Here is a 55,315-nt window from a genome sequence, read left to right on the forward strand (position 1 = left end):
GCTGGGCGCTGTGGCTGCGGTGCGTCAGCGCCTGTTGCAGCAATTCGGGCTTGCTGAATCGGTAGCCGAGTCGTTGCTGCAAGGCGTCGAGGTTCATATCAGTGCTGCGTTCCTGAATAGGTAATCAACAGGCTCAGGGGTCCGTAGACGGGCACCTCGGTCCGGTACGAGAAATCGACCGCCTGGATGGTGCCGTTCTCATCTTCCCGGATCAGGAGGTCCTCGCCCTTGACTGCGGTAATCCGGTCGATGGCTGCCTGTTTTTCAAAAAAATCGACCACTTCGCGCTTGTTGGCGGCGCGCTGCTTGGCATAGCTGGCGGCGCGCTTGACCGAAAAATACTCCACCAGGCTCGGGATCGCGCGCAGGGCCGGCAAAGCCACCCCGATCACGAACACCACGATCACCAGCAGCGTCCAGACGGAAAACCCGCCCATGCCTGCCCGGCGTCGTACCGGATTCCTGCCCCCCACCTTCCCAAATTGACCCATGATGCGCTTGCCCTCGTTTTGCGTTGAGTGTTCTTGCGCCGCGGGGAATCTTATTTGAACGTTCCCACGCGTCCGAAATTACCCAGGTTCATCCAGATCACAAACGCCTTGCCGACAATATTCTCGTCCGGCACGAAACCCCAGTAACGGGAATCCAGGCTGTTGTCCCGGTTGTCACCCATGACGAAATAGTGACCTGCAGGTACCTTGCAGGTCACTCCCTGCTGATTGTAAGTGCAGTTTTCCCGGTACGGGAAATCCGGGTCCGCCCCCGCGACAAACGCCGGGCGGTCGGCGTCGTTCAGGATGCCATGATCGACGCTGCCTGGCAGCTTTTCCCGGAAATGCCTGGAATACGCCAGGCGCTCCTCATCCAGGAAATCCGGCAGCGCGGAGTACCCGGCCGGCTTGCCGTTGATGGTCAGGCGCTTGTTGGCATATTGCACCACGTCGCCCGGCACGCCGATCACGCGCTTGATGTAGTCGAGCGACGGATCCTTCGGGTAGCGGAACACCATCACGTCGCCGCGCTGCGGCTCGCCCATGTCCACGACCTTCTTGTTCACCACCGGCAGGCGGATGCCGTACTCGTACTTGTTGACCAGGATGAAGTCGCCGATCAGCAGCGTCGGGATCATCGAGCCGGACGGGATCTTGAACGGCTCGACCACGAACGAGCGCAGCACGAACACCGCCAGGATCACCGGGAAGAAGCTGGCCGAATACTCCAGCCACCATGGCTGGCGCAGCTTTTCCTCGGCCAGTCGCTTGCGCGTGGCGTCAGCTTCCGCCGCGCCGAAGCGGCCCTGCAGGTCGGCCTGGCGCGAATCGAACTCGGCCAGCGCCAGCCGCGCCGAAGAGCGGCGCTGCCGCTCGAACACGAGCTTGTCCGCCACCCACGCGACGCCCGTAATCACCACCAGCACAAAAAGGATCAGTGCAAAATTCATGACGGCTTCTGGTTTTTTGAAATCCTGGTACAGCCTGTTCTTTCACCACGGCGGCAAGCCGCCGCGCGTGGCACTGCCCTGCTCGCTGCGCCTTCTTACTTGTCATCCACCTGCAGGATGGCCAGGAAAGCCTCCTGCGGGATCTCGACCGTACCGACCTGCTTCATCCGCTTCTTGCCGGCCTTCTGTTTTTCCAGCAGCTTCTTCTTGCGCGTGATGTCGCCGCCGTAGCACTTGGCCAGCACGTTCTTACGCAGCGCCTTGACGTTTTCGCGCGCAATGATATTCGCGCCGATGGCGGCCTGGATCGCCACGTCGTACATCTGGCGCGGAATGATCTCGCGCATCTTGGCCGCGACTTCGCGGCCGCGGTATTGCGAGTTCGAACGGTGCACGATCACCGACAGCGCATCGACCTTGTCGCTGTTGATCAGGATGTCGACCTTGACCACGTCGGACGGGCGATATTCCTTGAACTCGTAATCCATCGACGCATAGCCGCGCGACACCGACTTCAGGCGGTCGAAGAAGTCCATCACGATTTCCGCCATCGGGATTTCGTAGGTCAGCTGCACCTGCTTGCCGTGGTAGCTCATGTTGATTTGCGAGCCGCGCTTCTGCGTGCACAGCGTAATCACCGAGCCGACATATTCCTGCGGCATATACAGGTTGACGGTGACGATCGGTTCCAGGATCGCCTCGATCTTGCTCGGGTCCGGCATCTTCGCCGGATTTTCCACGGTGATCACGGTGCTGTCGCGCATCTCGACCTGGTACACCACTGTCGGCGCGGTGGTGATCAGGTCCATGTCGAACTCGCGCTCCAGGCGCTCCTGCACGATCTCCATGTGCAGCAGGCCGAGGAAGCCGCAGCGGAAGCCGAAGCCCAGCGCCTGCGACACTTCCGGCTCGAACATCAGCGAGGCATCGTTGAGCCGCAGCTTTTCCAATGACTCGCGCAGCGCCTCGTACTGGTTGGCCTCGACGGGGTACAGGCCGGCGAACACCTGCGGCTTGACTTCCTTGAAGCCCGGCAGCGGCGCCTCGGCCTTGCGTTGCACAGTGGTAATGGTGTCGCCCACCTTGGCCGCCTTCAGCTCCTTGATGCCGGCGATGACGAAACCGACCTCGCCCGCCGTCAGCGCATCGCGGGGGATCGACTTCGGCGTAAACACGCCCACCTGCTCGACCAGGTGCTGTGAGCCGTTGGCCATCAGCAGTACCTTGTCCTTGGGACGCAGGGTGCCATTGACCACGCGCACCAGCATCACCACGCCAACGTAGTTGTCGAACCACGAGTCGATGATCAGCGCCTGCAGCGGCGCGTCGGCGTCGCCCTTGGGCGGCGGCACCTTGGCGATCAGCGCCTCGATCACGTCCTGCACGCCCTGCCCGGTCTTGGCCGAGCACGGCGTGGCGTCCTGCGCGTCGATGCCGATCACGTCCTCGATCTCCTGGATCGCGTTATCGGGGTCGGCCTGCGGCAGGTCGATCTTGTTGAGCACCGGCACCACTTCCACGCCCAGCTCGATCGCGGTGTAGCAGTTGGCCACGGTCTGCGCCTCGACGCCCTGCGAGGCATCGACCACCAGCAGCGCGCCTTCGCAGGCCGACAGCGAGCGGCTCACTTCATAGCTGAAGTCGACGTGTCCCGGGGTGTCGATCAGGTTCAGGTTGTAGACCCGGCCGTCGCGCGCCTTGTAGCTGAGCGCAGCGGTCTGCGCCTTGATGGTGATGCCGCGCTCCTTTTCGATATCCATCGAATCGAGGACCTGAGCTTCCATCTCCCGATCCGACAGCCCTCCACAAAGCTGAATGATCCGGTCGGCCAGGGTGGACTTCCCATGGTCGATATGGGCAATGATCGAGAAATTACGGATATGGTCCATCTAGTGTTCAGGGGAGCGCCGGCGTGAGAGCCCGCGCGGCAACAAGCGGTTGAGCGGCCCGGCGCCGCGCGCCGCAAGGCGTGCGCGGGCGTACCGCAGGTTCGGGGGGTGCAATTTTTGCGCCAATCCGCAATTTTACCGGATTTTCAATGACTTCCGGGTCGTCAAATGGCGGCGTGGCGCGGTTGGCGGCGGTTACCGGCGGGGATCAGCGGGTGGTGTGCGTGCCACCATGTGCGGCAAGCCACACCCTTACGGCCGCTTCGTCGAGGAAATAGTGGCAAAGCTCCACGGCGCTGCGTTGCAAGTCTGCTGGCGTGCCCGGCATCAGTACCGGCACCAGCTCGCCAAAGCGGTCTTCCAGCCCCGCATCGGTATCGACATCCACCTCATGCAGGGTGAAAGAAAAATCGCGCCGGAGCGGCTCCAGCGCGACCTTCATGTCTTCGCAAAGATGGCAGTATGCCCGGCCGTACAGTGTCAGCGCGGGCATACCGATCATGGCGGATCAGCGACTGGACGTAGCGCCCGGACGCAGCGTCAGCACCTGGGTGGCGTCGCCGCGCCGCACGAACACCGCGGCAATCCGGTTCTTGTCCAGGCTACGCACCAGCTCGTTGAACTGGCGGGCGTTGGTCACGTCGGTATCGCCCAGGCGCAGGATGATGTCGCCCGGACGGATGCCGGCACGCAGCGCCGGGCCGTCGGCCACTTCCACCTCGACGCCCGACTTGAGCTTGAGCTCCTTCAGGCGCGCCTCGGGCAGGTCATTGACCACCAGGCCCAGCGCGTTGGGCTTGCCGGACTGCGCCGCGCCGTCGTCCTTGGGCGTTGCGCCGCTGCGAGCCTTGGCCTTGCCGTCCGGCTCCAGCTCGGTGACGGTGATCGTGACGTCGCGGGTCGCCCCCTTGCGCCACAGCTGCAGCGGCACGCGCGTGCCCGGCTTGGTCTCGCCCACCATGCGCGGCAGGTCCGAGGCCCGTTCGATATCGCGGCCGTTGAACTTGAGGATGATGTCGCCGGCCTCGATGCCCGCCTTCTCGGCAGGACCGCCCGGCTCGACGCTGCCGACCAGCGCGCCGCGCGCACGGCCCAGGCCCAGCGAATCGGCCACCTCCTTGGTGACGTCGCCGATCGCCACGGCGATGCGCCCGCGTGTCACGCGCCCTGAGGCCTTGAGCTGCTCGGACACGCGCATCGCCTCGTCGATCGGGATCGCGAACGAGATGCCCATGTAGCCGCCGCTGCGGCTGTAGATCTGCGAGTTGATGCCGATCACCTCGCCGCGCAGGTTGATCAGCGGGCCGCCGGAATTGCCGGGGTTGACCGCCACATCGGTCTGGATGAACGGCAGATAGTCGCCCGTGTCGCGGCCCTTGGCCGAGACAATGCCGGCGGTCACGCTGTTGTCCAGCCCGAATGGCGAGCCGATGGCCAGCACCCACTCGCCCGCGCGGACCTTGTTGGAATCGCCCAGCGGCAGGCGCGGCAGGCCGCTGGCCTCGACCTTGAGCAGCGCCACGTCGGTGCGCTTGTCCGAGCCGATCAGCTTGGCCTTGAATTCGCGCTTGTCGGGCAGGGTCACATAGATGGTTTCGGCGTCGGCCACCACGTGCGCGTTGGTCATCACGTAGCCGTCCTGACTGATGATGAAGCCCGAACCCACGCCGCGGCTCTGCTCTTCCTGCTGCGGCGGCTGGCCGCGGCGGGGAGCGCCTGGCGCCGGGGCGCCGGGCATCGGCACGCCGAAGAAGCGCCGGAAGAATTCCGCCATCTCGTCATCGCCGCCGGGCGCACCACCGCGCTGGCGCACGAGTTCCGTGGTGCGGATATTGACCACGGCCGGGCTGGCCTTTTCCACCAGGTCGGTGAAATCAGGCAGGTTGTAGTTGGAGGCGGCAGCCTGGGCATAGCTGACTTCGGCAACAGTCGGGCCGAGCAGCATCATGGCAGCCATGACCACGGCCCGCGCCAGGGCTGGAGATCTGAACATCATCGACAACTCCCGGGATTCAGGGAAAGAAGAAGGACCAACTGTATCGCCCCCTGTGGCAGGGGACCCTGTGCAGAATTCATGGGCCGGCGCCGGAACCAAGGTCCCGTGGCGCCGGCAGCACCTGCGTCAGGCTCAGTGTACCGCCTTGGGCGGGCGGTACTCTACGGCCGTCGCAAACTGGCGGACGGTGCTTGCCGGGACCTCGCCCACCACGGTAATCCAGTAATCGGCGATCCGGCGCACCACGACCTGGGTCGCGCCGAGCGCGGCCACGCCCTCACGGCGGGCACGTTGCTCGGAAACCGGCTCAATGAAGACCGACAGGCCCGTCAGCCCGTCGCTGTAGACGACTTGCAGGACTTCGAAGACCTGCCCGCGCGCGTTGCCCGGCGCGGGCGCACGCAGTTCGCCGAGCGGCCGGCGCACTTCGCGGATTTTCTGGAAGCCCTTGAGCGGCACGGCAATCGACCAGCCCTCGTCGGCGATGCTGGTCGGCTGGTAGGTCACCTCATAGCGATTCCAGCTGCTGGAATTCTTGATCGCACCGAGGATACGCTGCTTTTCGGACGGCACCCCGATCTGCACCTGCGAGAACGCGACCTGCTCCAGCACCTTGCCGCCCTCGCCAATGGTCTGCGCGCGCATCAGCAGCCCGGAGTTTTTCTCCGCCCACAGGCGCACCGCATAGCGCGCGGCATCGTGCGGCTCCAGCGCGAAGACCTCGCACTCCATGCCTGCCACACGCTCGGCGGGCATCTTGCGCATGTCGTACAGGTCCAGCACATCGTTCTTGTTGGTGGCGAGCAGCGCCGGGAAGCGGTCCTTGGCTTCCTGCTTTTCCACCACCACCAGCTTGGCCTCGGGGATCAGGCTGTGCACCACGTCGTTCTGTCGCAGCACTTCGCGCGGCTTGCCGTCGAGCGTTTCCAGGCGTTCGTACTCGTTGTGGACGAGATCACTGTAATGCTGGATACGCGAGGCGTGCATGACGCTGCCGCGCTGGTAGATCAGCGTGCCGACATAGTTCTCGCGCTGTGCGGCTTTGTGGATCTTGTTGAGCCAGGCGGTGGCGTCGCGTCGGTTCAGCGTACTGTCTGAGGGCTGTGCGGTGGCCGCGGCAGCGCTCAGACACAAGGCCAGAAAAAAGGACCTACGCAGGGCCCTGATTTTCTGCGCGCCCGCTACATAGGCGGGCGACCCTCCTTTATGCATGTCCGGCATTATTCCTGCGTATTTTCCTGAGTGAAGTTTGCACCGTTGGCAACCGTGCGCATGGTGGGCACGAACGCATCCGTTGCCACCGACGTGCGATGGGCACGCAGGTATTCGTCCAGGCGCGGGTCACGGATCATCTGGGGACTTTCGGCCGCCACGGTGACGATGCCAGAGGCCGGCCCGCCCGCGGGCTGGTCGGCGCGCGCCACCACGGCATCGGGCGTGGCCAGCGTGGCAGGGCCGCGCATCTGCGGCACGACCACCCAGCTGACCGCTGCCACGGCGGCAGCGATGGCGGTGCCCGGCATCACGCGGCGCACCCATGACGGCCTGACCAGCAGGCGGTGGCGGGCGCTGGCCTGCGCCACTGCCGGCACCAGTACGTGCGGCTCGGCTTCCAGACGCGCGGAGAAACGAGAGAGGAAAGCAGTGGTGGAACCCGCGTGCGTCAGGTCTTCCGAACGCAGCGTGTCGCCGATCAACTGGTAAGTGGCCCAGTCGGACATGCCGGCATCGCTTTTCGCGAGACCCAGCACGGCATCAACTTCGTGCGGCGCCAGTTCGCCATCCATCAATACGGAGATCTGCTCCGCTGCTTCCACTACATGAACCGACTGCTTATGAGCCTGACCCATTTCCCACCCCAAGACATTCCATTGAACACCGATAATCCCGTCACTTCTGTCGCTTATCGATGCAGGAATACGCTGCAACGCTGGCCGCACGACATTCTTCTTGACTACCCCACTACTACCACCGCTTGCCCTCTGCCGTTCCCAGCAGCGGACGCAACTTCTCGGCAATCGCCTCGCGCGCCCGGAAGATCCGCGAACGCACCGTGCCGATCGGACATCCCATCGCTTCGGCGATCTCCTCATAGCTGAGACCCTCGATCTCGCGCAGCGTGATGGCGGTCCGCAATTCCTCCGGAAGGGCCTCCATTGCGCGGTTCACCGTCTCGGCGACCTGGCGCGTGTGGAGCATCGATTCCGGCGTATTGATATCCCTTAGTTGCTCACCGTCCGCAAAAGTTTCAGCCTCTTCTGCATCGATATCGCTGGACGCTTCCGGGCGGCGGCCCTGGGTGGCCAGGTAGTTCTTGGCCGTGTTGACGGCGATCCGGTACAGCCACGTATAGAAGGCGGACTCCCCGCGGAACTGGGGCAAGGCGCGGTATGCCTTGATAAAGGCATCCTGCGCCACATCTTCCACCTCGGCGGGGTCCCTGACCAGGCGCGAAATCAGGCGAATGATCTTCCGATGGTATTTGGTCACCAGAAGTTCAAAGGCCCGCTTATCGCCCTGCTGGACGCGTTCAACTAGGAGCTGATCGGCTTCGCGTTCGCTCACGTATGGCTCACCTGCAGTGTATCTCTTGGTTTGGTCGTCACGACAAACGTTGTATTTTACCTACGATTCTAAGCCCGCCCGGTGAAGCAACGCGCATCCTGTGACCGTAAGCTAACAAAATCGTTCCCCTGCCGGCACATCAGGTTGCACCCGCAGTGCAACTCTGGCGGCGCGTTGCAACCGCCGCGCCATTTCGGGCGAACCCGCCTGCCAGGGAAGAAAGATGGCGCCCGGCATCCCGGGCGCGCCGGGGGCCAGGCGCACGACAGCGGCACCGCCGGCCTGCCAGCATTGCCTGACCACAGCCTCGTACCGGGCACCGCCCGGATCTTGCAGGCGGATCCGCAATGGAGCCTTGCCGTCGGGCGCGTGCAGCACCGCCGTGCAGCGCCAGCGCGAGCCGTGCCACCACGCCGGCCAGGCACGCAGCGTCGCCGCGATGGCAAGCGCGAGTCCCAGCGCCATGGCGGCATGCCCCCGATGGAAACCAGTCTGACTACCGGCCACCACAACGGCCAGCGTCCGCGCCAGCAGCGCGAGCGCCAGCGTTTGGCCGGCACAAAACACGAACAGGGCCCACCGCAACGGGTGGACCCTGCCCTGGCGCAGCCCGCGAAGGGCCCGCCTCAACCACGGATCAGGCGCGGCGGAAAACAAGCGTGCCGTTGGTGCCGCCGAAACCGAAGTTGTTCTTCACCGCGACGTCGATCTTCATCTCGCGGGCCGCGTTGGCCACGTAATCCAGGTCGCACTCGGGATCCTGGTTGTCGAGGTTGATCGTCGGCGGCGACACCTGGTTGTGCAGCGCCAGCACGGTGAAGACCGACTCCAGGCCGCCGGCACCGCCCAGCAGATGGCCGGTCATCGACTTGGTCGAGTTCACCACCATCTTGTAGGCCTGATCGCCGAATGCGGCCTTGATCGCATCGGATTCGTTCTTGTCGCCCAGCGGCGTGGACGTGCCATGGGCGTTCAGGTAGTGCACCTGGTCCGTGTTGATGCCGGCGTCCTTGAGCGCATTGACCATGCAACGGCGCGGGCCGTCCATGTTCGGCGCGGTCATGTGGTAAGCGTCGCCGCTCATGCCAAAGCCAATCAGCTCGGCGTAGATGCGCGCGCCGCGCGCCTTGGCCGACTCGTACTCCTCCAGCATCATCACCCCCGCGCCTTCGCCCAGCACGAAGCCGTCGCGGTCCTTGTCCCACGGACGCGAAGCGGCCGCCGGATCGTCATTGCGCGTCGACAGCGCACGCGCAGCGGCGAAACCGCCGATGCCCAGCGGCGACACGGTCGACTCGGCACCGCCCGCCAGCATGGCGTCGGCATCGCCGGCCTGGATCAGGCGGGCGGCCAGGCCAATGCTGTGCAGGCCGGTCGTGCAAGCCGTCACGGCAGCCAGGTTCGGGCCCTTGATGCCGTGGATGATCGACAGGTGCCCCGCGATCATGTTGATGATCGAGCCTGGCACAAAGAACGGCGAAATCCGGCGCGGACCGCGCTCGGTCAGCACGGCGTGGGTCTCTTCGATCAACGGCAGGCCGCCGATGCCCGAACCGACCAGCACGCCGATGCGCTCGGCATTGGCTTCGGTCACTTCCAGGCCGCTGTCCTTCAGGGCCTGCGTGCCGGCTGCAATGCCGAAATGGATAAAGGTATCCATAGCGCGGGCTTCCTTGGCGGGGATGTAGTCCTCGGCATTGAAACCCTTCACTTCACCGGCAAAGTGCACGGAAAGCGCGGAGTGATCGAATTTGGTGATGGTGGCGATGCCGGACTTGCCGGCAACCAGGTTGGCCCAGCCTTCGGCAACCGTGTTTCCGACCGGAGACACAAGGCCAAGCCCAGTGACGACGACGCGACGACGGCTCACTATGTTTTCCTACGGGTGCGTGAAACGGGAACGGAACGGAGATCAGCCTACCGCCGGCCTTGCGGGCCGCGCGGCGAAGCACATTCCATTCTGCTTCTTCAAACAGACGAAAGCCACAGAAAACAGCAAGGCGCGGCCGCAACGGCCCGCCCACCTGCCTTCTGTGGCTCGGAATGCAGAAACGACGGGCTTAGGCCTTGACGTGCGCGGTGGCGTAGTCGATAGCCTGTTGCACGGTCGTGATCTTTTCGGCTTCCTCATCAGGAATTTCCATGCCGAATTCATCTTCCAACGCCATCACGAGTTCAACCGTGTCCAGCGAATCCGCACCGAGATCGTTCACGAACGACGATTCGTTCTTGATGTCTGCCTCGGCCACGCCAAGCTGTTCTGCCACGATTTTCTTGACGCGTTGTTCGATATTGTCCATGTAACCCTCCAGGGAAGTTCGACAAAAAGTGGGCGCATTTTAGCAGGTTTGAGGCGACAGAAATGCCGCCTGCCAAGCTTTGCAAGAATCGCGCCCGTTTGGTTCGGAAAACTACTACTTCAGGCAGCTTCTTCGGGCTTCTTCCCCGAAACCAGCCAACCAAAAACCCCATTAATTCATGTACATCCCGCCGTTCACATGCAGCGTAGTGCCGGTAATGTAAGCGGCTTGCGGACCAGCCAGGAAGGCCACCGCGTTGGCGATATCCTCCGGCTGGCCAAGGCGACCCAGCGGAATCTGCGTCTTGAGCGAAGCATGCTGCTCTTCGGACAGCGCCTTGGTCATGTCAGTGTCGATAAAACCCGGCGCGACACAGTTCACGGTCACGTTGCGGCTGCCGATCTCCGCGGCCAGCGAGCGGGTCATGCCCGCCACGCCCGCCTTGGCAGCAGAGTAGTTCATCTGGCCGGGGTTGCCGACCGAGCCCACCACCGAAGTGATATTGATGATGCGGCCCTGGCGGGCCTTCATCATCGGACGCAGCACCGCGCGCGACAGGCGGAACACTGAAGTCAGGTTGGTCTGGATCACGGCCAGCCAGTCCTCGTCCTTCATGCGCATCGCCAGCTGGTCCTGCGTGATGCCGGCATTGTTGACCAGCACGCCGATGCCGCCATGGGTCTTGACGATCTCGTCGATGAGCGCGTCGCAAGCGGCCGCGTCATTGACGTTGAGCACGGCGCCCTTGCCCTTCAGGCCATCGGCGCCGAGGTAATCAGTGATGCCGGCCGCGCCGGCTTCGCTGGTGGCGGTGCCGATCACGGTGGCGCCCTGGCGGGCCAGTTCCAGCGCGATGGCGCGGCCGATGCCGCGCGAGGCGCCGGTGACCAGCGCAACCTGGTTGTCGAGAAGTTTGGTCATGCGGTTGTCCTCTTGCTTACTTCAGCAGTGCCAGCGTGTCCTGCAGCGAGGCCGGATCGAAGATCGCGCCGCCGGTCAGGTTGCCGTCGATGCGCTTGGTCATGCCGGCCAGCACCTTGCCGGGGCCGCATTCGATCACGTGCGTAATGCCTTCGGCGGCCATCTTCTGCACGCACTCAACCCAGCGCACCGGCGCGGCGGCCTGGCGCACCAGAGCGTCCTTGATCGCGTCCGGATCATTGACGATGGCGACGTCGACGTTGTTCACCAGCGGGATCGACGGCGCCGAGAATGCCAGGCCGGCCATGCGCTCGCGCAGACGGTCCGAAGCGGGCTTGAGCAGCGACGAGTGGAACGGCGCCGACACCGGCAGCGGCAGCGCGCGCTTGGCGCCCTTGCTCTTGGCGATTTCGCAGGCCTTCTCGACCGCGGCCTTGTTGCCTGCGATCACCACCTGCGACGGCGCGTTGAAGTTCACGGCCTCGACCACGCCCGCGGCCGATGCCTCGGCGCAAGCGGCACGCACGTCGTCATCGGACAGGCCCAGGATCGCGGCCATGGCGCCCTCGCCCACCGGCACGGCTTCCTGCATGGCTTGCGCGCGGAAGCGCACCAGCGGCACCGCGTCGGCAAACGGGATCACGCCCGCGGCCACCAGCGCCGAGTACTCGCCCAGGCTGTGGCCGGCAACCAGCGCCGGCGCCGGGCCGCCGGCGTCCAGCCAGGCACGGTAGACCGCCACGGCGGCGGTCAGCATCACCGGCTGCGTGTTGGTAGTCAGGTTCAGCTCTTCGGCGGGGCCTTCGGCGATCAGGCGGCCGAGATCCTGGCCAAGCGCGGCCGAGGCTTCTTCCACGGTGGCGCGCACTACGGCGTTATCAGCGAAGGCATTAAGCATGCCGACCGACTGCGAACCCTGGCCGGGAAATACGAAAGCGAATTTCATCGGATTGGAACCCTAACAAGAAACGGGTGGCCGGCGCCGCGGCATGTCTTGCATGCACGGCATGCCATGGCGCCGGCCGCGAATCACATGCGCAGCAGCACCGCGCCCCAGGTGAAGCCGCCGCCCACGCCTTCCATCAGCACGGTCTGGCCCGGGCGGATGCGGCCGTCGCGCACCGCGACGTCCAGCGCCAGCGGGATCGACGCGGCCGAGGTGTTGCCGTGCTCGTGCACGGTGGCGACCATGCGCTCCGCCGGCATGCCCAGCTTCCTGGCCGTGCCCTGCATGATGCGGATATTGGCCTGATGCGGGATCAGCCAGTCGACCTGGCCGGGCGTCACGCTGGCGGCCTCCATGGCTTCGCGCGCAACCTTGTCCAGCACGTTCACGGCCAGCTTGAACACGGCCTGGCCGTCCATGTGCAGGAACGGGTTGCCAGTGATATTGCCGCCCGCGACGTTGCCCGGCACGCACAGGATGTCGACCTGGCTGCCGTCCGAGTGCATCGCGGTAGACAGGATGCCGGGCTCGTCGGACGCCGACAGCACCACGGCGCCGGCGCCGTCGCCGAACAGCACGCAGGTGGTGCGGTCATTGAAGTCCAGGATGCGCGAGAACACCTCGGTGCCGATCACCAGCACGTTGCGGTGCGAGCCGCTGCGGATGAACTTGTCGGCGGTGGCCAGTGCATAGACAAAGCCCGAACACACCGCCTGCAGGTCGAAGGCCGGGCAGTGGTTGGTGATACCCAGCTTTTCCTGCACGATGCAGGCCGTGCTGGGGAACACAAAGTCCGGCGTCGAGGTGGCGACGATGATCAGGTCGATGTTCTGGCGGTCGATGCCGGCAGCTTCGATGGCCTGCTCGGCAGCCTTGACCGCGAGATCGCTGCTGGTCACATCCGGCTCGGCCCAGTGGCGTGCCGAAATGCCGCTGCGCGAGACGATCCAGTCGTCGCTGGTCTCGATGCCCTTTTCGGCAAGCTGCGCGGCCAGGTCATGGTTGGTCACGCGCCGCGGAGGCAGGTAGCTTCCGGTACCGATGATTTTTGCGTACTTGGTCATGTATTGTCGGATCGTATGGCCCGCAGGCACCCTCGACCGGCGCGCGTGGCGCTCAGGCGACGTGGGGGCTGGGATGCGCGCCAGGCACCTCTGTCTCCGGGGCGGGCTGTGCAGCGCCTGCGGCGCTGGATTTATCGGCAAAAGCCCGGGTGATGCGGGCGATCACGCCATTCTTGGCGGCATCATACCCGCGTTTGATGGCCCACTCAAAAGAATGGGCATCAGCCGAGCCATGGCTCTTGATCACCAGCCCGCGCAGCCCAAGCAGCGAGGCGCCGTTGTAGCGCGCCGGGTCGAGCCGCCTGGCCAGGCGCGACAGCACCGGCATGGCGACCGCGGCCAGCAGCTTGGTGAACCACGAGCGGGTGAATTCTTCCTTGATCATACCGCCGATCATCTTGGCCAGGCCCTCGGTGCTCTTGAGTGCCACGTTGCCGACAAAGCCGTCGCAGACCACGATGTCGGTAGTGCCCTTGAAGATGTCGTTGCCTTCCACGTTGCCGTAGAAGTTCAGCTCCGAGGCGCGCAGCAGTTCACCCGCACGCTTGACCACCTCATTGCCCTTGATGACTTCCTCGCCGATGTTCAGCAGGCCCACCGTGGGGTGTTCCTTGTGGTCGACCACGGCCACCATGGCTTCAGCCATGCGCGCGAACTGCAGCAGGTGCTCAGGCTCGCAGTCGGCATTGGCGCCCAGGTCCAGCACGGTGGTGCCCCAGCCTTGTTCGTTTGGAATGGTGGTGGCGATGGCCGGCCGCTCGATGCCTTCGAGCGTCTTGAGCACATAGCGCGATACCGCCATCAGGGCGCCGGTATTGCCGGCGGAGATGCAGGCACCGGCCAGGCCTTCCTTGACCTGCGTGACGGCGACGCGCATCGAAGAGTCCCTCTTCTTGCGCAGCGCCACCTCGACCGGATCATCCATGGTGATGACCTCGGTGGCCTCGACGATAGTCACGCGCGGATGGTCCAGCGCATGCAGCTTTTTCAGCTGCGTCCGGATGGCGTCGGGCAAGCCGACCAGCACCATCTCGGCGTCGTCGTGGCGGGAAAGAAAACTGATCGCCGCAGGCACCGTCACGGAGACACCGTGATCGCCGCCCATGCAGTCGATAGCGATTTTGATCGTCATTGTTCCTGGTACGGATAGCGCGGCGGCGCACGCCACGCCCGGCGAGAATCCCGAGCGCCCAACAAAAAAGCGGCAACGATCTTGCCGCTTTTTTGTCTCTGACCTTTTAGTGTCCGACCTACAGGCATGCGCGAGCGAGACGCAACGTCACGCCGAACGAAGCTATCAGTCGTTCTTGGTCTTGATGACCTTGCGGCCACGGTAGTAGCCGTTCGGGCTGACGTGGTGACGCAGGTGGGTTTCGCCGGTGGTCGGCTCAACTGCCAGCGGCGCGGCCGACAGGTGATCGTGCGAACGGTGCATGCCGCGCTTGGACGGCGACTTCTTGTTCTGTTGAACAGCCATGATGACTCCTTCGAGAATTTTTCAATATTAACACACGCATCCCGCCCAAGGCGTAGCCGGGGCCCGGCCGGATGCTTCAGATTCACCTGCAAGACCTTGCGCACCGCCTCTCGGCGGCATCAATGCCTGGTCTTCAGGCCGGCCAGCGCCGCAAAGGGCGAAGGCCGCTTTTCTTCCTCAGGCTCAGCCTCTGGCTGCGCCTCGCCGTCCGAACCGGTCACGAGGCTTTCGTGCACCGTCGGGCAGACGTCATGCTTGGGGGCCACCGGCAACGCCAGCAGCACTTCATCTTCAATCAGTTCCAGCAGCGAGAAATGCTTCGAACCGGCGATCACGTCGACTTCGTCGTCCATCGGCGCGGCGTCGGCCGCTTCCTCGCTTTCCACCACCTCGAAACGCGTTGCCGTATCGATCGGCTCGGCATAGGGGGCCAGGCAGCGCTGGCAATCCAGCCATGTCCGGCCCTGCACGGTCACGTCGAGAAACAGCCGCCGCATCACCGGGGCGCCCGGCTCGGCCGCCTCTTCACGCATGAAGCCAGTGGCCGTATAGGCAAACGTCTCGTCGGGTGCCGAGGCTGGCGCTTGCGCCGCGGTCTCGGCTAAGATGCGCGGCAAATCCCGCACCGCCACGTCGCCGGCCAGGCTTTCACCCTTCCGGCACAAGGCGAAGAGATCAAGCGCGCGCAGGTCAATCGGCTGGGTCATGTGCGTGGCTCCGGTCGCTATACAATGACTGGTTCGCCACATTCCACGCCTGTCGGACTACGGGCCGCGCACATTGGCGGCACTGCGCCCGGGTGCGGATGCGGCTAAACGCGCGATTGTACGACGTAAACCGCGCCGAGGTCAAAGGTCTTGCAACGCGGGCCGCACCTTTTTGCTGTTTCGCTTCCTGTTCCGATTCCATTACTTATGTCCCCAGACCCCCGCCCCAGCCTGATCCTTGGCTCCGGCTCACCCTACCGCCGCGAACTGCTGGAGCGCCTGCGCATCCCGTTCGAGGTGGCCGTGCCCGACATCGACGAAACCCCGCTTGCTGGCGAAGCGCCCGAAGCCACCGCGCTGCGCTTGTCGCAGCGCAAGGCCGAAGCCATTGCCGCGCGCCATCCGGGCGTGCTGGTAATCGGCTCGGACCAGGTGCTGACCCTGGACGGCGAACAGATGGGCAAGCCCGGCACGCATGAGAAAGCCGTGGCGCAGCTGCGCCGCATGCGCGGGCGCACCGCCACCTTCCACTCGGCCCTGTGCCTGCTGGACGCACGCACCGGCACCGTGCAGTTGGCCGACGTGCAGACCCGCGTGACCATGCGCGACCTGACCGACGCTGAAATCGAGAGCTACCTGCAGCTGGAGCGCCCCTACGACGTGGCCGGCAGCGCCAAGTCCGAAGGCCTGGGCATCACGCTGCTGGAACGCGTCGAGTCGGACGACCCGACCGCACTGGTCGGCCTGCCGCTGATCGCGCTGACCGGCATGCTGCGTCAGGCCGGTTACCCCCTTCTTTCTGCATGACCCGCACGAGCCCACGATGAGCGGCACTCTTTACCTGATCCCCAACACCCTCGGCAAGCGCGACCAAGCCGACCCGCTGGCCGACGTGATTCCGGCCGGCGTGCAGCAGGTCGCGGCCAATCTCGATTACCTCGTCGCCGAGAACGCCAAGACCGCGCGCGCCTTCCTGAAGAAGCTGGGCGAGACCACGCCGCTGGCGCGCCCGATCCAGCAGATCGAGATCCGCGAGCTGAACGTCAATACGCGCGCCGACGCCCTGGCCGCGCTGCTGGCCCCGCTCGAAGCCGGCCGCGACGGCGGCCTGCTGTCCGAAGCCGGCGTGCCGGCGGTGGCCGACCCCGGCGCCGACCTGGTGCGGCTGGCCCATGCGCGCCGCATCCGCGTGCGGCCGCTGGTCGGGCCCAGCTCGATCCTGCTGGCGGTGATGGGCTCGGGCCTGAACGGCCAGAGCTTTGCCTTCAACGGCTACCTGCCGGTCGATGCCGGCGAGCGCGCGCAGCGCCTGCGCGAGCTGGAGCAGCGTTCGCGCAAGTCCAGTCAAACCCAGGTGTTCATCGAAACGCCCTACCGCAACGCGGCGCTGCTGGAAGCCATGCGCCAGCACTGCGCCGCCACCACGCTGCTGTCCGTGGCCGTAGACCTGACCCTGCCGGGCGAGACCATCGTCACGCTGCCGCTGTCAGACTGGCGCCCCGAGCGGATCGACCTGCACAAGCGCCCGGCGATCTTCTCGCTGCTGGCCATATAAGACATGGCGAAGGGGGCGCGAACGCCCCCCTTTGCCATTGCCGCAGCACCATCCAGGCTCAGTGCATGCCCTGCATGCGGTTGCTCCACAGCATGGTCTTCATCGCCGCTGAGCCCACCGCCGCGCCAAAGCGCTTGGCCACGCGCTCGGCAATGTTCTCCTTGACGGTGTAGTCGACGATGTCCGCGGCCTTGAGCACATCGCGCGCGACATAGTCGGTGCTGCCCAGCCCGTCGGCCAGGCCCAGCTCCACGGCGCGCTCGCCCGACCAGAACAGGCCGGAAAACAACTCCGGATCATCCTTGAGCCGGTCACCGCGTCCTTCCTTGACCACGTCGATGAACTGCTGGTGGATCTGCTTGAGCATGGCCTCGGCAAAGGCCTTCTGCTTCGGCACCTGCGGCGAGAACGGGTCCAGCATGCCCTTGTTGGCGCCCGAGGTGTACAGCCGGCGCTCCACGCCCAGCTTGTCCATCAGCCCGGTAAACCCAAACCCGTCCATCAGCACGCCGATCGAACCCACGATGCTGGCCTTGTCGACATAGATCTTGTCGGCCGCCGCGGCCACGTAATAGCCGCCCGAGGCGCAGATCTCTTCCACCACCACATAGAACGGCTTGGACGGATGAAGCGTGCGCAGCCGCTGGATCTCATCGTTGATGATGCCCGCCTGCACCGGCGAGCCGCCCGGCGAGTTGATCTTCAGGATCACGCCGGCGGCATGGCTGTCAGCGAACGCCGCCTGCAGCGAGGCATTGATCGATTCCGCGCTGGCCGGGGTGCCCGCGGCGATCTCGCCCTCTAGCGTGACCATGGCCGTATGGCGGCCCGAGGTGCTGATGGCGCCATCGCCCTTGAAGTCGAACAGCGCGACCAGGGCCAGCGCCAGCAACGCCAACCCGACAAAGCGGAAGAAGATGCGCCAGCGCCGTGCCGCGCGCTGCTCGCGCAGCGATGCGGTCAGCACCTTTTCCAGCAGATCGCGCTCCCAGCCTGCGCCACCGCCAACCGGGAGCCCCGCGGTGGCACCGGCCATGCGCGCCTCGCGCTCGCGCGCTTCACGCCTTGCCGCGTCGTCGCCGGCGCGCAATTCGTCTTCCAGCGGGTAGTCGGCGCGCGGTGCGGTGACCAGGCGCTCGGATTCCGCCTGGGGCGCCCCTTCGCCCGGCGCACCCTCGCCGGCTGGCTTGTGCTCGTCCGGCTGACCCGATTCACCCGATGGCGGCTTCTGTTGTTCTGTCATGCAAATCGCTCGTGGAAACGCCTGGCAACCCAGGCCTGGAAATACAACGGCCGGCCTGACCGCCGGCCCTGCTCGTCATTCAGGCACCGTCCATGCGCGCAGCGATCCGGTATGGCGCTTCCGGCAGCCAGTAGACGTGGCCGTCGCGCTCCTCGATGCGCAGCTTGGCCAGCGATGCCCCGCGGCAGGGACCGCCGACGCACTCGCCGCTGTCCGGCGCATAGACCGCGCCATGTGTGGCGCACATCAAGTATAGGCCTGAGGCATCGAAGAACCGGCCTTCCTGCCAGTCCAGCTCCATCGGCACATGGGCACACTGGTTCAGGTAGCCGTGTGCGGCGCCGTCGAAACGCACCACGAAGGCGCCGATCTCACGCTGGTCCAGCGCCACCGAGAAGCGCACGCCCAGGCCGCCCTCCTCCAGGTCCGCGGCGGCGCACAGCCGCACCGGCGCCTGGCCGGCCGCTGCCTCAGGCATGGGCCAGCAGCCAGTCAGTCAGGTCGGGGATGGAGGTCGCGCAATGCACCGGCGCCATCGCGCGCAGCGAATCTGCGGGATGTGCGCCATAGCACACGCCAATCCCCTTGGCGCCGGCATTGGCCGCCATCTGCAGGTCATGGGTGGTGTCGCCGACCATCACCGTGCGCTCCACGTCCTGCCCCAGCTCGCGGGTCAGTTCGTGCAGCATGGCCGGGTGCGGTTTGGAGAAGGTCTCGTCGGCACAGCGCGTGGCGTCGAACATGCGGGTCAGGCCGCTCGCGGCCAGCGCGCGCTGCAGGCCGACGCGGGTCTTGCCGGTGGCCACGCCAAGAAAATAGTGTTCGCCGCGCAAGGTCTCCAGCATTTCGCGCACGCCGTCGAACAGTACCAGGTCGGCGTCGCGAGCGAGGAAGTGGTAGCGGTAGCGTTCAGCCAGGCGCGGGTAGTCGGCGGGGTCCAGCGTCGGCACCGCGTAAGACAGCGCATCCTTCAGGCCCAGCCCGATCACGTGGCTGGCGGCGCTGTCATCCGGCACCGGCAGGCCCAGGTCGCGGCTGGCAAGCTGGATGCACTTGGCAATGGTCGGGGTCGAGTCCATCAGCGTCCCGTCCCAGTCAAAAACGATCAGGTCAAATTGTTGCCTGGCCATGGCAGTCCTTGTGGCGTTTGATGCACTACCCTACTCCGGGGCATGCAGTTCACGCAATTGTTGCAGGAATCCGACGCATTCGTCGGGCAGCGGCGCTTCCACCGCCAGCGGCTCGCCCGTAGCCGGGTGGATAAACACCAGCCGGTGGGCGTGCAGGAACATGCGCTTGAGGCCCGGCTCGGCGCCGGAGCGCGCCAGCGCCTTGTTCAGCGAGTAATCGCCATATTTTTCGTCACCGACGATCGGGAAACCCGAGTGGGCCAGGTGGACGCGGATCTGGTGGGTACGTCCGGTCTTCAGCTCGGCCTCCAGCAGGGTGAACCCCTGGAAGGCCTCGACCCGGTTGAACACGGTGTGCGAGGCCAGCCCGTCGGCCTGCACCCGCACCCGGCGCTCGCCGTCCGGCGTGCTGTACTTATATAGAGGCAGCTTCACATGCTGGCGCGCGTTCGGGAATTCGCCGGCCACGCAGGCGAAATAGCGCTTGTCCATCGCGCTGCCGCGAATCTGCTCATGCAGGTGGACCAGCGCCGAGCGCTTCTTGGCCAGCACCAGGATGCCGGAGGTCTCGCGATCGAGCCGGTGCACCAGTTCAAGGAACTTGGCCTCGGGCCGGGACCGGCGCAATTGCTCGATCACGCCGAAGGCCACGCCCGAGCCGCCGTGCACGGCCACGCCGGCCGGCTTGTTGATCACCAGCAACTGGGCGTCCTCAAACAGCACCGGGAATTCGCCCGCCGGCACATGCTGGGCATTGGCCGATTGCGCCGAACTCGCCACCCGCATTGGTGGAATGCGCACCACATCACCCGACTGCAGGCGATAAGTGGCGTCGATCCGACCCTTATTGACGCGAACTTCCCCCGAACGCAGCACCCGGTAGATATGGCTCTTGGGCACACCCTTGGCCACCTTCAGCAGGAAGTTGTCAATGCGCTGACCTTCCGAACCTTCGTCAATCGTGACATACGCCACCTGTGGGCTGACCGGCGCAGCTTCGGCAGCCTTTTCAATTTGATGGCGTAACTCATTCATTTTCAATATAATTTCCTCGCTGTCCCGGCTTGTGGCCGGCAGCGCAAGACCTGTGTAAGCGATGGATCTTCGAGTTTTCTTGGATTTTTCGCATTCTACACTTGGGGTTGCCGCCAACCCCGCCCGTCTCCCGCAACTTTGCGTTCCGCCAAGCGCCAGACGGGCAAATGGCAGTAAAAAGCAGCACGCACGGTGCCGCCGGCATGCAGGAAGTCGCCCAAAGGAGGCTTCGGCGAGGCAGGCGGTGACGTGGGAACTGAGTGTTCAGGTAAAACAGAATTTAAAGGCGGATGCCACTGCCGGCATCCGCTTCGGTGAGAGAAGTCCTGCCCGCACCGGGAAACGGTGCCGGCCGGCAGGTTAGCCTGCCGCCTGACTGGAAATACCGGCGCCCGGTCGCAGAATTCCAAGAAGTAGTAGGTGCGCCCGCCAGGAGTAGTCAGGCAGCAACGGCAACCATGCCGTGTCCGAAAAATTTGCTCTTTGACGCGTCTAGGCCTTCCGCGGCCGGCCGCGATGCCGCCGGCGCCGGTTGCGCCGGCGTCCAGCATCGCCTCCGGCACGGGAACGCGCCGGATGTCTGCGCAAGAGCAGCCTCCGGTGTTCTCTCCTGCCCCGCGGACGTTACCCCGACGTCATCGCTCTCTTTCACCCGCGCCCAGCCGCTCGCCTATCCCGCGCAGCGGCGCTTTCCGGCAATTCTCGCGCCTCGCTCGCTCCCTCGCGTGCTCCATGGATCGCCGCGGACACCGCCCAGACGGTGCCACCCGCGACACTGGAGTGAGGTATTGCGATGAAACGCATGCTGTTCAACGCGACGCAACAGGAGGAATTGCGCGTCGCCATCGTCGACGGTCAGAAACTGATCGATATCGACATCGAGACTGCCGGGCGCGAACAGCGCAAGGGCAACATCTACAAGGGCGTCGTCACCCGCATCGAGCCGTCGCTCGAGGCCTGCTTCGTCAATTACGGCGAAGAGCGCCACGGCTTCCTGCCGTTCAAGGAAGTGGCCCGCGCCTTCTTCAAGGAAGGCATCGACGTGCGCAACGCGCGCATCCAGGACGCCCTGCATGAAGGCCAGGAACTGATCGTCCAGGTCGAGAAGGAAGAGCGCGGCAACAAGGGCGCGGCGCTGACCACCTTTATCTCGCTGGCCGGCCGCTACCTGGTGCTGATGCCCAACAACCCGCGCGGCGGCGGCGTATCGCGCCGCATCGAGGGCGAGGACCGCCAGGAACTGCGCGAAACCATGGCGCAGCTGACCGTGCCGGAAGGCATGAGCATCATCGCCCGTACCGCGGGCATCGGCCGCTCGGCCGAGGAACTGCAGTGGGACCTGAACTACCTGCTGCAACTGTGGAAGGCCATCGACGGCGCCGCCGGCGACAACAAGGCCCCGCTGCTGATCTACCTGGAATCGAGCCTGGTCATCCGCGCCATTCGCGACTACTTCCAGCCGGATATCGGCGAGATCCTGATCGATACCGACGAGATCTACGAACAGGCCCGCGCCTTCATGAGCGTGGTGATGCCTGACAACATGAACCGCGTGAAGAAGTACCGGGACGACGTGCCCCTGTTCTCGCGCTTCCAGATCGAACACCAGATCGAGTCGGCCTATTCGCGCATGGTCATGCTGCCGTCGGGCGGCGCCATTGTGATCGACCACACCGAGGCGCTGGTCTCCGTGGACGTGAACTCGGCCCGCGCCACCAAGGGCGCCGACATCGAGGAAACCGCGCTGCGCACCAACCTCGAGGCCGCCGACGAGATCGCCCGCCAGCTGCGCCTGCGTGACCTGGGCGGCCTGATCGTGATCGACTTCATCGACATGGAGTCAGGCAAGGCCCAGAAGGACGTGGAAACGCGCCTGAAGGACGCGCTGCGCCACGACCGCGCGCGTGTGCAGATGGGCAAGATCAGCCGCTTCGGCCTGATGGAGCTGTCGCGCCAGCGCCTGCGTCCGTCGCTGTCGGAGGGCTCGCACATCACTTGCCCGCGCTGCAACGGCACCGGGCATATCCGCGATACCGAATCGTCCGCCCTGCAGGTGCTGCGCATCATCCAGGAAGAGGCGATGAAGGAAAACACCGCCGCCATCCACTGCCAGGTGCCGGTGGAAGTCGCCGCCTTCCTGCTGAACGAGAAGCGCCAGGAAATCAACCTGATCGAGCTGCGCTTCAAGGTCAATGTGCTGCTGATCCCCAACAAGCACCTGGAAACGCCGCACTACAAGCTGGAGCGTCTGCGCCACGACGACCCGCGCCTGGAAGAAAGCACCGCCAGCTACCGCATGGCCGAGGCTGCCGCCAAGGAACTGGAAGCCGACACCAGCTACAGCAGCCGCCGCAAGGAAGAAGCCAAGCCGCGCCAGGAAGCCGCGGTCAAGGGCATCACCCCGGAACAGCCGGCGCCGGTGTCGGTGCCGCGCCCCGAGCGCGCGCCCAAGCCGGAAGCCCCGGTCGCACCGCCCGTGCCGGCTACCCAGCCGGTGGTCAGCGGCGGCTTTATCGCCTGGCTGAAGGGCCTGTTCGGTGGCCGCCCGGCGACCCCGCCGGTGGTGGAGCCGGCCAAGCCGGCAGCTGCAACTGAGGCCCGTAGCACCGACGGCCGGCGCGAGCGCGGCCAGCGCGGCGAAGGCCGCGGCCAGCGTGGTGAGCGTGGCGACCGCGCCGAGCGTGGTGAGCGCACGGAGCGTGGTGAGCGTGGCGAGCGCCAGGGCCGTGGCCAGCGCGGCGAGCGTGCCGAGCGCGCGGAACGTGGTGAGCGCCAGGGTGCCGAGCGCGGCGAGCAACGCGAGGGCCGTGGCGAGCGCCAAGGCCGCCAGCCGCGCCAGCAAGGTGAAGGCCAGGCCACTCCGGCCCTGGCTCGCCAGGGCGAGGCTGTGCAAGCCGAGCGCGCTCAGGGCGAGCGCGCCGAGGGCCGCCAGGAAGGCCGCCGCGACCGCAACCAGGAACGCCGCGAGCGCCAGCGTGAACGCCAGCGCGAACGCAGCGAACTGCGCGAAGCCGAAGCCGGTGAAGCACCGCAGCCGGAAGCGATCGCCGCCGCCCAGGCACTGGGCGTGCTGCCACAGGCCGTGACCGAAGAGACGCAAGCCGTCCGCGCCGAGCTGCCGGAAGGTGCCGAGAGCGCCGCCGAAACCGCTGAGGGCGAAGAGCGCCGCCGCCGCAACCGCCGTGGCCGCAACCGCTATCGCCGTGAGCGCGACGAGTCGACGCAAGGCGCCCACGCTGAAGGCGAAGGCGACGACGAAACCACCGCTGCCGAAGGCGTCGCCCCGGTGAGCGCTGAAGCCGCCGTGCCGGCCGAGCCCGCACCGCAAGCTGCCGTGGCCGCCGCAGCCGAGGCCGTCGAAGCGATCCGCATCGCCGTGCCGGAAGACGTGACGCCCGCGCCGGTCGCCGAGGCAGCCCCGGTGACCACGCAGGTTGCCGAGCCCGTGCCCCAGCAAGCTGCCCCGGTAGCCGCCGCCGTCACGCAAGCCGTTGCCGCCGAAGCGATTGTCGAGTCCGCCGCGAGCGTGGCCGTCGAAGCGGCTCCGGTCGTGCCGGCGCCTGCCGCTGCACCGGTCGCCGCCCCTGTGGCCGAAGCCGCACCGGCCGAGGTGTCCGCCCCGGCAGCCCCGGTCGTTGCTGCAGCGCCGGCCGCCCCGGCAGCACTGGAAAACCTGGAACCGATGCTCGCCACCGCCGGCCTGCAATGGGTCCATACCGACAGCGACAAGCTGCGTTCGGCCCAGGAAGCCGCCGCCCGCATCGCGCCCGCCCCGCGCGTGCAGCGCGAGCGCAAGGCGCTGCCGCCGCTGCCCCACGGTCCGATGATCCTGGTGGAAACCGGTGGCCGCGAAGTGGAGATGGCATCGCAGCAGTAAGCGTTGCCGCTGCACCGCAGCCAAAGCAAGAAGGGGACGGCCACGCCGTCCCCTTTTTTCATGGGCAGCCGGCCGGATGAATCCCCGCCATCACCGGGGGATGCGGGTGCCCCGCCCCGGCCTCGGCTAGAATGGCAGCAGAACGCATCCGGCCCTCGAGCACCCCTGATTTGGCCACGCCGCCATGCCGCTCCCCGGACGCCGTGCCCACCCACAGGCCATGACCGAATCCGTCATTCCGATTTTCGACCTGCGCGACCATCGCTACCGTTCGATGACGCCCAGCATTCCCGGCAAGCTGGCTGCCCCCACCGGCCTGGTGGCCGACACCCGCGGCCGGCCGCTGCATGACCTGCGCATCTCGGTGACGGACCGCTGCAACTTCCGCTGCGTCTACTGCATGCCAAAGGAAGTCTTCGACAAGGACTACACCTTCCTGCCGCATTCCGAGTTGCTGAGCTTCGAGGAGATCGAGCGCACCGCGCGCCTGTTCGTCGCCCACGGCGTCGAGAAGATCCGCCTGACCGGCGGCGAGCCGCTGCTGCGCAAGAACATCGAGCACCTGGTGGAGATGCTGGCGAAGATCGAGACCGTCTCGGGCAAGCCGCTGGACCTGACGCTCACCACCAACGCCTCGCTGCTGGCGCGCAAGGCGCGCTCGCTGCGCGACGCGGGCCTGACGCGCGTCAGCGTCAGCCTGGACGCGATCGACGACGCCACCTTCCGCCGCATGAACGACGTGGACTTCGCCGTCGCCGACGTGCTGCACGGCATCGAGACCGCGCAGGCCGTGGGGCTGGCGCCGATCAAGGTCAATATGGTGGTCAAGCGCGGCACCAATGACCAGGAAATCGTGCCGATGGCACGCCATTTCCGCCACAGCGGCATCATCCTGCGCTTTATCGAGTTCATGGACGTGGGCGCCAGCAACCACTGGCAGATGGACGAAGTGCTGCCGTCGGCCGAAGTGGTGAAGCGCATCGACGCCGAATTCCCGCTCGAACCGGTGCAGGCCAACTACTCGGGCGAAACCGCCGAACGCTGGCGCTACCGCGACGGCAGCGGCGAGATCGGCGTGATCTCCAGCGTCACCCACGCCTTCTGCGGCGACTGCAGCCGCATCCGGCTGTCCACCGAAGGCCGGCTCTACCTGTGCCTGTTCGCCACCGAGGGCTTCGACCTGCGCGCGCTGCTGCGCGGCGGCTACAGCGACCTGGAAATCTCCAATGCGATTGCGCAGGTGTGGCAGGGCCGCACCGACAATTATTCCGAGCAGCGCAGCGACCCGACGGTGCGCGCGAAGCGTGCCGAGCACAAGATCGAGATGTCCTATATCGGCGGCTGACCCCGCCGCACACACAATCCATGATTGCACGCGACGACATCACCGGCCTGATCCTCGCAGGCGGCAGGGGCAGCCGCATGGGCGGCACCGACAAGGGCCTGCAGCCGCTGCACGGCACGCCGATGGCCATGCACACGATGATGCGCCTTACCCCCCAGGTGGGCGGGCTGATGATCAATGCCAACCGCAACCTGGCCGCCTATGAGTCCTTCGGCGTGCCGGTCTACACCGACTCCGTGCCCGATTTCGCCGGACCGCTGGCGGGGATGCTGGCCGGCCTGGAGCAATGCGCCACGCCGTGGATGGTGACCGCGCCCTGCGATTCGCCCTTCCTGCCGACCGACCTGGTGGCACGCCTGGCGCAGGCGATCGAGGCCGAAGGCGCGGACCTGGCGATCCCCGTCACGCTGGACGAGGACGGGCGGCGCCAGACCCAACCTGTGTTCTGCCTGATGCCGGTCAGTGCGCTGGACAGCCTGGTGGCTTATCTTTCCGGCGGCGGCCGCAAGATCGAGACCTGGGCCGCCTCGCACCGCCTGGCCGAAGTGCTGTTCGACGACGCCGCGGCCTTTGCCAATATCAACACCCTGGACGAACTGCGCACGCACGAAACGCGCTGAGCCACCATGCCCACCCTGCAATCCGTCATCTCCTGCCTTTCCGACTACGACCCCGCCGCCCTGCCGGTGGACCAGGCCAACCGCATCATCGGCGAGGTGGTCGAGCCGGTGCGCGGCGTCGAGCAGTTGCCGATCCGCAGCGCCCTGGACCGCGTGCTGGCCGAGGACATCGTCTCGCCCATCGACGTGCCGGCGCATGACAACTCGGCAATGGACGGCTATGCCTTCCAGGGCGCCGCGCTGGCTGCCGCGCAGACGGCCACGGTCGAGCTGGAAGTCATCGGCAGCGCCTTCGCCGGCGGTGCCGGCGCGCTGGCGCCCACGGCGGCGCAGGCGGTGCGCATCATGACCGGCGCGGTGATGCCGGCCGGCTGCGACACCGTGGTGCCGCAGGAATTCGTGGAAGGCGTGGACGACGGCGCGCGCATCCGCTTTGCCGCCGACTGCGTGCGCACCGGCGACAACCGGCGCCTGCGCGGCGAAGACCTGGCGCGCGGCCAGGCCGCGCTGCAGGCCGGGCGCATCCTCCAGCCGGCCGACCTGGGCCTGCTGGCCTCGCTGGGCGTGGCCGAGGTGCGCGTGCGCCGGCGCCTGCGCGTGGCGTTTTTCTCCACCGGCGACGAACTGCGCTCGATCGGCGAGCCGCTCGATCCCGGCTGCGTCTACGACTCCAACCGCTACACGCTGCACGGCATGCTGCGCCGGATGAACGTCGACCTGCTCGACATGGGCGTGGTGCGCGACGACCCCGATGCGCTCGAAGCCGCCTTCCGCACCGCCTGCGAGACCGCCGACGCGGTCATCACCTCCGGTGGGGTCTCGGTCGGCGAGGCCGACTACACCAAGCAGATCATGGCGCGCCTGGGCGATGTCACGTTCTGGAAGATTGCGATGCGCCCGGGCCGGCCGATGGCCTTCGGCCGGATCAATTCCAACGGCCGCGACGCGCTGCTGTTCGGGCTGCCGGGCAACCCGGTGGCGGTGATGGTCACCTTCTACCACTTCGTACGCGCCGCGCTGCAGCGGCTGATGGGCGCCAGCGTGCCGCCGCTGCCGCTGCTGCGCGTGCGCAGCGCGCAAGCCATCCGCAAGAAGCCCGGCCGCACCGAGTACCAGCGCGGCATCCTGGCGCGCGCCGGTGACGGCCAGTGGGAAGTGCGTATCACCGGCCAGCAGGGATCGGGCGTGCTGCGCTCGATGAGCGAGGCCAACTGCTTTATCGTGCTCGGCCACGAACAAGACTCGGTCAAGGCCGGCGATGCGGTCGAGGTGATGCTGTTCGACGGACTGGTCTAGCCGGACCGGCAGGCGCTGCACGCAAGCGCTTGCCACACGCCGGTAGCAATGTGTCGTTTTTGTGCCGCACATTTGCGGCCGTAGCACAGCCGGCACGGGGCTTTCGCCCGCCCCCGCCGACGGCGGGCTATGCTTGGCATCGGCCAATCGCTACACTTGGCGCACGATTCAGAACCATTCGAGTATCCCCCGTCATGAATCAGGAGATCGCCTACCTCCACCCCGTCAAGACCGCCCGCGCGCTGGTGCTGGTCTACCTGTGCTTCTCGCTGCCGATCGTGTCGCTGGGCCTGTTTGTCACCTTCGTCCGCTACGGTGACCTGCCCGCCATCACGGTCTTCAGCGCAATCATCCTGAATGCGCTGATCGGCTTCGGCCTGCTGTGGCTGGCCTGCAAGGCCTACAACTGGGTGGCCGCCCGCTTCGGCGGCATTGAAGTCCACGTGCGCGAACTGGCGCCCGAAGACGAGCGCTGAGCAGCGCGCCGGCGCCCAGGCCGGCAGCAATCCGGCAGCCCCCTGCGGGGGCTTGCCCCGACCCTTCCCTGCCTCGCGTTCAGCCGCCGTTGTCTTCGGCGGCCTCCGGCGCGTCCGCCGCTTCTGCTGCATTGAGGCCAAGCACCTGCTGCGCGGCCTCGCCCGGCAGCGCTTGCACCGTGCGCAGCTTGCGCGCCATCTGGCGCGTGCGCACTTCTGCCTGCTCGATATTGCGCGCGGCGCGTTCCAGCGTGTCGCGGGTCTTGGCCAGCACGTCGCCGAACTTGCCGAACTCGGTCTTGACCGCGCCCAACACCTCCCACACCTCGCTTGAGCGCTTTTCCAGCGCCAGCGTGCGGAACCCCATCTGCAGGCTGTTCAGCAGCGCGGTCAGCGTGGTGGGCCCGGCCACGGTCACGCGGTAGTCGCGCTGCAGCAGGTCGGTCAGGCCCGGGCGCCGCAGCACCTCGGCGTACAGACCCTCGGTCGGCAGGAACAGGATGGCGAAATCCGTGGTCTGGGGCGGCGACAGGTATTTCTCGGCGATGGCCTGGGCCTCGCGCCGCAAGGCCACTTCCAGTTCGCGGCCAAAAGCGAGCACGCCGTCCGGGTCGCCCCGCTCCTGGGCGTCCACCAGGCGCTCGTACTGTTCCTTGGGAAACTTGGCGTCGACCGGCAGCCAGACCGGCGCATTGTCGCCACCTGCCGCCTTGCCCGGCAGCCGGATGGCGAACTCTACCCGCGCGCCCGAGTTGCGCACGGTCTCGACGTTCTTGCCATACTGCTCCGGCGTCAGCATCTGCTCCAGCAGCATTTCCAGCTGGACTTCGCCCCAGGTGCCGCGCGACTTCACATTGGTCAGCACCTTCTTCAGGTCGCCCACGCCCTGCGCCAGCACCTGCATCTCGCCCAGGCCGCGGTGCACCTGCTCGAGCCGGTCCGACACCAGCCGGAAGGATTCGCCCAGGCGCTGCTCCAGCGTGGCGTGCAGCTTCTCGTCGACGGTGCGGCGCATTTCCTCCAGCTTGGCGGCGTTGTTGGCCTCGATGTCCTGCAGCTTCTTCTCCAGCGTGGCGCGCACTTCAGCCAGGCGCCGCTCGTTGGCTTCGGACATCTGCGCCAGCTGCTGCTGCAGCCCGTCGCCGAAGCGGCGCAGCGTGCCGGCCTGCTCGTCGCGCGCCTGCTGGCCCTGCAGCATCATGTGCTGGCGCACCTGCTCTAGCTGCTGGGTGTTGGTCTCGGTCAGCTTGGCCAGTTGCTGCGCGAAGGTGTCGATCTGGTTGTTCTGCAGCGTGGCGATGCCCGTCAGCTGCGACGACAGTGCCTGCTGGAAGCGCAGCATCTGCTGCGCCGACTCGTCGCGGTTGCCGCGCGCGGCCCCGGCGACTTCGGTGCGCACCTCGCGCTCCAGCCGCTCCATGCCGTGCGCGCTTTCCGCGCGCATGTCGGCCAGTTGCCGGGCCAGGTCCGCCCCCGGCGAGGCCGTTTGCTGGCGCAGCAATACGATTACCAGCAGGACGACCGCGAGCAGCGCCACGGCCAGCGTCAGGAACGGGATCAGGGTCATGCAGCAGGAAACAGGTGGATGGCGGGCTTAGCGGCGCCGCGACATGACGTCGGGGTTGACCACGGTGGGCGGATGGCCGGCCTGCGGGCCCTGGTCGAGCGCGGCGATCAGGTTATCGGCGGCCAGCATCGCCATCGCACGGCGGGTCTTCTCGGACGCGCTGGCGATATGCGGCGTGAGCACGACGTTGGGCACTGTCAGCAGGTCCGGATGGACGCTGGGCTCGCCCTCGAACACATCCAGGCCGGCGCCGAAGATGCGCTTGTCGCGCAGCGCCTGCGCCAGCGCGGCATCGTCGACGATGCCGCCGCGCGCCAGGTTCACCAGCGTCGCGGTCGGCTTCATCAGCGCCAGCTCGGCCGCGCCGATGGCATGGTGGCTCTGCGGGCCATAGGGCAGCACCAGCAGCAGGTGATCAGACTGGCGCAGCAGGTCTTCCTTGCTGAGATAGCGCGCGTTGAGCGCGCGCTCGGTGTCCGCCGGCAGCTGGCTGCGGTTGTGGTACAGCACGCTCATGCCAAACCCGCTCGCGCGGCGCGCCAGCGCCTGGCCGATGCGGCCCATGCCCAGGATGCCCAGCGTGCTGCCGTACAGGTCCATGCCGACCAGCATGTCGTAGCTCCAGCGCTGCCACTTGCCCGCGCGCAGGTAGTGCTCGGCCTCGGTCACGCGGCGCGCGGTGGCCATCAGCAGGGCCCAGCCGAAGTCGGCGGTGGTCTCGGTCAGCACGTCCGGCGTATTGGTGGCGACGATGCCGGCAGCCGTCAGCGCCGGCACGTCCAGGTTGTTGTAGCCGACCGCCATATTGCACACCGCGCGCAGCGCCGGCAGACCGGCGACCACGTCGCCGTCGATGCGGTCGGCGGCATTGGCCAGCACGCCGGCCTTGCCCGCCAGGCGCGCCTTCAGCGCGGCGGCGTCGAGCACCGCGTCCTGCTGGTTGTCGTCGACATCGAAATACTGCGCCAGGCGCGCGATGACTTCGGGATAGATGGCGCGGGTGACAAGGACAGACGGCTTCATGGCATCACACGTGGAAGAAGAGGAAGGTCATGATGACGAACAGCGGCATCAGGAAGATGCCCGAGTACAGCATGTAGCCGAAGAAGCTCGGCATGCGCACGCCGCGGTTCTCGGCAATGGCCTTGACCATCAGGTTGGGAGCATTGCCGATATAGGTATTGGCGCCCATGAACACAGCCCCGGCCGAGATCGCGGCCAGCGTCGAGGCATCGCGCGTCATCAGCGTGGCCGCGTCGCCACCGGCGGTGTTGAAGAACACCAGGTAGGTCGGCGCGTTGTCCAGGAACGAGGACAGCAGGCCGGTGGCCCAGAAGTACATGCCGTCGACCGGCTGGCCGTTGCTGTCGCTGACCGCGTGGATCACGCCGGAGAAAGCGCCGTCGGTGCCGGCCTTGAGCATGGCGATGACCGGGATGATGGTCAGGAAGATGCCGGCAAAGAGCTTGCCGACCTCCAGGATCGGCTCCCAGTTGAATTCATTGCCGGCGCGCGCCGCGTGCGGCGTCACCAGCAGCGACACCACCGCCACCACCACCAGCAGCGCATCGCGCACCGCGGCCTGCAGCGGCACCTCGGTGCCCAGGATGTCGAACGAAATGCCCGGCTTCCACAGCCCGCTCATCAGCACCAGGCCGATCACGGCCAGCAGTAGCACAAAGTTGAACTTGCCCTCGATGGCGATGCCGCCCGAGTCCGGCGTGGGGTCGCTGCGCGGCGGCAGTTCCTCTTCCTTGTTGTGGTAGTAATGGCGGTCGACCAGGTAGAACAGCGCCAGCAGCACCACGCAGACAAAGAGCGTCTCCGGAAAGATGTTGCGCATGGTCCAGAAGAAGTCCACGCCCTTCAGGAAGCCCAGGAACAGCGGCGGATCGCCCAGCGGCGTCAGCGAGCCGCCGGCATTGGCCACCAGGAAGATAAAGAACACCACCACGTGCGCCACGTGGCGGCGGTTGTCATTGGCGCGCAGCAGCGGCCGGATCAGCAGCATGGCCGCGCCGGTGGTGCCCATGAAGCTGGCCAGCAGCGTGCCCAGCGCCAGGATGCCGGTATTGAGCCCGGGCGTGCCGTGCAGGTTGCCGCGCACGCAGATGCCGCCGGCCACGATATACAGCGAGGCGATCAGAACGATGAACGGGATGTACTCCGCCAGCAGCGCGTGCACCGCGCTGGCCGCTGCCGCATGCGTGCCGAACGCTGCCGCGAACGGCAGCAGGAACAGCAGCCCCCAGCCCGCGGCGATCTTGCCGTAATGGTGGTGCCAGAACTTCGGCGCAACCAGCGGCCACACCGCGATCGACAGCAGGATGCCTGCGAACGGCAGCCCCCACGACGGGGACAGCGACGCCCCGTCAAGATCCGCGGCATGGCCGGCGGCGGGAAAGGCGGCCAGCACGGCCGATAGCGGCAACAGCACGGAGGCACGTCGCATCAGGCAGGATCTCCTTGGGAATGCAGCATTCATTGACGCATGCCGGCACGAAGCCGCGGCACGCAGGCAAGCCTGCAAGTGTAATTCATGCACCTCTTGCGCAGGGCCTGCTGCATCAGCGGTGCATCGCATTCCGTGCGGCGCAAGCCGCGGGTTCAGGCCTCGTCGACCAGGATCACATGCACACGGTACGGGCCATGGGCGCCGAGCACGATGGTCTGCTCGATATCGCCTGTGCGAGAAGGCCCGCTGATGATATTGGTGGCGCGCGGCAGTTCGCCGCGCTCACTGCGCATCAGCGCAAAGGCGTCTTCCAGGCCGGCGACGATGCGCGAGCGCGGCACCACCGCCACATGGGTCTCGGGCAAGAGCGCGGCCGAGGCAAAGGTGGCCGGGCCCGACAGCAGCATCAGCGAGCCGGTCTCGGCAATCGCGCAGAAGCAGCCGGTGATGCCGACCAGGTCGCCATGCTCGCGGTCGGCCTCGACCTCGCGCACCGGCGGGCGGCATTCCACCGCCAGCCCCGCAGGCTGCCACGGCAGCGGGCCCAGCGCGTCCCACGCCACGGCACGGTGCACCAGGTTCAGGCTGTCGAGGAAGCGCACGGTGGCGGCGGGCACCTCGTCCATCGTCGCCACGCGGTCCACGGTCGAGGCCATGCGCTGCGCCTGCGCCAGGAAGGCCTCGGCCAGGTCGGCCGCCACCGCCGGACGCGGGCCCTGCGGATGGCGCGCCAGGTAGTCGGCCACGGCCTCGCGTTCGCCCGCGCTCGGCCGGGTCGGCCTGCCCTGGGCAGCACGGATGCGGGCAAAGATGCGGTCGCGGGCGTCGTTGGTTTCCATAGGGCCTGGCTGGGGGTCGCAAAGCGCGGTGAACGCGCGATGCGCCGATTATAGTGGCGCCCCCCGCGTGCAAAGCATGCGATGGCGGGCGCAAGGTGTTGAATTTTGCTACGCCGCAGGCTGAACCGAGTACACCTGGCGCAGGTAGGACAAGTAGCCGGGATCGTCGCACATGGTCTTTTCCGGCGTGTCCGACAGCTTGGCCACCGGCTGCCCGTTGCAGCGCACCATCTTGATCACGATCTGCAGCGGGGTATAGCCAAGGTCGTTGGTCAGGTTGGTGCCGACGCCAAAGGCCAGCCGGCAGCGGCCATGGAAGCGCTCGTACAGCTCGATCACGCGCGGGATGTCGAGGCTGTCGCTGAAGATCAGGGTCTTGGTGCGCGGGTCGACGCGGTTGGCGGCATAGTGGGCGACCATGCGCTCGCCCCACAGCATCGGGTCGCCAGAATCATGGCGCACGCCGTCGAAGAGCTTGCAGAAATACAGGTCGAAGTCGCGCAGGAAAGCATCGAATCCGTAGGTATCCGACAGCGCGATGCCCAGGTCGCCGCGGTATTCGCGCGCCCAGCGCTCCAGCGCATACACCTGCGAATCGCGCAGCCGCGGGCCCAGGGCCTGGCAGGCCTGCAGGTATTCATGCGCCATCGTGCCCAGCGGCACCATATTGTGCAGGCGGGCAAAGTGGACGTTGCTGGTGCCGGCCAGCTGCGGCCCCAGCAGGCGCCGCATGGTCAGCAGCACCTCTTCCTGCCAGTCGCGCGAAAAGCGCCGGCGCGTGCCGTAGTCGGCGATCACGCAATCGGCCAGCTCGGGCGTCTTCAGCAAGGCCAGCTTGTGGTCCAGCCGGCGGCGGCCTTCGGCCAGGTCAGGCCTGGGCTGGGTGCGGCGGAAATAGACCTCGTTGACGATCGCCAGGACCGGCACTTCAAACAGAATGGTATGCAGCCACGGGCCGATGATCGAGATCTCGATCTCGCCGTTGCCCTGCGGGGACGGCCGCACCGAGACATATTTATCGTTCAGATGGAACAGGCCGAGGAAGTCGACGAAATCACTCTTGATAAAGCGCAGGCCGCGCAGGTAGGCAAGCTCGTCGTCGGTGAAGCGCAGCTGGCACAGGTGTGCCACCTCGGCGCGGATCTCATCGATATAGGGCGTCAGGTCGATGCCCGGGTTGCGGCACTTGAAGCGGTATTCCACTTGCGCCTGCGGGAACTGATGCAGCACCACCTGCATCATCGTGAATTTGTACAGGTCGGTGTCGAGCAGAGACGGGATGATCATAGCGGGCCAGACGGCGATGCCGGGTCAGTACATCATGCTAACCGAAGTCTGGCCGCTCCCGGGCCACTCTTGCCGCTCAACCACCATCGAGGAAGGGCTGTGGCTGCCGCGGCGCCTGCCTGCCCTTCTCCTTGCCCTGCAGGCACCACAGCAGGCGGCCGTCTGTCGCGGGGCACGACACCAGCGTGGCGGCCGCGCGCGGCACCCGCTGCGGCAGCGGCTCGGCAAAAGCGCCATCGCCAGCCATGATGCGCTCGGTGTAGACCTGCGCCCCGGCGCGCTCGAAGCGCAGCACCTGCACCCGGTCGCCCGGCTGCGGCTGCAGTTGCGGCCCGCACGGCATCAGGCCGGCCCGGCCGCAATGGGCGATGGCATCGCCCGCGGGCGAATCCGTCACGCTGAAGTGGTCCCAGTCGAACGCGGTCAGCGCCGTCAGCGCGACCGGCGCGTCCGTGTGCGCGCGCCACGCCACCAGGCGCGACACCACGCTGTCGGCCATGGCCGGCGACTGGATCAGGGTCTGGGCGGCGACGGATCCGATCGGCGCCAGAAATGCCGTCAGCAGCACAGCAATGGGGGCGAAGGCCCGGCCCATCGCGGCATGGCGCCGCAGGCTGGCATGGCTGGCAAGGCAAGACTGGCGTGGCATATGGGTCTCCCGGCACGAATCCAAGTGACTGCTGGCGGCCTTCATGATGCCCGCTGGCGCGCCGACATGCCAGCAGGCCGACCTGCGTTAAATCAAAACCACATAAAGAAATAAGAAAACTATCTGATCCGGCTATATAGACCCGCTATTCTTGCCAGAAGCGTCGGCTACAATATCGCTTTCCGAAAGGCCTCGGCCGGCGCTCGTCCAGCCCATGCTACTGCGGCACTCATGCAGTAGATGCGGCGCGTCCGCCGGCAAGAAGCGGCCCCACAGTTTCCCATTAAAAGCCGACCCGTTTTCCTGGAACCGAAATGACTCACGTTGTCACCGAATCCTGCATCCGTTGCCGCTATACAGACTGCGTTGACGTGTGTCCGGTCGATTGTTTTCGCGAAGGCCCCAACTTCCTGGCCATCGACCCGGATGAGTGCATCGACTGCGCCGTGTGCGTGGCCGAATGCCCGGTGAATGCCATTTACGCCGAGGAAGACGTGCCGGGCGACCAGCAACAGTTCATCGACCTGAACGCCGAGCTGGCCCGCAACTGGCCCTCCATCACCAAGACCAAGGCCCCGCTGGCCGAGGCCGAGGAGTGGAAGGATGCCACTGACAAGCTGCAATACCTGCAGCGCTGACAGAACAAGAAAGCCGTCCCCACGCGCTTTCCGCAATACCGGGCACAAGCGGCCCACGCAAACGTATCAGGACGAATATGGACTTGAGCATTCCAAATCCCGTCGCCGACACGACCAAGCAGGTCGACGGCGGCAGCCCTGCAGGCGGCCAGCCGCAGGAAATCGATGCGCTGATCGTCGGTGCCGGCCCGGTGGGCCTGTTCCAGGTCTTTGAACTGGGCCTGCTCGAAATCAAGGCACATGTCATCGATTCCCTGAAGGTGGTCGGCGGCCAGTGCGTGGAGCTCTATCCGGACAAGCCCATCTACGACATCCCGGCCGTGCCCATCTGCACCGGCCAGGAACTGACCGACAACCTGCTCAAGCAGATCGAGCCGTTCGAGCCCACCTTCCACCTGGGCCAGGAAGTCGCCGTGGTTGAGCGCCGCGAAGACGGCCGCTTCTTCGTCGAGACCTCGCTCGGAACCCGCTTCATCACCAAGACCATCTTCATCGCTGCCGGCGTGGGTTCGTTCCAGCCGCGCACGCTGAAGGTCGAGGGCATCGACAAGTTCGACGGCAAGCAGCTGTTCTACCGCGTCAAGGACCCGAGCCGCTTCCATGGCCGCAATCTGGTAATCATCGGCGGCGGTGACTCGGCGCTGGACTGGACGCTGGACCTGGTCGGCAAGGCCGAGTCGGTGGTGATGATCCATCGCCGCGACGGCTTCCGCGCCGCGCCCGCCTCGGTCGCCAAGATGAAGGAACTGTGCGAACAGATGGAAATGCAGTTCCTGGTCGGCCAGGTCGGCGGCTATGAAGAGAAGGACGGCGTGCTCACCGAGATCAAGGTGACCGGCGCCGACGGCGTGACCCGCCGCCTGCCGGTGGATGACCTGCTGGTGTTCTTCGGCCTGTCGCCCAAGCTGGGCCCGATCGCCGAGTGGGGCCTGGACCTGGAGCGCAAGCAGATCAAGGTGGACACCGAGAAGTTCGAGACCAATATCCCGGGCATCTTCGCGGTGGGCGACATCAACACCTACCCCGGCAAGAAGAAGCTGATCCTGTCGGGCTTCCACGAGGCCGCGCTGGCCGCGTTCGGTGCCGCGCCGTATATCTTCCCCGAGAAGAAAATCCACATGCAATACACCACCACCTCGCCGAAGCTGCACAAGATCCTCGGCGTGGATTCGCCGGTGTTCGACTGAACCCCAGCGACCACTGCCAGAAAAAACCGCCGCAAAGGCGGTTTTTTCTGGCACAAATCCAAAACCGTAGCTATAATGCGGCCTCGCTGTTCAACACGACGGCTCGAAGCCAGCAGAGATGCCCTTCGCGCGGTACGGCAGGCAGCAAGCCGGAAGCTTCCAGACACCTTCTGACAAAAACAAAATGTCGAAAGGGTGTTGACGAAGAAAAGAGAAACTGGCTATAATTTCTTTCTCAGCTGTTCCCCGATAGCTCAGTCGGTAGAGCGACGGACTGTTAATCCGCAGGTCCCTGGTTCGAGCCCAGGTCGGGGAGCCAACCGATACGGAAGCCCGGTGCAAACGCACCGGGCTTTTTCGTTTTGCGCTTCGGCGCAACGCGTCACGGCAGACCGACTGCCGCAACGCCCTCCCTGCTTCTCCATCATCCCTGCAGCGAAGCGCTGGCAACCTTCAGTGCCGCGACGATGGCCTGCGCATTGACCTCGACCCGATGCAGCGGTCCCGCCACCGACAGGCCATAGGTCACGCCACCCATCGTTACCGGCATGGCGATGGCCCCCAGGTCCGGGAACGACTCACCGAAATTCGGATACCAACCCTGTTCCTGCCAGACCTGCATCATCGCTTCCAGCTGCTGCGCCGAAGCGATGGTGCGCGGCGTGCGCGCGGCAAACGACAGGCCTGAGAGCAGCTCGCCGCGCGCGCTGGCCGTCATGGCGCCCAGGATGGCGCGGCCGATCGAATTGACATGCGCGTCGCGCAACTCGCCCGGCGCGGCGATATAGCGCACCGGATTGGCGGATTCGCGCGCCTCCAGGTACAGCACGCGTCCATCGTCCTGCAGCTTGCCGAAGATCACGGTCTCGCCGGTGGTGTCGCGCAGCGATTCCAGCACCGGCTGCACGCGCTCCAGCAGCGGGTCGTTGCGCGCGATGCGCTGGGCGATATCGAGCAGCCGGCGCGTCGGGTAGTAGCCCTGGCGGCGTCCGGTCTCGTACAGGTAGCCCAGCGAGGCCAGCGTGCGGATCAGCCCCAGGCAGCTCGACATCGGCGCGCCCAGCAGCCTGGCCAGCTCGGTCAGCGTCAGCGAGCGCCCTTCGCGCGCATAGATCTCCATGATCTCGATCACGCGCAGCGCCGTCTTGACGCTGGCGTAACCAGACTTCTCCGCTGCTTCGTTTTCTGCCATCGCAGGCTTCCTCGACTTCAGTATCTGTTGGCCGGGATTGTACGCGGCGGAGTCGGCCGGCAAAGGGTGTCAGCCGCCCTCCGCGCCGCCTGACCCGGGCAACGCCTGCGGCCAGCTGCGGATATTGCCAGGCGTGCGCGAGAAGCGCGTCGGGATGCCGACCCCGCGCAGGCGGCCTTCGCTGGGATGATCGTATTCGAACATCATGCCGGTGGCGCGCAAGTGCGGGTCGTCCGCCAGGCTGTCGAAATGCGGCACTTCGCTGTGCGGGATATCGGCGTCGCGCAGCAGGTCGAGCCATTCGGCAGTGGTGCGCTGCGCGACGATTTCGGCCAGCGTGGCGTAGAGCGCGTCGATATTGGCGCTGCGCGCGGCCGGGGTGGCATAGCGCGGATCGCTGGCCAGTTGCCCGTGGCCGGACACATCGAAGAAGCGCAGCCACTGCGCGCTAGTGTACGGCAGCAGCGCGACATGCCCGTCGCGCGTGCGGTAGGGCTTGCGATGCAGCGACATCACGCGCGGGTAGCCGGCCGGCCCCAGCGGCGGAATAAAGGTCTGCCCGGCCAGCTGCTCTGCGGCCAGGAAGGACACCAGCGTCTCGAACATCGGCACCTCGATGGCCTGGCCCTGGCCGGAACGCTCGCGCTCGTACAGCGCCATCGGGATCGCGTAGGCCACGGTCAGCCCGGCCACCTTGTCGGCAAGGATGGTGTTGACGTACTGCGGGCCTTCGTTCGAGTTCGCACCCTGGAACTGCGCCATGCCGCTGCGCGCCTGGATGATGTCGTCGAAGGCCGGCGCTCCCGCGTAGGGCCCTGCTTCCGAATAGCCGTAGGCGCCGCAGTAGATCAGCCGCGGATGGTCCGCGCGCAGCGACGCATAGTCCAGCCCAAGCTTGCGCAGCGACTGCGGCCGTACGTTGGAGACAAAGACATCGGCCGTGGCGATCAGGGCTTTCAGCGCGGCAAGGTCGTCGGGCTGCTTCACGTCCAGCACCACGAACTGCTTGTTGCGGTTCAGGTTCAGGAAGCTGGCACCCATGGCCGCGTGCCGCGCCGGCTCGGCGTGGCGGAACACATCGCCGGCGGGTGGCTCGACCTTGATGACTTCGGCCCCCATGTCGCCGAGGATCTGCGTGGCATACGGCCCCATCGCGACCGAGGTCATGTCGATCACGCGGATGCCGGCCAGCGGCCCGGTGGCCGCGCTCGCCTGCGCTTGCTCTGCTTGCATCGTCGCTCCCGCTTAGTACGACTTGGGCAAACCCAGCACGCGCTCGGCGATAAAGCACAGGATGAGCTGCGGGCTGACCGGCGCGATGCGCGGGATATAGGACTCGCGCAGCAGCCGCTCCACGCGGTACTCGCGCGAGTAGCCCATGCCGCCCAGCGTCAGGATCGCGGTCTGGCAGGCGTTATGGCCGGCCTCGGCGGCGAGGTACTTCGCCGTGTTGGCCTCAGCGCCGCAGGACTGGCCTGCGTCATAGCGCGCGGCGGCCTTGAGCATCATCAGGTTGGCCGATTCCAGCTGCATCCAGGCCTGCGCCAGCGGATGCTGCACGCCCTGGTTCATGCCGATGGGGCGGCCGAACACCACGCGCTCCTTGGCGTACTGCGTGGCAATGGCCAGCGCCGCGCGGCCCAGGCCGATGGCCTCGGCCGCGATCAGGATGCGCTCCGGATTCAGGCCGTGCAGGATGTATTCGAAGCCCCTGCCCTCTTCGCCGATGCGGTCTTCCTCCGGGATGAACAGGTCGTCGATAAACAGCATGTTGGTATCGACGGCGGCGCGGCCCATCTTGTCGATCTCGCGGATCTCGATCTTGCTGCGGTCGACCCTGGTGTAGAACAGCGACAGCCCTTCGGTCGGCTTCTTCACCGACTCCAGCGGCGTGGTGCGCGCCAGCAGCAGCATGCGGTCGGCCACCTGCGCGGTCGAGATCCAGATCTTGCGCCCGCTCACCGAATAGCCACCCGGCACCTTGCGCGCAAACGTCTTGAGCTTGGTGGTGTCCAGTCCCGCGTCGGGCTCGGTCACGCCGAAGCAGGCCTTCTCCTGGCCGGCGATCAGCGGCGGCAGGAAGCGGCCCTTCTGCGCGTCGGTGCCGAACACCACCACCGGGTTCAGGCCGAACACATTCATATGCACCGCCGAGGCGCCCGTCATGCCCGCGCCCGACTGCGAGATGGTCTGCATCACCAGCGCCGCTTCCAGGATGCCCAGGCCCGCGCCGCCGAAGGCCTCGGGCATCGCCACGCCCAGCCAGCCGCCTTCGCACAGCGTCTTGTAGAACTCGTGCGGATAGGTGCCGGACTTGTCCAGGCGGTCCCAGTATTCCATGTCGAACTGCGTGCAGACCTGCTGCACGGCCTCGACGATGGATGCCTGTTCTTCGGAGAGATCGAAATTCATAGCGTTACCTGCCTGATGTCGTTGTCTTGTTCGTTGCCTGTTCGTCGCCTATTCCGGCTGGATGCCTGCCTCCTGCACCAGCCGCGACCACTTCTGCAGCTCGGCCACGACAAACTGGCTGAGCTCGGCCGGCGTGCTGCCGAACGGCTCGAAGCCCAGCGCGTGGAACTGCTGCGCATGCTGCTTGCTGGTGGCAATGGCAACCAGTTCACGATTGAGCCGCTGCACCACCGGCGCCGGCACCCCGGCCGGCGCGAACACGGCGTTCCATGAGGTCACGTCGAAACCCTTCAGCTCCGGCACGCTCGCCAGCGGCGGCAGGTCGGGCAGCAGCGCGCTGCGCTGCGCGGTGGTCACCGCCAGCGCACGCAGCTTGCCGGCGCGCACGTTGGCGATGCCCGCGGCAAAGTCGACGAACATCGCCTGCACCTGGCCGCCCATCACATCGGTCATCGCCGGCGGCGTGCTCTTGTACGGCACGTGCAGCATCTTCAGCCCGGCCATCTTCGACAGCGTGGCGCCCGACACGATGCCGGTGCTGTTGCCGCTGGCATAGCTCAGGCCCGGATGCGCACGGGCGTAGTCGATGAACTCACGCAGCGTCTTGACCGGCAGCGCCGGGTTGACCACCAGCATGAACGGCAGGTTGCCCATGCGCGAAACCGGCGTGAAATCCTTGACCGGGTCATAGCGCAGCTGCTTCATCAGCGACGGGTTGGCCGAATGCGTGGTGTTGGTGGTCATGAACAGCGTGTAGCCATCGGCCGGGGCCTTGGCCACGAACTCGGCGGCAATGGTGCCGTTGGCGCCGGGCTTGTTGTCCACCACCACCGGCTGCTGCAGCGCCTCGCCCAGGTATTTGGCGGTCAGGCGAGCCACGGCATCGGTGCCGCTGCCGGCAGCGAACGGCACCACCAGGCGCAGCGGTCTGGACGGAAATTCATCGGCCGACAGCGCCGGGGTGGCGGCCAGCGCCGCGGTGCACCCGAGCACCAGGCTGGCAAAGGCGTTCTTGAAGGACTTCACGGTGGTTGTCTCCTGTAGTTGTTCAATCCCTTGCCGTGACCAGCCGCGTCTTATGCGGGCCGTATCACGCGCTCGGGGGATTCCTCGTACGGCGGGGAATAGATCACCAGGATCCTGGCCGGCTCCTCGCTGATGACTGTGAACACATGCATCTGGTCCGGCGGGAAGAAGCAGCAGTCGCCCGGGCCCAGCTCCTTGCGCTGGCCGCCGACCTCGGCCACGGCGCGGCCTTCCAGCACGTAGCAGACCTGCTCGATGCCGGGATGCGCATGCGGCAGCGCGCCCTTGCCCTTCTCGATGGTGCCGTGGATCACTTCCAGGTGCCGCGATCCCACGGTCTCGGGCCCGATCAGCCGGCGGTTGAGGGTGCCGACATGGTTGGCGGGTTGGTAACCCTCGACGTCGTCGGTCGAAATGAAATAGACGGGTTGGTCTTGCATTCGGTGCTCCTGCCTGAATTCATATTTATGAATAATAGTTTATTACGTTGAATTTACCCGTCAAACGATTTCGACGTCGTTGCGGGTTTACCGGGAGTGAACGCGAGCGGGGCGAGCGCCGGCCTCATCACGCGGCGCGCGATCGGCAAGAAAGTGTTTTGGGAGTAACCCGGCGATCAGCCGGCGAAGCGGTAACCCACCCCGATCTCGGTCAGCAGGTAGGCAGGCTGGGCCGGGTCGGCTTCCAGTTTGTGCCGCAGGTGTCCCATGTAGACGCGCAGGTACTGGCTGCTGTCGGCATGCGACGGCCCCCACACCTCGCGCAGCAGTTCGCGGTGGGTCATGACCTTGCCGCGATGCGCCAGCAGCACCGCCAGCAGCCGGAACTCGATCGGCGTCAGGTGCACCGGCTCCCCCGCACGCGTGACCTGGCGGTTGGCCAGGTCCACGGCGATCTCGCCGAAGGCCACCTGCGCCCGCCCCTGCGCGCCGGCGCGCACATGGCGGCGCAGCAGCACGCGCAGGCGCGCCACCAGCTCGCCCACGCCGAAGGGCTTGGTCAGGTAGTCATCGGCGCCGGCGTCGAGCGCGCGGATCTTCCCGGCCTCGTCGGTGCGCGCCGACAGCACCAGCACCGGCACTTCGGTCCAGGTGCGCAGGTCGCCGATCATCGACACGCCGTCGCCATCGGGCAGCCCCAGGTCCAGGATCACCAGGTCCGGCTGGCGCGTGCCCGCCTCGATCAGTCCGCGCTGCAGCGATTCGGCCTCATGCACGGCGCAGCCCTCGTCCTGCAGGGCCGCGCGCACGAAGCGGCGGATATGAGGCTCGTCTTCCACCAGCAGCACCGTGGGCGAAAACTCGAATGGCATGACGCGTCGGCTCCTTGAAAGGTTCTCGGGTTCAGGCCGGCAAGCCGGGCGCTTCCGGTTCCAGCACCGGAGGGTTGCCGCGCGGCAGCGTGACCACGAAGCGCGCGCCGGTGCCTTCGCCCTGCGCCCGCGCATGCACCGGCTCGACGGTGGGGTCGGGGCTGGGATCGCGTCGGGTTGGCGCGGCTCAGTCATGGTGGGCGCTCTTGCCTTGCAGCGGCGGAAGCGCAGCCAGATTGTGCCACGCAAGCGGCGGCATAAAGTGCGCCAAAGTAGACTAACGGCGATTTCCGGTGCTGCGCCCGCGCGCGCATTGCACTGCATTCTTGACAGCCGCGTCGTATACATGCCATAGTTACGGGCGTATAGCATTCATGGAAACCGGTACTGTCAGACTCCAGTTGTATAGGACCTGGCGCTATCACCCCTGACACTGGTTGCACGGACTGAAACGTCCACATCTTTCAGGTTCGCGGGGGCGCACCAGGGCATTAGCCCGGCGTGCAATACCAGTCGCTCCGGCGACCGCAGTTTCCCCCCATGTGAACCAGCCGCCCGTGCGGCAATCCCCTAAAGGACTGAATTGACTAAGATCGTCTTGAAACCCGGTGAGCCCGTTGAAGTTGCGATGCGGCGTTTCCGTCGCGCCATTCTGCAGACTGGCCTGATCGTTGAACTCAAGAGCCGCACCGCTTACGAGAAGCCGACGACCGAGCGCAAGCGCAAGAAGAAGGCCGCCGAAGCACGTCTGCGCAAGCGCCTGCGCATGCAGATGCTGCCGAAGAAGATGTACTGATCCAGTACGCTTCGCCGCCTGGTACCGCCGGGCAAGAAAAACCGCCAGTTCGCTGGCGGTTTTTTTATGTCCGCGCGCCAGGCCAGCCCCACTGCGCTTTGCGGCCGCGGCTTTTGCTGCACTGCGCCACCTGAGCGTTGCGCCGATGACCGGCATAATGGCGGATATTGCGCCCGTGCGGCGCCACACCGGACCCTGCCTTGACTGCCATCCTAGAGTTGCGCAAGGTGCGCAAGCAATACGGCGACACGGTCGTGGTCGACGACCTCGACCTCCAGGTATTTCGCGGCCAGTGCTTCGGCCTGCTGGGCCCCAACGGCGCCGGCAAGACCACCACGCTGCGCCTGCTGCTGGGCCTGACCACACCCATGGCCGGCACGCTCACGCTGTGCGGCGAACCCATCCCCGAGCGTGCCCCGCAGGCGCGCATGCGCGTGGGCGTGGTGCCGCAGTTCGACAACCTCGACCCGGATTTCTCGGTGATCGAGAACCTGCGCATTTTCGGGCGCTACTTCGGGCTGTCGTCGGCCGAGATCGAGCGGCGCGTGCCGATGCTGCTGGAATTCGCCCGGCTGGAAAACCGCGCCGATGCGCAGGTGCGCGACCTCTCCGGCGGCATGCGCCGGCGCCTGACCGTGGCACGCGCGCTGATCAACGACCCCGACCTGCTGGTGATGGACGAGCCCACCACCGGCCTGGACCCGCAGGCGCGCCACCTGATCTGGGAGCGCCTGAAGTCGCTGATGGCCAGCGGCAAGACCATCCTGCTGACCACGCACTTCATGGAAGAGGCCGAACGGCTGTGCAACTACCTGTGCGTGATCGACGGCGGGCGCAAGATTGCCGAAGGCAAGCCGCACGAGCTGATCGACAGCCAGATCGGCTGCGACGTGGTCGAGGTCTATGGCGATGAACTGGACACGCTGCGCGGCAGCCTGACGCCGCTGGCGCAACGTACGGAAATGAGCGGCGAGACGCTGTTCTGCTATGTGCGCGAGCCCGCTCCGCTGCTGGCGGCGCTGCACGGCAGGAACGGCGTGCGCTACCTGCACCGCCCGGCCAACCTCGAGGACGTGTTCCTCAAGCTGACCGGCCGCGAGATGCGGGACTGAACCGAGGGACTGACATGAGCGAACAGGATCCCCGCGCGGACACCACCGATACCTCCCCTGCCGTCGCCACCGGCAGCCGCGCCGCCACGGCATCGCGCCAGCGCTATCCGCAGCCGCTGCTGCCGCGCAACCTGCGCAACTGGATGATGGTCTGGTACCGCAACTACATGGTGTGGAAGAAGCTGGCCATCCCCTCGATGATCGGCAACCTCGCCGACCCCATGATCTACCTGTTCGGCCTCGGCCTCGGGCTGGGGCTGATGGTGGGCCAGGTCAACGGCGTGTCGTATATCGCCTTCCTGGCCGCCGGCACCACCGCGTCCAGCGTGATGATGTCGGCCAGCTTCGAGTCGATGTATTCGGCCTTCTCACGCATGCACGTGCAGCGCACCTGGGAAGCGATCATGCATGCCCCGCTGACGCTGGGCGACGTGGTGCTGGGCGAAATCGCCTGGGCCGCCAGCAAGGCGGTGCTGTCCGGGCTGGCCATCATGCTGGTGGCGGGCGCGCTCGGCTATGCGCAGATGCCCGGCGCGCTGCTGGCGCTGCCGGTGATCGTGCTGGCCGGCATTGCCTTTGCCGCGCTGGCGATGATCGTCACCGCACTGGCGCCCAGCTACGACTTCTTCATGTTCTACCAGACCCTGGTGATGACGCCGATGCTGCTGCTGTCCGGCGTGTTCTTCCCGCTGGAACAGTTGCCCGAAGGCGTGCAGGCAGCCACCAAGGTGCTGCCGCTGGCGCATGCAGTGGCGCTGATCCGGCCACTGATGCTGGGCCGTCCGTCGGAGGATGTCGGCCTGCACCTGGCGGTGCTGGGCGCCTATGCGGTGCTGGCGCTGGTGGTGTGCCTCGTGCTGCTGCGCCGGCGGTTGCTGCGCTAAGAAACCATTTCACAATGAAGAAGGGGCGCGAAGGCTGCTGCCGGGCCTCAGGCGCTGCCCACCAGCTTGAGCCCGGCAATTCCGCACACGATCAGGCCGATGCAGGCCAGCCGCGCCGCGGTGGCGGGCTCATTGAAGAGTATGATGCCGAGGATCGCGGTGCCGACCGCGCCAATGCCGGTCCAGACCGCATAGCCGGTCCCGACCGGAATATGCCGCAGCGCCAGCGCCAGCAGCACCACGCTGATGGCCATGCCGATCAGCGTGATGACGCTGGGCACCAGCCGCGTAAAACCTTCGGTGTACTTGAGCCCGATCGCCCACACCACCTCGAACAGCCCTGCCAGGGCCAGCAGTGTCCATGCCATATCGATTTCTCGGATTGCGTCGTAGCGTGCGCAACGATAGCGGAGATTCCGCCACCTTGCAGCGCACCGTCCTGGCGCTGGCGGCCGCATGCGCCGCGGCGTCACTGGCCGGTTGCATGGTGATGGCTGTGGGCAGTGCCGCGGTGTCGACGGTGGCCACCGTCGGATCAGCCGCCGTCAGCGTGGCGACGACCGCGGTCAGCACCACCTACGACGTCACGGCCGCAGGCGTGAAGGCCGTGGCCGGCAGCGACGAACCCGCGCCGCCGCCGCCGCCGCCACAACCAGCACAGCCTGCGCAGTAAGCCCTCAGTCGCCCAGGCCGCGCAGCAGGTCGGCCTTCAGGTCCTCGACCGACTCCAGCCCCACCGCCAGGCGGATCAGCCCTTCGCCCACGCCCGCGGCCGCCTTGGCCTCGGGGCTCACGCGCGCGTGCGTGGTGGTGTACGGGTGCGTGATGGTAGTGCGGGTGTCGCCCAGGTTGCCGGTGATCGAGCACAGCCGGGTGTGGTCGATCACGCGCCAGGCATTGGCCCGCTGCTGCTCGGGCGTGGCGCCCTTCAGTTCGAACGACACGATCGCGCCGCCGCCGCTTTGCTGGCGCATGGCGATCTCATGCTGCGGGTGCGACTTCAGCGCCGGGTGGAACACGCGCGCCACCGCCGGGTGCGATTCCAGGAACTGCGCCAGCGCCAGCGCGCTGGCCGAATGGCGCTCCATGCGGATCGCCAGCGTCTCCATGCCCTTGAGCAGCACCCAGGCGTTGAATGCCGACAGCGTCGGGCCGGCGGTGCGCACGAACGGGAACACCTTGCCCATGATGAAGTCGTGCGTGCCCAGCACCGCGCCGCCCAGCACGCGGCCCTGGCCGTCGATATGCTTGGTGGCCGAATGCACCACGATGTCGGCGCCGAACTTCATCGGCTGCTGCAGCGCCGGCGAACAGAAGCAGTTGTCGACCACCAGCAGCGCGCCGGCGTCGTGCGCGATGTCGGCCACGGCGGCAATGTCGGCCACTTCGGTCAGCGGGTTCGACGGCGTTTCCAGGAAGAACAGCTTGGTGTTCGGGCGCACCGCGGCACGCCACGCGTTCAGGTCGCTCGGGTCGACGAAGGTGGTCTCCACGCCGAACTTCGAGAAGATATTGCCGAACAGCGTCATGGTCGAGCCGAAGATCGCGCGCGAGCTGACCAGGTGGTCGCCCGCCTGCATCGAAGACAGCACCACCGACAGGATCGCGCTCATGCCCGAGGCGGTCGCCATACAGGCCTGCGCGCCTTCCAGCGCAGCCAGGCGCGACTGGAACATCGACACCGTCGGGTTGGTGAAGCGCGAGTAGGTGAAGCCCTCTTCCGAGTTGGCGAAGCGTTCGGCGGCCTCGGCCGCGCTGTTGAAGCAGAAGCTCGAGGTCAGGTATATGGCCTCGGAGTGCTCCATGAATTCGCTGCGCAGCGTGCCGGCGCGCACGCCAAGGGTGTCGATGCCGAGCGATTCGGGGTTGAGCGGTTCGTTCATGCTGGTGGCGCGGTCGTACCCGCGCGAATGCGATGGTTTCGACAAGCTGCGCACCGGTCCGGTGGAGCGGCGCGCGGCCATGAAAAAAGCCCGTGCGATCGGGTGGTCGGATCGACGGGCTTGCTGTTCTGCGAATGGCCTTCGGCTTCAGGCTGAGGCGGCAGGCTTCCGGGAACCCCAGTGCGGCAAACGCTCTGCGCATCGGAAATCGTTGCTGACCGCCATCTCTTTAGCTGTTTCGGGCTGTACCCGCGTCCGCAAGCTGACTATCAAATCGACGCCCGGCCATGTTACGGCCGGGCTTCGCGTTAGTCAACGCGCACGAACGGGCAGACTCGCGCGGCGCGGCTTACTCGTTGCCGCCGGAGCGCTGCAGGTGCAGTTGCGAGCGCTCGGTGTCACCATTGGTGCCGTCGCGGTCGGCCTGGCTGCGCGCCGTTTCCAGGCGCTCCAGATAGGCCTCGTCGATATCGCCGGTGATATAGCGGCCATCGAAGCACGAAGCATCGAAGTCCTTCAGCGCCGGGTTGATGTCGCGCACGGCCTGCTTCATCGCTTCCACGTCCTGGTACACCAGCTTGTCCGCGCCGATGATCTTCGCGATCTCCTCGTGCGTGCGGCCATGGGCCACCAGCTCGCTGCGCGTCGGCATGTCGATGCCGTACACGTTGGGGTACTTCACCGGCGGCGCGGCCGAGGCGAAGATCACCTTGTTGGCGCCGGCGTCGCGCGCCATCTGCACGATCTCGAACGAGGTGGTGCCGCGCACGATCGAGTCATCGACGATCAGCACGTTCTTGCCCTTGAACTCCACGCCCATGGCGTTGAGCTTCTGGCGCACCGACTTCTTGCGCACCGCCTGGCCGGGCATGATGAAGGTGCGGCCGACGTAGCGGTTCTTGAAGAAGCCTTCGCGGTAATTCACGCCCAGGCGGTTGGCCACCTGCATCGCGGCCGGACGGCTGGAATCGGGAATCGGCATGACCACGTCGATGTCGCCGGCCGACACTTCCTGGCGGATCTTCTCGGCCAGGTAGTCGCCCATGCGCAGGCGCGCGTCATAGACCGGCACGCCGTCGATGCACGAATCCGGGCGGGCCAGGTAGACGTACTCGAAAATGCACGGCGTCAGCACCGCGTTCTCGGCGCACAGCTTGGTGTAGAGCTTGCCGTCCAGGTCGATGAAGATGGCCTCGCCCGGCGCCACGTCGCGCTCGAGCTTGTAGCCGATGCCTTCCAGCGCCACGGACTCGGATGCCACCATCCATTCCTTGCCGGTCGGGGTCTCGACGCTGCCCAGGCACAGCGGGCGGATGCCAAACGGGTCGCGCACCGCCAGCATGCCGTAGCCGGCGATCTGCGCGGCGATGGCGTAAGAGCCGCGCACGCGGCGGTGCAGGCCGCTGACCGCCGTGAAGATGGTGTCCGGGTCCAGCGCCATGCCGTTGCTGGCGCGCTGCAGCTCATCGGCCAGCACGTTCAGCAGCACTTCGGTGTCCGAATGCGTGTTGATGTGGCGGCGGTCGCGGCGGAACATCTCCTCGCGCAGCTGTTCCCAGTTGGTCAGGTTGCCGTTATGCGCCAGGATCACGCCATAAGGCGCGTTCACGTAGAACGGCTGCGCTTCTTCCTCGCTGGATGCCGAGCCGGCGGTCGGATAGCGCACCTGGCCGATACCTGCGGCGCCGGGCAGGCTGCGCATATTGCGGGTGCGGAAGACATCGCGCACCAGGCCGTTGGCCTTGTGCATGTGGAAAGTACTGCCGTTGGCGGTGGCGATGCCGGCAGCATCCTGTCCGCGATGTTGCAACAACAGCAGGCTGTCGTAAATCAATTGGTTGACAGGCGTGGCTGAAACCACACCGACGATACCGCACATTGCCAAGCTCCCAGGAAAGGCTTTGAATCAGGGGGCGCAGCCTGGTCCGGAAATCCCCCGGACCCAAAGGCCTGCGTACTACCGACCGGGCACCATGCCCGGTTTCATGTCTTGACGTACTTCGCCAGCTCCGGCGGCAGCCATGGCTTCACGGATTCCATGGCCTGCATCACATAGGGGCGGCTCACCGCGTCGCGCCAGAACGGTTCTTCCGGCAATTTCGTCAGGCTGGCCAGCGTGACCATCACCATCACCAGCAGCACGCCGCGCAGCAGGCCGAACATCAGTCCCAGCCCGCGGTCGGCAGGCTTGAGCCCGGTGCTCTCCAGCAACTGCCCGACCACCATGCCGGCCAGCGAGGCGCCCAGCACGGTGCCGATCAGCAGCACCACGAAGCCCAGCGCATGGCGCGCCAGCTCGCCGCCAGGGATCGACTCAGGCATCCAGCCCGCGGCCACCGCGCCATAGCGGAACGCCACCCAGAACGCCACCACCCAGCCGATCAGCGCCAGTACCTCGCGCACCAGGCCGCGCAGCACGCCGAGCACGCCCGAGGCCAGCAGGATGAAGACCACGGCATAGTCGAAGAAAGTCGGCTGCATCGTTCTCTTGCGGCCGGGCACAGGCGCCGGCCGTGCTCGCCTTACTGTTCCACGACCTTCGAGGTCAGTCCCACCGCGCGCACGCGCTTGTCGGCGGCGTCGGCGGCATCACGGTCGCTGAAGGGGCCGGCACGCAGCAGGATGCGCTCGCCATCGGCCAGCACTTTCTTTTCGACATAGGCCGGGACCTTGCTTGCCTTGAGCTTGGCCAGCCAGCCCTTCGCGCGCTCTTCGGAGGAGAAGGCGCCGATCAGGATCATGTACTTGCCGCTGCCCTGCTTCGCTTCCGGCTTGGCCTCGGCGCGCTGTGCGGGCTTCTCGGCGGCGGCAGTGGCCGCAGGTTTCGGCGTGCTGACGATTTCCTCACCCGCGTCCAGCGCCGCGGCATCATTTCGCGCGGCCTGCGCCGCCGGCGCGGGCGGCAGGGGGTCGGCCTTGCGCGGCTCGACACGGGGCTTCTGCGCCCCCTGCCCGCCTGCGACCTTGACCGAGACGTCCTCTGAAACCGGCCGTGGCTTGGTCTCGAACACGATCGGCAGCACGATCACGGCGGCCACCATCAGCACCACGGCGCCGATCAGGCGGCGGCGCGCACGCTGCTTCTGCGGGAATTCGGGGTCGAGCGTGTCGTCGGCATACTCGTCGGCCAGGCGGCGCGACGAGGCAATGCCTGCACCCGTGTCGGTGCGCTGGCGCCGCGCACGCTCGGGTGCCGGGTCGTTGCCCTTGCGGGAAGAAAACAGCGAAAGCAGGCCCATAGATTGGTTCGGTGCGACGGCCCTGTGGGGCCGCTCGTTGCGTTTGCCGCTCATTGATCGGCCAAGGCCGCCGGGGTTGCCAGTTCAGCGGGCGCCGGGGCGCCTGCTTCAGTTAGCCTGCGTGGCACGATAGGCCATCACGCCGGCGACGGTATAGAACGATCCGAAGACCAGAATTCTATCATTCTCGGTGGCTCGCTCGATGGCATCGCGGAATGCCGCCTCGGGGCTGGAAAAGCAGGCCGCAGTGGCGTCCGGGCCGGGGCGGAATCCGCCGGCTTCCAGCTTCGACAGCAGGTCCGCGGCGCTGGCCGCGCGGTCGGTCGGCAGGTCGCACAGGCACCAGTGGTCGACCTTGTCGGCCACATGCTGCAGCACCCCGGCGATGTCCTTGTCCTGCATCGCGCCGAATACGGCATAGGTGTAGCGGAAGAACCCCATATTCTCCAGATTCTGCCCCAGCGTGGCCGCCGCATGCGGATTGTGCGCCACATCGAGGATCACCGCCGGACGGCCCGGCAGCACCTGGAAACGGCCCGGCAGTTCGACGAAGGCCAGCCCGTTGCGCACCTCCTGCGCGCTCACTGGCAGGCGCGGGCGCATTGCCTGCAGCGCAGCCAGCGCGGCCGCCGCATTGAGCAGCTGGTTGGCGCCGCGCAGCGCCGGATAGCCCAGGCCGTTGAGCTTGCGGCCGCCGCCGCTCCAGTCCCACTGCTGACGCTCCTGGCCCTTGGCCGCCTGGAAATGGTAATCGCGGCCGACCAGCCACAATTCGGCGCCGACCGCTTCGGCGTGCGCCACCAGCGACTTGGGCGGCACCGGGTCCCCGCAGATGGCCGGCACGCCTGGGCGGAAGATGCCGGCCTTCTCGAAGCCGATCTCGTCGCGCGTGTGACCCAGGTACTGGGTATGGTCGATGTCGACGCTGGTGATGATCGCGCAATCGGTATCGATCACGTTGACCGCGTCCAGGCGCCCGCCCAGGCCCACCTCGAGGATCATCGCGTCGAGCCCGGCCGCGGCGAAGGCATGGATGATCGCCAGCGTGGTGAACTCGAAATAGGTCAGGCTGATCGGGTCGGCAAAGCTGGTGCGGGCGCGCTCGACCGCCTCGAAATGCGGCAGCAACTGCGCATCGGTGGCGATCTCGCCATTGATGCGGGCGCGCTCGTTGAACGAGATCAGGTGCGGCGAGGTATGGCAGCCCACCTTGTAGCCGGCCTCCAGCAGGATGCGCTCGAGCATCGCGCAGGTAGAGCCCTTGCCGTTGGTGCCGCCCACCGTGAACACCACGGCGTCGATGCGCAGCCCGAGAGCCTCCTTCACGCGCGTGATGCGCGCCAGGCCCATGTCGATGCCCACGGGATGGGCGGTTTCGAGATGGGCAAGCCATTCGGGGAGCGTATGGAAGACGGGCATGTGGAGTGCGAGGAAAAGCTGTTGCTACCAGATTTGGCCAGCCAGCGGCAAAGTCAAGGCCAGGCTTGCGCCCGGCCCCGATATAGCGACCGGGGCAGCCAAGAAAAGCGAAAGGCGCGTCAACCACCCGCGCCCTTGATCTGCCATGCAGACGTTGTTATGCCACCGCGTCGGCCGGCTGCTTCTGCAGCAGCGCCAGCAGCTGCGCCAGTTCCGCGCGCATCTTGCGGCGGTCGACGATCATGTCGATGGCGCCCTTGGTCAGCAGGAATTCCGAACGCTGGAAGCCTTCCGGCAGCTTCTCGCGCACGGTCTGCTCGATCACGCGCGGGCCGGCAAAGCCGATCAGCGCCTTGGGCTCGGCGATCACCACGTCGCCCAGGAAGGCGAAGCTGGCCGACACGCCGCCCATGGTCGGGTCGGTCAGCACGCTGATGAACGGCAGCCTGGCGGCGCTCAGCTGGTTCAGCATCGAGGTGGTCTTGGCCATCTGCAGCAGCGACAGCAGGCTTTCCTGCATGCGCGCGCCGCCCGTGGCGGTAAAGCAGATGAACGGCACCTTCTGCTCCAGCGCAGCCTGCGCGCCGCGCACGAAGCGCTCACCCACCACCGAGCCCATCGAACCGCCCATGAACTCGAACTCGAAGCAGCTCGCCACCACCGGGATGGTGTGGATGGCGCCGCCCATCACCACCATGGCATCGGTCTCGCCGGTGTCGTCCATGGCGGCCTTGATGCGGTCCGGGTACTTCTTGGAATCCTTGAACTTGAGTGCGTCGACCGGCACGATCTCCTGGCCGATCTCATAGCGGCCTTCGGCGTCCAGCAGCCCGTCCAAGCGCGCCCGGGCGCCGATGCGCATATGGTGGTCGCACTTGGGGCAGACGTGCAGGTTGGCCTCGACGTCGGTCCGGTACAGGGTGGACTCGCACGACGGGCACTTGACCCACAGCCCCTCAGGGATGCCCTTGCGGGTGCTGGGGTCGGTCTGTTGAATCTTGGGGGGCAGGAGTTTATCCAACCAGCTCATGAAAGCTCCTTTCGGATGACTGCGGTCCGCCGGCAAGCCCGGTGTCGGGACGCCTGTTGGCAGATGGCAGGGAATCAACCCGCGAATTTACCATGCCGGCCCCCTGACCTCGAAGCGCAACGCGCGATTTGAGCGCATTGACGCACTTTTTAAGCGCCACCAGGCCGGCATTACATCACTTCAACTATCCAGCGCCTGGCGGATCCCGGCGATAAACGCCTGCAGCGTCGCCACTGCCTGTTCGCGCGGCGTGTCCTCGAGCAGCTGCACCAGGCGGCTGCCGATCACCACGGCATCGGCCACGCTGCCGATCGCGCGCGCGGTCTGTGCGTCGCGGATGCCGAAGCCCACGCCCACCGGCAGGTTGGCGTGCTGCTTGATCAGCGGCAGGCGCGCCGCCACGCTGTGCAGGTCAATCGCGGCCGAGCCGGTCACGCCCTTGAGCGACACGTAGTACAGGTAGCCGCTGGCCACGCGCGCCACGGCCTCGATGCGGGCATCGGTCGAGGTCGGCGCCAGCAGGAAGATCGGGTCCATGCCGTTGTCGCGCATCAGCGTGGCGAACGACTCGCACTCCTCGGGCGGATAGTCGACCACCAGCACGCCGTCCACGCCGGCTTCGCGCGCGGCAGTGGCAAAGGCCTGCTCGCCCATGCACTCGATCGGGTTGGCATAGCCCATCAGCACCACCGGGGTGTCGGCATTGGTCTGGCGGAACTCGCGCACCCACTGCAGCACCTGGGTCAGCGACACGCCTTGCGCCAGCGCGCGCTCGGAGGCGCGCTGGATCACCGGGCCGTCGGCCATCGGGTCCGAGAATGGCACGCCCAGTTCGATCACGTCGGCGCCGCCCGCCACCAGCGCATGCATCAGCGCCACGGTCAGGCCGGGCTCTGGATCGCCGGCGGTGATGAACGGAATCAGGCCCTTCTTCTGCTGCGCGGCCAGTGCCGCGAACGTCTTCTGGATACGGGACATATCAGGGAATCAGGTGAGGCCGCGGCGCCGGCGAGACATCGTCGTTGGCGGCGGCCAGGGTTGGGGTGGCGGCAGGCTCGGCCGCTGCATTCGTGACGGCAAGGGCCGCGGCGGCGGCAGACACGCGATCGCACGCCACCTGCACATACTCCGGATTGATCTCGAAGCCGGCAAAGCGCCGTCCGTGGCGCAGGCAGGCCACCGCGGTGGTGCCGCTGCCGGCGAACGGGTCCAGCACCAGGCCGCCCGGCGGACAGCTTGACAGCACCATGCGCTCGACGATCTCCAGCGGTTTCTGCGTCGGATGGTTGGCGCGCTCCGGGTCCTGGCGGTGGATGCGCGACACGCTCCACAGGTCCTTCGGGTTGTAGCCCACCTCCAGCCACTTCTTGCCTTCGAAACGCGGACGGCTGCGCGCCTTCTTGGTCTCGGGGTCGTAGGGAATGCGGACCGGGTCGAGATCAAAGTAGTAGTCGCGCGCGCGGGCAAAAAAGCCGATGTTGTCGTGCACCGACGAGAACTTGCGCGTGGTGCCGCCCATGCTGGGCACGCGGCGGTCCCAGATGATCTCGTTGATCATGGTCAGCCGCCGCTTGAGCATCACGAACAGCTCCGGCGAATACTGCCAGGTGCAGAACAGGTAGAGCGTGCCCCTGGGCGCGAGCTTGGGCACGACCGCGTTCATCCAGCGCTCGGACCAGTCGAGATACTCCTGGCCCGACAGCAGGTCGGAATCGTTGCCGTAGTCCTTGCCCAGCCCGTAGGGCGGATCGGCGACGATCAGGTCGACCGAGCCGTCCGGCAGGCGGGCAATGCCCTCGAACATGTCTTCCTGGAACAGGCGCAACTGGGCGGAATCGGGCGCGCCGGACGCATCCGGCGCGCCTGCGCCGCCCACGGAAAGTCCGGTCGGAGGCAGCGCGCGCATCAGAGCTTGAGCCCCGCGCGCTCGGCCACGGTGTGCATGTCCTTGTCGCCGCGGCCGGACAGGTTCACCAGCAGCAGCTTGTCCTTGGGCAGCGTCGGCGCCAGCTTGCAGGCATAGGCGATGGCGTGGCTCGATTCCAGCGCGGGGATGATGCCCTCGATGCGGCAGCAGTCGTGGAAGGCCTTGAGCGCTTCTTCATCCGTGATCGGCACGTACTGCGCGCGGCCACTGTCCTTGAGCCAGGCATGCTCGGGGCCCACGCCCGGGTAGTCCAGGCCGGCCGACACCGAATGCGTCTCGATGATCTGGCCGTTGGCGTCCTGCAGCAGGTAGGTGCGGTTGCCGTGCAGCACGCCCGGCGTGCCGCCGGTCAGCGAAGCCGCATGGCGGCCGGTGTCCAGGCCGTCGCCGGCGGCTTCCACGCCGATCAGCTGCACGTCCTGGTGCTCGATGTACGGGTAGAAGATGCCCATGGCGTTGGAGCCGCCACCCACGCAGGCGATCACGGCATCGGGCTGGCGGCCGGTCATTTCCGGCATCTGCACCTTGGCTTCCTCGCCGATCACGCACTGGAAGTCGCGCACCATCATCGGGTACGG

At 66.4% G+C, this 55,315-nt stretch carries 57 protein-coding genes and 1 tRNA gene (2 of these 58 running past the window's edge); 14 read left to right on the forward strand and 44 right to left on the reverse strand.

Translation table 11 applies throughout. The features are described 5' to 3' along the window. The 18 genes from rnc to A3A5_RS0104380 all read right to left on the reverse strand — a co-directional run. Positions 1 to 97, reverse strand: the 5' portion of a protein-coding gene (gene rnc, locus A3A5_RS0104295) for a ribonuclease III (protein ID WP_010814690.1). Its footprint begins 674 nt before the window's first position; only the first 97 of its 771 coding nucleotides appear in the window; the start codon lies at positions 95 to 97; its stop codon lies beyond the left edge, outside the window. A 1-nt stretch (position 98) separates the two neighbouring features. After that, on the reverse strand, positions 99 to 491 hold the full coding sequence (locus A3A5_RS0104300) for a DUF4845 domain-containing protein (protein WP_026200440.1): 393 nt from the start codon (positions 489 to 491) through the stop codon (positions 99 to 101). Between the two features lie 50 nt (positions 492 to 541). Continuing rightward, positions 542 to 1,441, reverse strand: a complete 900-nt coding sequence (gene lepB, locus A3A5_RS0104305) for a signal peptidase I (protein ID WP_018309400.1) — start codon at positions 1,439 to 1,441, stop codon at positions 542 to 544. Between the two features lie 95 nt (positions 1,442 to 1,536). After that, the gene (gene lepA / locus A3A5_RS0104310; RefSeq protein ID WP_018309401.1) at positions 1,537 to 3,330 is read right to left on the reverse strand and encodes a translation elongation factor 4; all 1,794 of its coding nucleotides are present in this window, start codon (positions 3,328 to 3,330) and stop codon (positions 1,537 to 1,539) included. A 208-nt stretch (positions 3,331 to 3,538) separates the two neighbouring features. Next, a complete protein-coding gene (locus tag A3A5_RS0104315; protein ID WP_026200441.1) occupies positions 3,539 to 3,823 on the reverse strand; it encodes a glutaredoxin family protein in 285 nt (94 codons plus the stop codon). A 15-nt stretch (positions 3,824 to 3,838) separates the two neighbouring features. Beyond that, positions 3,839 to 5,326 (reverse strand): DegQ family serine endoprotease, encoded by a 1,488-nt coding sequence (locus A3A5_RS0104320; RefSeq protein ID WP_026200442.1) that lies wholly within the window; start codon positions 5,324 to 5,326, stop codon positions 3,839 to 3,841. 132 nt (positions 5,327 to 5,458) lie between these two features. Next, positions 5,459 to 6,538, reverse strand: a complete 1,080-nt coding sequence (locus tag A3A5_RS0104325; protein ID WP_026200443.1) for a MucB/RseB C-terminal domain-containing protein — start codon at positions 6,536 to 6,538, stop codon at positions 5,459 to 5,461. A gap of 8 nt (positions 6,539 to 6,546) precedes the next feature. Continuing rightward, positions 6,547 to 7,176 carry a sigma-E factor negative regulatory protein gene (locus A3A5_RS0104330; protein WP_026200444.1) on the reverse strand — a complete coding sequence of 210 codons (630 nt, stop codon included), beginning with the start codon at positions 7,174 to 7,176 and terminating at the stop codon, positions 6,547 to 6,549. Between the two features lie 115 nt (positions 7,177 to 7,291). Next, positions 7,292 to 7,891 (reverse strand): RNA polymerase sigma factor RpoE, encoded by a 600-nt coding sequence (gene rpoE, locus A3A5_RS0104335; protein WP_010814682.1) that lies wholly within the window; start codon positions 7,889 to 7,891, stop codon positions 7,292 to 7,294. 111 nt (positions 7,892 to 8,002) lie between these two features. Further along, a complete protein-coding gene (locus A3A5_RS0104340; RefSeq protein ID WP_232431257.1) occupies positions 8,003 to 8,476 on the reverse strand; it encodes a hypothetical protein in 474 nt (157 codons plus the stop codon). Positions 8,477 to 8,528: 52 nt separating this feature from the next. Next, positions 8,529 to 9,761, reverse strand: coding sequence for a beta-ketoacyl-ACP synthase II (fabF, locus tag A3A5_RS0104345; RefSeq protein WP_018309407.1), 1,233 nt, complete (start codon positions 9,759 to 9,761; stop codon positions 8,529 to 8,531). Between the two features lie 190 nt (positions 9,762 to 9,951). Then, positions 9,952 to 10,191, reverse strand: coding sequence for an acyl carrier protein (gene acpP, locus A3A5_RS0104350; protein ID WP_008644813.1), 240 nt, complete (start codon positions 10,189 to 10,191; stop codon positions 9,952 to 9,954). Positions 10,192 to 10,362: 171 nt separating this feature from the next. After that, positions 10,363 to 11,112, reverse strand: coding sequence for a 3-oxoacyl-ACP reductase FabG (gene fabG, locus A3A5_RS0104355; RefSeq protein ID WP_018309408.1), 750 nt, complete (start codon positions 11,110 to 11,112; stop codon positions 10,363 to 10,365). Positions 11,113 to 11,128: 16 nt separating this feature from the next. Continuing rightward, complete coding sequence (gene fabD, locus A3A5_RS0104360; protein WP_018309409.1) at positions 11,129 to 12,058, reverse strand: ACP S-malonyltransferase; 930 nt, start codon at positions 12,056 to 12,058, stop codon at positions 11,129 to 11,131. Positions 12,059 to 12,141: 83 nt separating this feature from the next. After that, entirely contained in the window at positions 12,142 to 13,122 is a 981-nt protein-coding gene (locus tag A3A5_RS0104365) for a beta-ketoacyl-ACP synthase III (RefSeq protein WP_018309410.1), read from the reverse strand. Positions 13,123 to 13,174: 52 nt separating this feature from the next. Next, entirely contained in the window at positions 13,175 to 14,254 is a 1,080-nt protein-coding gene (gene plsX, locus A3A5_RS0104370) for a phosphate acyltransferase PlsX (RefSeq protein ID WP_018309411.1), read from the reverse strand. A 165-nt stretch (positions 14,255 to 14,419) separates the two neighbouring features. Then, positions 14,420 to 14,599: a 50S ribosomal protein L32 gene (gene rpmF, locus A3A5_RS0104375; protein ID WP_010814675.1), complete on the reverse strand. Its 180-nt coding sequence runs from the start codon at positions 14,597 to 14,599 to the stop codon at positions 14,420 to 14,422. 119 nt (positions 14,600 to 14,718) lie between these two features. Continuing rightward, a complete protein-coding gene (locus A3A5_RS0104380) occupies positions 14,719 to 15,306 on the reverse strand; it encodes a DUF177 domain-containing protein (protein ID WP_018309412.1) in 588 nt (195 codons plus the stop codon). Positions 15,307 to 15,513: 207 nt separating this feature from the next. Here A3A5_RS0104380 and A3A5_RS0104385 point away from each other — a divergent pair, with 207 nt between their 5' ends. Then, positions 15,514 to 16,113, forward strand: a complete 600-nt coding sequence (locus A3A5_RS0104385) for a Maf-like protein (protein WP_018309413.1) — start codon at positions 15,514 to 15,516, stop codon at positions 16,111 to 16,113. A 16-nt stretch (positions 16,114 to 16,129) separates the two neighbouring features. Beyond that, positions 16,130 to 16,861: an SAM-dependent methyltransferase gene (locus tag A3A5_RS0104390; protein WP_018309414.1), complete on the forward strand. Its 732-nt coding sequence runs from the start codon at positions 16,130 to 16,132 to the stop codon at positions 16,859 to 16,861. 58 nt (positions 16,862 to 16,919) lie between these two features. Here A3A5_RS0104390 and A3A5_RS0104395 read toward each other — a convergent pair whose 3' ends face one another. The 4 genes from A3A5_RS0104395 to A3A5_RS0104410 form a co-directional block, all read right to left on the reverse strand. Beyond that, complete coding sequence (locus A3A5_RS0104395) at positions 16,920 to 18,104, reverse strand: S49 family peptidase (protein WP_018309415.1); 1,185 nt, start codon at positions 18,102 to 18,104, stop codon at positions 16,920 to 16,922. Between the two features lie 79 nt (positions 18,105 to 18,183). Further along, complete coding sequence (locus tag A3A5_RS0104400) at positions 18,184 to 18,582, reverse strand: Rieske 2Fe-2S domain-containing protein (protein WP_018309416.1); 399 nt, start codon at positions 18,580 to 18,582, stop codon at positions 18,184 to 18,186. Next, complete coding sequence (locus A3A5_RS0104405) at positions 18,575 to 19,234, reverse strand: HAD-IA family hydrolase (RefSeq protein WP_018309417.1); 660 nt, start codon at positions 19,232 to 19,234, stop codon at positions 18,575 to 18,577. Before A3A5_RS0104405 ends, A3A5_RS0104400 begins: the two co-directional genes overlap by 8 nt. Before the next feature lie 30 nt (positions 19,235 to 19,264). Further along, entirely contained in the window at positions 19,265 to 20,269 is a 1,005-nt protein-coding gene (locus A3A5_RS0104410; RefSeq protein WP_018309418.1) for an RluA family pseudouridine synthase, read from the reverse strand. Positions 20,270 to 21,062: 793 nt separating this feature from the next. On the opposite strand from A3A5_RS0104410, the gene A3A5_RS0104415 reads away from it, so the two are divergent. From A3A5_RS0104415 to A3A5_RS0104435, 5 genes are all read left to right on the forward strand, one after another. Next, a complete protein-coding gene (locus A3A5_RS0104415; RefSeq protein ID WP_026200446.1) occupies positions 21,063 to 24,146 on the forward strand; it encodes an Rne/Rng family ribonuclease in 3,084 nt (1,027 codons plus the stop codon). A gap of 220 nt (positions 24,147 to 24,366) precedes the next feature. After that, on the forward strand, positions 24,367 to 25,491 hold the full coding sequence (gene moaA / locus A3A5_RS0104420; RefSeq protein ID WP_018309420.1) for a GTP 3',8-cyclase MoaA: 1,125 nt from the start codon (positions 24,367 to 24,369) through the stop codon (positions 25,489 to 25,491). 20 nt (positions 25,492 to 25,511) lie between these two features. Beyond that, complete coding sequence (mobA, locus tag A3A5_RS0104425) at positions 25,512 to 26,111, forward strand: molybdenum cofactor guanylyltransferase MobA (RefSeq protein ID WP_018309421.1); 600 nt, start codon at positions 25,512 to 25,514, stop codon at positions 26,109 to 26,111. Between the two features lie 6 nt (positions 26,112 to 26,117). Beyond that, positions 26,118 to 27,407, forward strand: a complete 1,290-nt coding sequence (gene glp / locus A3A5_RS0104430) for a gephyrin-like molybdotransferase Glp (protein WP_018309422.1) — start codon at positions 26,118 to 26,120, stop codon at positions 27,405 to 27,407. A gap of 194 nt (positions 27,408 to 27,601) precedes the next feature. After that, entirely contained in the window at positions 27,602 to 27,883 is a 282-nt protein-coding gene (locus A3A5_RS0104435) for a hypothetical protein (RefSeq protein ID WP_010814663.1), read from the forward strand. Positions 27,884 to 27,962: 79 nt separating this feature from the next. Here the strand turns inward: A3A5_RS0104435 and rmuC are convergent, their stop codons facing one another. From rmuC to A3A5_RS0104465, 6 genes are all read right to left on the reverse strand, one after another. After that, positions 27,963 to 29,450 (reverse strand): DNA recombination protein RmuC, encoded by a 1,488-nt coding sequence (gene rmuC / locus A3A5_RS0104440; protein WP_018309423.1) that lies wholly within the window; start codon positions 29,448 to 29,450, stop codon positions 27,963 to 27,965. 27 nt (positions 29,451 to 29,477) lie between these two features. Next, a complete protein-coding gene (locus A3A5_RS0104445; RefSeq protein WP_018309424.1) occupies positions 29,478 to 30,473 on the reverse strand; it encodes a D-glycerate dehydrogenase in 996 nt (331 codons plus the stop codon). A 4-nt stretch (positions 30,474 to 30,477) separates the two neighbouring features. Next, positions 30,478 to 31,902 carry a sodium:proton antiporter gene (locus tag A3A5_RS0104450; RefSeq protein ID WP_018309425.1) on the reverse strand — a complete coding sequence of 475 codons (1,425 nt, stop codon included), beginning with the start codon at positions 31,900 to 31,902 and terminating at the stop codon, positions 30,478 to 30,480. 155 nt (positions 31,903 to 32,057) lie between these two features. Then, positions 32,058 to 32,744: a lactate utilization protein C gene (locus A3A5_RS0104455; RefSeq protein WP_018309426.1), complete on the reverse strand. Its 687-nt coding sequence runs from the start codon at positions 32,742 to 32,744 to the stop codon at positions 32,058 to 32,060. A gap of 108 nt (positions 32,745 to 32,852) precedes the next feature. Then, entirely contained in the window at positions 32,853 to 34,031 is a 1,179-nt protein-coding gene (gene pncB / locus A3A5_RS0104460; RefSeq protein WP_018309427.1) for a nicotinate phosphoribosyltransferase, read from the reverse strand. 76 nt (positions 34,032 to 34,107) lie between these two features. Beyond that, positions 34,108 to 34,680 carry a hypothetical protein gene (locus tag A3A5_RS0104465; protein ID WP_018309428.1) on the reverse strand — a complete coding sequence of 191 codons (573 nt, stop codon included), beginning with the start codon at positions 34,678 to 34,680 and terminating at the stop codon, positions 34,108 to 34,110. A gap of 314 nt (positions 34,681 to 34,994) precedes the next feature. On the opposite strand from A3A5_RS0104465, the gene fdxA reads away from it, so the two are divergent. The 3 genes from fdxA (at position 34,995) to A3A5_RS0104480 (ending at position 36,824) form a co-directional block, all read left to right on the forward strand. Continuing rightward, complete coding sequence (fdxA, locus tag A3A5_RS0104470) at positions 34,995 to 35,318, forward strand: ferredoxin FdxA (RefSeq protein WP_010814656.1); 324 nt, start codon at positions 34,995 to 34,997, stop codon at positions 35,316 to 35,318. A 77-nt stretch (positions 35,319 to 35,395) separates the two neighbouring features. After that, the gene (locus A3A5_RS0104475; RefSeq protein WP_010814655.1) at positions 35,396 to 36,505 is read left to right on the forward strand and encodes an NAD(P)/FAD-dependent oxidoreductase; all 1,110 of its coding nucleotides are present in this window, start codon (positions 35,396 to 35,398) and stop codon (positions 36,503 to 36,505) included. 243 nt (positions 36,506 to 36,748) lie between these two features. Continuing rightward, positions 36,749 to 36,824, forward strand: a tRNA-Asn gene (locus A3A5_RS0104480). 105 nt (positions 36,825 to 36,929) lie between these two features. Here A3A5_RS0104480 and A3A5_RS0104485 read toward each other — a convergent pair. The 6 genes from A3A5_RS0104485 to kdpE all read right to left on the reverse strand — a co-directional run bounded on the left by A3A5_RS0104485 (position 36,930) and on the right by kdpE (position 42,447). Next, positions 36,930 to 37,697 carry an IclR family transcriptional regulator gene (locus A3A5_RS0104485; protein WP_018309429.1) on the reverse strand — a complete coding sequence of 256 codons (768 nt, stop codon included), beginning with the start codon at positions 37,695 to 37,697 and terminating at the stop codon, positions 36,930 to 36,932. A gap of 69 nt (positions 37,698 to 37,766) precedes the next feature. Further along, entirely contained in the window at positions 37,767 to 38,930 is a 1,164-nt protein-coding gene (locus A3A5_RS0104490; protein WP_018309430.1) for a CaiB/BaiF CoA-transferase family protein, read from the reverse strand. A 12-nt stretch (positions 38,931 to 38,942) separates the two neighbouring features. Further along, on the reverse strand, positions 38,943 to 40,109 hold the full coding sequence (locus A3A5_RS0104495) for an acyl-CoA dehydrogenase family protein (RefSeq protein ID WP_018309431.1): 1,167 nt from the start codon (positions 40,107 to 40,109) through the stop codon (positions 38,943 to 38,945). A 48-nt stretch (positions 40,110 to 40,157) separates the two neighbouring features. Then, a complete protein-coding gene (locus A3A5_RS0104500; RefSeq protein ID WP_018309432.1) occupies positions 40,158 to 41,135 on the reverse strand; it encodes a tripartite tricarboxylate transporter substrate binding protein in 978 nt (325 codons plus the stop codon). Positions 41,136 to 41,185: 50 nt separating this feature from the next. Continuing rightward, positions 41,186 to 41,575 carry a cupin domain-containing protein gene (locus A3A5_RS0104505; RefSeq protein ID WP_018309433.1) on the reverse strand — a complete coding sequence of 130 codons (390 nt, stop codon included), beginning with the start codon at positions 41,573 to 41,575 and terminating at the stop codon, positions 41,186 to 41,188. Positions 41,576 to 41,751: 176 nt separating this feature from the next. Continuing rightward, positions 41,752 to 42,447 carry a two-component system response regulator KdpE gene (gene kdpE / locus A3A5_RS0104510; RefSeq protein WP_018309434.1) on the reverse strand — a complete coding sequence of 232 codons (696 nt, stop codon included), beginning with the start codon at positions 42,445 to 42,447 and terminating at the stop codon, positions 41,752 to 41,754. Positions 42,448 to 43,030: 583 nt separating this feature from the next. Between kdpE and rpsU the strand changes: the two genes are divergently transcribed. The 3 genes from rpsU to A3A5_RS0104535 all read left to right on the forward strand — a co-directional run bounded on the left by rpsU (position 43,031) and on the right by A3A5_RS0104535 (position 45,239). Next, positions 43,031 to 43,243 (forward strand): 30S ribosomal protein S21, encoded by a 213-nt coding sequence (rpsU, locus tag A3A5_RS0104525; RefSeq protein ID WP_010814647.1) that lies wholly within the window; start codon positions 43,031 to 43,033, stop codon positions 43,241 to 43,243. A gap of 200 nt (positions 43,244 to 43,443) precedes the next feature. Next, positions 43,444 to 44,355, forward strand: a complete 912-nt coding sequence (gene nodI, locus A3A5_RS0104530; protein WP_026200447.1) for a nodulation factor ABC transporter ATP-binding protein NodI — start codon at positions 43,444 to 43,446, stop codon at positions 44,353 to 44,355. Between the two features lie 14 nt (positions 44,356 to 44,369). Beyond that, entirely contained in the window at positions 44,370 to 45,239 is an 870-nt protein-coding gene (locus A3A5_RS0104535) for an ABC transporter permease (protein WP_018309437.1), read from the forward strand. A gap of 47 nt (positions 45,240 to 45,286) precedes the next feature. Here A3A5_RS0104535 and sugE read toward each other — a convergent pair whose 3' ends face one another. Beyond that, complete coding sequence (gene sugE / locus A3A5_RS0104540; protein WP_018309438.1) at positions 45,287 to 45,607, reverse strand: quaternary ammonium compound efflux SMR transporter SugE; 321 nt, start codon at positions 45,605 to 45,607, stop codon at positions 45,287 to 45,289. Positions 45,608 to 45,663: 56 nt separating this feature from the next. On the opposite strand from sugE, the gene A3A5_RS0104545 reads away from it, so the two are divergent. Next, entirely contained in the window at positions 45,664 to 45,912 is a 249-nt protein-coding gene (locus A3A5_RS0104545) for a hypothetical protein (RefSeq protein WP_018309439.1), read from the forward strand. 4 nt (positions 45,913 to 45,916) lie between these two features. Here A3A5_RS0104545 and A3A5_RS0104550 read toward each other — a convergent pair whose 3' ends face one another. The 9 genes from A3A5_RS0104550 to trpB all read right to left on the reverse strand — a co-directional run. Continuing rightward, positions 45,917 to 47,122, reverse strand: coding sequence for an O-succinylhomoserine sulfhydrylase (locus tag A3A5_RS0104550; RefSeq protein WP_026200448.1), 1,206 nt, complete (start codon positions 47,120 to 47,122; stop codon positions 45,917 to 45,919). 349 nt (positions 47,123 to 47,471) lie between these two features. Beyond that, entirely contained in the window at positions 47,472 to 49,001 is a 1,530-nt protein-coding gene (gene purF / locus A3A5_RS0104555; RefSeq protein ID WP_018309441.1) for an amidophosphoribosyltransferase, read from the reverse strand. 104 nt (positions 49,002 to 49,105) lie between these two features. After that, positions 49,106 to 49,603 carry a CvpA family protein gene (locus A3A5_RS0104560; RefSeq protein WP_018309442.1) on the reverse strand — a complete coding sequence of 166 codons (498 nt, stop codon included), beginning with the start codon at positions 49,601 to 49,603 and terminating at the stop codon, positions 49,106 to 49,108. Positions 49,604 to 49,644: 41 nt separating this feature from the next. After that, on the reverse strand, positions 49,645 to 50,361 hold the full coding sequence (locus tag A3A5_RS0104565; RefSeq protein WP_018309443.1) for an SPOR domain-containing protein: 717 nt from the start codon (positions 50,359 to 50,361) through the stop codon (positions 49,645 to 49,647). A gap of 108 nt (positions 50,362 to 50,469) precedes the next feature. Continuing rightward, entirely contained in the window at positions 50,470 to 51,780 is a 1,311-nt protein-coding gene (gene folC, locus A3A5_RS0104570; RefSeq protein WP_018309444.1) for a bifunctional tetrahydrofolate synthase/dihydrofolate synthase, read from the reverse strand. A gap of 157 nt (positions 51,781 to 51,937) precedes the next feature. Then, the gene (gene accD / locus A3A5_RS0104575; protein ID WP_018309445.1) at positions 51,938 to 52,810 is read right to left on the reverse strand and encodes an acetyl-CoA carboxylase, carboxyltransferase subunit beta; all 873 of its coding nucleotides are present in this window, start codon (positions 52,808 to 52,810) and stop codon (positions 51,938 to 51,940) included. Between the two features lie 180 nt (positions 52,811 to 52,990). After that, the gene (gene trpA / locus A3A5_RS0104580; protein ID WP_018309446.1) at positions 52,991 to 53,788 is read right to left on the reverse strand and encodes a tryptophan synthase subunit alpha; all 798 of its coding nucleotides are present in this window, start codon (positions 53,786 to 53,788) and stop codon (positions 52,991 to 52,993) included. 1 nt (position 53,789) lies between these two features. Then, positions 53,790 to 54,716 carry a site-specific DNA-methyltransferase gene (locus tag A3A5_RS0104585; RefSeq protein WP_018309447.1) on the reverse strand — a complete coding sequence of 309 codons (927 nt, stop codon included), beginning with the start codon at positions 54,714 to 54,716 and terminating at the stop codon, positions 53,790 to 53,792. Further along, a protein-coding gene (gene trpB / locus A3A5_RS0104590) for a tryptophan synthase subunit beta (RefSeq protein WP_018309448.1) crosses the window boundary here: on the reverse strand, positions 54,716 to 55,315 show its 3' portion. It continues 594 nt past the right edge of the window; 600 of the gene's 1,194 nt are visible here — the last part of the coding sequence; its start codon lies off the right edge, out of view; its stop codon occupies positions 54,716 to 54,718. Before trpB ends, A3A5_RS0104585 begins: the two co-directional genes overlap by 1 nt.

The organism is Cupriavidus sp. UYPR2.512 (genome assembly GCF_000379565.1).
In the GTDB taxonomy this organism is placed as follows: domain Bacteria; phylum Pseudomonadota; class Gammaproteobacteria; order Burkholderiales; family Burkholderiaceae; genus Cupriavidus.

What these genes read in the sequence shown, in the direction of transcription:
- A3A5_RS0104300 (WP_026200440.1), bottom strand. Translation starts at nt 491, where the DNA reads ATGGGTCAATTTGGGAAGGTGGGGGGCAGGAATCCGGTACGACGCCGG.
- lepB (WP_018309400.1), bottom strand. Translation starts at nt 1,441, where the DNA reads ATGAATTTTGCACTGATCCTTTTTGTGCTGGTGGTGATTACGGGCGTC.
- lepA (WP_018309401.1), bottom strand. Translation starts at nt 3,330, where the DNA reads ATGGACCATATCCGTAATTTCTCGATCATTGCCCATATCGACCATGGG.
- A3A5_RS0104315 (WP_026200441.1), bottom strand. Translation starts at nt 3,823, where the DNA reads ATGCCCGCGCTGACACTGTACGGCCGGGCATACTGCCATCTTTGCGAA.
- A3A5_RS0104320 (WP_026200442.1), bottom strand. Translation starts at nt 5,326, where the DNA reads ATGATGTTCAGATCTCCAGCCCTGGCGCGGGCCGTGGTCATGGCTGCC.
- A3A5_RS0104325 (WP_026200443.1), bottom strand. Translation starts at nt 6,538, where the DNA reads ATGCATAAAGGAGGGTCGCCCGCCTATGTAGCGGGCGCGCAGAAAATC.
- A3A5_RS0104330 (WP_026200444.1), bottom strand. Translation starts at nt 7,176, where the DNA reads ATGGGTCAGGCTCATAAGCAGTCGGTTCATGTAGTGGAAGCAGCGGAG.
- acpP (WP_008644813.1), bottom strand. Translation starts at nt 10,191, where the DNA reads ATGGACAATATCGAACAACGCGTCAAGAAAATCGTGGCAGAACAGCTT.
- fabG (WP_018309408.1), bottom strand. Translation starts at nt 11,112, where the DNA reads ATGACCAAACTTCTCGACAACCAGGTTGCGCTGGTCACCGGCGCCTCG.
- fabD (WP_018309409.1), bottom strand. Translation starts at nt 12,058, where the DNA reads ATGAAATTCGCTTTCGTATTTCCCGGCCAGGGTTCGCAGTCGGTCGGC.
- A3A5_RS0104365 (WP_018309410.1), bottom strand. Translation starts at nt 13,122, where the DNA reads ATGACCAAGTACGCAAAAATCATCGGTACCGGAAGCTACCTGCCTCCG.
- plsX (WP_018309411.1), bottom strand. Translation starts at nt 14,254, where the DNA reads ATGACGATCAAAATCGCTATCGACTGCATGGGCGGCGATCACGGTGTC.
- rpmF (WP_010814675.1), bottom strand. Translation starts at nt 14,599, where the DNA reads ATGGCTGTTCAACAGAACAAGAAGTCGCCGTCCAAGCGCGGCATGCAC.
- A3A5_RS0104380 (WP_018309412.1), bottom strand. Translation starts at nt 15,306, where the DNA reads ATGACCCAGCCGATTGACCTGCGCGCGCTTGATCTCTTCGCCTTGTGC.
- A3A5_RS0104385 (WP_018309413.1), top strand. Translation starts at nt 15,514, where the DNA reads ATGTCCCCAGACCCCCGCCCCAGCCTGATCCTTGGCTCCGGCTCACCC.
- A3A5_RS0104390 (WP_018309414.1), top strand. Translation starts at nt 16,130, where the DNA reads ATGAGCGGCACTCTTTACCTGATCCCCAACACCCTCGGCAAGCGCGAC.
- A3A5_RS0104395 (WP_018309415.1), bottom strand. Translation starts at nt 18,104, where the DNA reads ATGACAGAACAACAGAAGCCGCCATCGGGTGAATCGGGTCAGCCGGAC.
- A3A5_RS0104400 (WP_018309416.1), bottom strand. Translation starts at nt 18,582, where the DNA reads ATGCCTGAGGCAGCGGCCGGCCAGGCGCCGGTGCGGCTGTGCGCCGCC.
- A3A5_RS0104405 (WP_018309417.1), bottom strand. Translation starts at nt 19,234, where the DNA reads ATGGCCAGGCAACAATTTGACCTGATCGTTTTTGACTGGGACGGGACG.
- A3A5_RS0104410 (WP_018309418.1), bottom strand. Translation starts at nt 20,269, where the DNA reads ATGAATGAGTTACGCCATCAAATTGAAAAGGCTGCCGAAGCTGCGCCG.
- A3A5_RS0104415 (WP_026200446.1), top strand. Translation starts at nt 21,063, where the DNA reads ATGAAACGCATGCTGTTCAACGCGACGCAACAGGAGGAATTGCGCGTC.
- moaA (WP_018309420.1), top strand. Translation starts at nt 24,367, where the DNA reads ATGACCGAATCCGTCATTCCGATTTTCGACCTGCGCGACCATCGCTAC.
- mobA (WP_018309421.1), top strand. Translation starts at nt 25,512, where the DNA reads ATGATTGCACGCGACGACATCACCGGCCTGATCCTCGCAGGCGGCAGG.
- glp (WP_018309422.1), top strand. Translation starts at nt 26,118, where the DNA reads ATGCCCACCCTGCAATCCGTCATCTCCTGCCTTTCCGACTACGACCCC.
- A3A5_RS0104435 (WP_010814663.1), top strand. Translation starts at nt 27,602, where the DNA reads ATGAATCAGGAGATCGCCTACCTCCACCCCGTCAAGACCGCCCGCGCG.
- rmuC (WP_018309423.1), bottom strand. Translation starts at nt 29,450, where the DNA reads ATGACCCTGATCCCGTTCCTGACGCTGGCCGTGGCGCTGCTCGCGGTC.
- A3A5_RS0104445 (WP_018309424.1), bottom strand. Translation starts at nt 30,473, where the DNA reads ATGAAGCCGTCTGTCCTTGTCACCCGCGCCATCTATCCCGAAGTCATC.
- A3A5_RS0104450 (WP_018309425.1), bottom strand. Translation starts at nt 31,902, where the DNA reads ATGCGACGTGCCTCCGTGCTGTTGCCGCTATCGGCCGTGCTGGCCGCC.
- A3A5_RS0104455 (WP_018309426.1), bottom strand. Translation starts at nt 32,744, where the DNA reads ATGGAAACCAACGACGCCCGCGACCGCATCTTTGCCCGCATCCGTGCT.
- pncB (WP_018309427.1), bottom strand. Translation starts at nt 34,031, where the DNA reads ATGATCATCCCGTCTCTGCTCGACACCGACCTGTACAAATTCACGATG.
- A3A5_RS0104465 (WP_018309428.1), bottom strand. Translation starts at nt 34,680, where the DNA reads ATGCCACGCCAGTCTTGCCTTGCCAGCCATGCCAGCCTGCGGCGCCAT.
- fdxA (WP_010814656.1), top strand. Translation starts at nt 34,995, where the DNA reads ATGACTCACGTTGTCACCGAATCCTGCATCCGTTGCCGCTATACAGAC.
- A3A5_RS0104475 (WP_010814655.1), top strand. Translation starts at nt 35,396, where the DNA reads ATGGACTTGAGCATTCCAAATCCCGTCGCCGACACGACCAAGCAGGTC.
- A3A5_RS0104485 (WP_018309429.1), bottom strand. Translation starts at nt 37,697, where the DNA reads ATGGCAGAAAACGAAGCAGCGGAGAAGTCTGGTTACGCCAGCGTCAAG.
- A3A5_RS0104490 (WP_018309430.1), bottom strand. Translation starts at nt 38,930, where the DNA reads ATGCAAGCAGAGCAAGCGCAGGCGAGCGCGGCCACCGGGCCGCTGGCC.
- A3A5_RS0104495 (WP_018309431.1), bottom strand. Translation starts at nt 40,109, where the DNA reads ATGAATTTCGATCTCTCCGAAGAACAGGCATCCATCGTCGAGGCCGTG.
- A3A5_RS0104505 (WP_018309433.1), bottom strand. Translation starts at nt 41,575, where the DNA reads ATGCAAGACCAACCCGTCTATTTCATTTCGACCGACGACGTCGAGGGT.
- kdpE (WP_018309434.1), bottom strand. Translation starts at nt 42,447, where the DNA reads ATGCCATTCGAGTTTTCGCCCACGGTGCTGCTGGTGGAAGACGAGCCT.
- A3A5_RS0104535 (WP_018309437.1), top strand. Translation starts at nt 44,370, where the DNA reads ATGAGCGAACAGGATCCCCGCGCGGACACCACCGATACCTCCCCTGCC.
- sugE (WP_018309438.1), bottom strand. Translation starts at nt 45,607, where the DNA reads ATGGCATGGACACTGCTGGCCCTGGCAGGGCTGTTCGAGGTGGTGTGG.
- A3A5_RS0104550 (WP_026200448.1), bottom strand. Translation starts at nt 47,122, where the DNA reads ATGAACGAACCGCTCAACCCCGAATCGCTCGGCATCGACACCCTTGGC.
- purF (WP_018309441.1), bottom strand. Translation starts at nt 49,001, where the DNA reads ATGTGCGGTATCGTCGGTGTGGTTTCAGCCACGCCTGTCAACCAATTG.
- A3A5_RS0104560 (WP_018309442.1), bottom strand. Translation starts at nt 49,603, where the DNA reads ATGCAGCCGACTTTCTTCGACTATGCCGTGGTCTTCATCCTGCTGGCC.
- A3A5_RS0104565 (WP_018309443.1), bottom strand. Translation starts at nt 50,361, where the DNA reads ATGGGCCTGCTTTCGCTGTTTTCTTCCCGCAAGGGCAACGACCCGGCA.
- folC (WP_018309444.1), bottom strand. Translation starts at nt 51,780, where the DNA reads ATGCCCGTCTTCCATACGCTCCCCGAATGGCTTGCCCATCTCGAAACC.
- accD (WP_018309445.1), bottom strand. Translation starts at nt 52,810, where the DNA reads ATGAGCTGGTTGGATAAACTCCTGCCCCCCAAGATTCAACAGACCGAC.
- trpA (WP_018309446.1), bottom strand. Translation starts at nt 53,788, where the DNA reads ATGTCCCGTATCCAGAAGACGTTCGCGGCACTGGCCGCGCAGCAGAAG.
- A3A5_RS0104585 (WP_018309447.1), bottom strand. Translation starts at nt 54,716, where the DNA reads ATGCGCGCGCTGCCTCCGACCGGACTTTCCGTGGGCGGCGCAGGCGCG.